The organism is Wenjunlia tyrosinilytica (genome assembly GCF_014646055.1).
Classification (GTDB): domain Bacteria; phylum Actinomycetota; class Actinomycetes; order Streptomycetales; family Streptomycetaceae; genus Wenjunlia; species Wenjunlia tyrosinilytica.
In genome coordinates, this window is sequence record NZ_BMMS01000002.1 from 112,269 (window position 1) to 169,939 (window position 57,671).

41 protein-coding genes (2 of these 41 cut by a window edge) are annotated in these 57,671 nt (G+C 70.6%); 11 read left to right on the plus strand and 30 right to left on the minus strand.

Annotation, left to right across the window (positions count from 1 at the left end; all coding sequences use genetic code 11):
* The 6 genes in view from tkt to pgl are tightly spaced (at most 37 nt apart) and all read left to right on the plus strand, a layout consistent with a single transcriptional unit that may run on beyond the window.
* A protein-coding gene (gene tkt / locus IEY86_RS02785) for a transketolase (protein WP_189129852.1) crosses the window boundary here: on the plus strand, positions 1–1,226 show its 3' portion. 895 nt of this gene lie to the left of the window's left edge; 1,226 of the gene's 2,121 nt are visible here — the last part of the coding sequence; its start codon lies beyond the left edge, outside the window; it ends in the stop codon at positions 1,224–1,226.
* Positions 1,227–1,263: 37 nt separating this feature from the next.
* Positions 1,264–2,406, plus strand: a complete 1,143-nt coding sequence (tal, locus tag IEY86_RS02790) for a transaldolase (protein WP_189129853.1) — start codon at positions 1,264–1,266, stop codon at positions 2,404–2,406.
* A gap of 4 nt (positions 2,407–2,410) precedes the next feature.
* On the plus strand, positions 2,411–4,063 hold the full coding sequence (locus tag IEY86_RS02795) for a phosphoglucose isomerase-related protein (protein WP_189129854.1): 1,653 nt from the start codon (positions 2,411–2,413) through the stop codon (positions 4,061–4,063).
* Positions 4,064–4,067: 4 nt separating this feature from the next.
* Positions 4,068–5,594: a glucose-6-phosphate dehydrogenase gene (gene zwf, locus IEY86_RS02800; protein ID WP_189129855.1), complete on the plus strand. Its 1,527-nt coding sequence runs from the start codon at positions 4,068–4,070 to the stop codon at positions 5,592–5,594.
* The gene (gene opcA, locus IEY86_RS02805; protein WP_189129856.1) at positions 5,591–6,772 is read left to right on the plus strand and encodes a glucose-6-phosphate dehydrogenase assembly protein OpcA; all 1,182 of its coding nucleotides are present in this window, start codon (positions 5,591–5,593) and stop codon (positions 6,770–6,772) included. The genes zwf and opcA overlap by 4 nt, the downstream gene beginning before the upstream one ends.
* The gene (gene pgl / locus IEY86_RS02810; RefSeq protein ID WP_189129857.1) at positions 6,769–7,551 is read left to right on the plus strand and encodes a 6-phosphogluconolactonase; all 783 of its coding nucleotides are present in this window, start codon (positions 6,769–6,771) and stop codon (positions 7,549–7,551) included. The genes opcA and pgl overlap by 4 nt, the downstream gene beginning before the upstream one ends.
* Before the next feature lie 167 nt (positions 7,552–7,718).
* Here the strand turns inward: pgl and IEY86_RS02815 are convergent, their stop codons facing one another.
* The 12 genes from IEY86_RS02815 to uvrA form a co-directional block, all read right to left on the minus strand.
* Entirely contained in the window at positions 7,719–8,054 is a 336-nt protein-coding gene (locus IEY86_RS02815) for an RNA polymerase-binding protein RbpA (protein ID WP_189129858.1), read from the minus strand.
* A gap of 122 nt (positions 8,055–8,176) precedes the next feature.
* Positions 8,177–8,407 carry a preprotein translocase subunit SecG gene (gene secG / locus IEY86_RS02820; RefSeq protein ID WP_229698107.1) on the minus strand — a complete coding sequence of 77 codons (231 nt, stop codon included), beginning with the start codon at positions 8,405–8,407 and terminating at the stop codon, positions 8,177–8,179.
* Between the two features lie 212 nt (positions 8,408–8,619).
* Positions 8,620–9,396 carry a triose-phosphate isomerase gene (gene tpiA, locus IEY86_RS02825; RefSeq protein ID WP_189129860.1) on the minus strand — a complete coding sequence of 259 codons (777 nt, stop codon included), beginning with the start codon at positions 9,394–9,396 and terminating at the stop codon, positions 8,620–8,622.
* 5 nt (positions 9,397–9,401) lie between these two features.
* Positions 9,402–10,637 (minus strand): phosphoglycerate kinase, encoded by a 1,236-nt coding sequence (locus IEY86_RS02830; protein ID WP_189129861.1) that lies wholly within the window; start codon positions 10,635–10,637, stop codon positions 9,402–9,404.
* Between the two features lie 181 nt (positions 10,638–10,818).
* Entirely contained in the window at positions 10,819–11,823 is a 1,005-nt protein-coding gene (gap, locus tag IEY86_RS02835) for a type I glyceraldehyde-3-phosphate dehydrogenase (RefSeq protein WP_189129862.1), read from the minus strand.
* Between the two features lie 190 nt (positions 11,824–12,013).
* Positions 12,014–14,968, minus strand: a complete 2,955-nt coding sequence (locus IEY86_RS02840) for a M14 family metallopeptidase (RefSeq protein WP_189129863.1) — start codon at positions 14,966–14,968, stop codon at positions 12,014–12,016.
* Positions 14,969–15,272: 304 nt separating this feature from the next.
* Positions 15,273–16,250, minus strand: a complete 978-nt coding sequence (whiA, locus tag IEY86_RS02845; RefSeq protein ID WP_189129864.1) for a DNA-binding protein WhiA — start codon at positions 16,248–16,250, stop codon at positions 15,273–15,275.
* On the minus strand, positions 16,241–17,236 hold the full coding sequence (locus IEY86_RS02850) for a gluconeogenesis factor YvcK family protein (protein ID WP_189130049.1): 996 nt from the start codon (positions 17,234–17,236) through the stop codon (positions 16,241–16,243). Before IEY86_RS02850 ends, whiA begins: the two co-directional genes overlap by 10 nt.
* A 98-nt stretch (positions 17,237–17,334) precedes the next feature.
* Positions 17,335–18,243, minus strand: a complete 909-nt coding sequence (gene rapZ, locus IEY86_RS02855; RefSeq protein ID WP_373286944.1) for an RNase adapter RapZ — start codon at positions 18,241–18,243, stop codon at positions 17,335–17,337.
* Positions 18,236–20,578 carry an excinuclease ABC subunit UvrC gene (gene uvrC, locus IEY86_RS02860; RefSeq protein WP_189129865.1) on the minus strand — a complete coding sequence of 781 codons (2,343 nt, stop codon included), beginning with the start codon at positions 20,576–20,578 and terminating at the stop codon, positions 18,236–18,238. The genes rapZ and uvrC overlap by 8 nt, the downstream gene beginning before the upstream one ends.
* Before the next feature lie 120 nt (positions 20,579–20,698).
* A complete protein-coding gene (locus IEY86_RS02865; protein ID WP_229698108.1) occupies positions 20,699–21,136 on the minus strand; it encodes a Rieske (2Fe-2S) protein in 438 nt (145 codons plus the stop codon).
* Between the two features lie 53 nt (positions 21,137–21,189).
* Entirely contained in the window at positions 21,190–24,282 is a 3,093-nt protein-coding gene (uvrA, locus tag IEY86_RS02870) for an excinuclease ABC subunit UvrA (RefSeq protein WP_189129867.1), read from the minus strand.
* 241 nt (positions 24,283–24,523) lie between these two features.
* On the opposite strand from uvrA, the gene IEY86_RS02875 reads away from it, so the two are divergent.
* Positions 24,524–25,255, plus strand: a complete 732-nt coding sequence (locus IEY86_RS02875; protein WP_189129868.1) for a maleylpyruvate isomerase family mycothiol-dependent enzyme — start codon at positions 24,524–24,526, stop codon at positions 25,253–25,255.
* A 94-nt stretch (positions 25,256–25,349) separates the two neighbouring features.
* Entirely contained in the window at positions 25,350–26,006 is a 657-nt protein-coding gene (locus tag IEY86_RS02880) for an MBL fold metallo-hydrolase (protein WP_189129869.1), read from the plus strand.
* 213 nt (positions 26,007–26,219) lie between these two features.
* On the opposite strand, the gene IEY86_RS02885 is transcribed toward IEY86_RS02880, so the two are convergent.
* The 13 genes from IEY86_RS02885 to IEY86_RS02945 form a co-directional block, all read right to left on the minus strand.
* A complete protein-coding gene (locus IEY86_RS02885) occupies positions 26,220–27,206 on the minus strand; it encodes a TerC family protein (protein ID WP_189129870.1) in 987 nt (328 codons plus the stop codon).
* 300 nt (positions 27,207–27,506) lie between these two features.
* Positions 27,507–29,501 carry a TerD family protein gene (locus IEY86_RS02890; protein WP_189129871.1) on the minus strand — a complete coding sequence of 665 codons (1,995 nt, stop codon included), beginning with the start codon at positions 29,499–29,501 and terminating at the stop codon, positions 27,507–27,509.
* Between the two features lie 275 nt (positions 29,502–29,776).
* Positions 29,777–30,358, minus strand: coding sequence for a TerD family protein (locus IEY86_RS02895; RefSeq protein WP_189129872.1), 582 nt, complete (start codon positions 30,356–30,358; stop codon positions 29,777–29,779).
* A 153-nt stretch (positions 30,359–30,511) separates the two neighbouring features.
* On the minus strand, positions 30,512–32,611 hold the full coding sequence (gene uvrB / locus IEY86_RS02900) for an excinuclease ABC subunit UvrB (protein ID WP_308425094.1): 2,100 nt from the start codon (positions 32,609–32,611) through the stop codon (positions 30,512–30,514).
* A 175-nt stretch (positions 32,612–32,786) separates the two neighbouring features.
* Complete coding sequence (locus tag IEY86_RS02905; protein ID WP_189129873.1) at positions 32,787–33,437, minus strand: DUF4360 domain-containing protein; 651 nt, start codon at positions 33,435–33,437, stop codon at positions 32,787–32,789.
* 597 nt (positions 33,438–34,034) lie between these two features.
* A complete protein-coding gene (locus tag IEY86_RS02910) occupies positions 34,035–37,208 on the minus strand; it encodes a DUF4011 domain-containing protein (protein ID WP_189129874.1) in 3,174 nt (1,057 codons plus the stop codon).
* 299 nt (positions 37,209–37,507) lie between these two features.
* A complete protein-coding gene (coaE, locus tag IEY86_RS02915) occupies positions 37,508–38,122 on the minus strand; it encodes a dephospho-CoA kinase (protein WP_189129875.1) in 615 nt (204 codons plus the stop codon).
* 283 nt (positions 38,123–38,405) lie between these two features.
* Entirely contained in the window at positions 38,406–39,338 is a 933-nt protein-coding gene (locus IEY86_RS02920) for a proteasome assembly chaperone family protein (protein ID WP_189130052.1), read from the minus strand.
* Positions 39,339–39,407: 69 nt separating this feature from the next.
* Entirely contained in the window at positions 39,408–40,685 is a 1,278-nt protein-coding gene (locus tag IEY86_RS02925) for a glucarate dehydratase family protein (protein WP_189129876.1), read from the minus strand.
* Positions 40,682–41,644 carry a 5-dehydro-4-deoxyglucarate dehydratase gene (locus IEY86_RS02930; RefSeq protein WP_189129877.1) on the minus strand — a complete coding sequence of 321 codons (963 nt, stop codon included), beginning with the start codon at positions 41,642–41,644 and terminating at the stop codon, positions 40,682–40,684. Before IEY86_RS02930 ends, IEY86_RS02925 begins: the two co-directional genes overlap by 4 nt.
* Positions 41,645–41,733: 89 nt before the next feature.
* The gene (locus tag IEY86_RS02935; RefSeq protein WP_229698109.1) at positions 41,734–42,609 is read right to left on the minus strand and encodes a carbohydrate ABC transporter permease; all 876 of its coding nucleotides are present in this window, start codon (positions 42,607–42,609) and stop codon (positions 41,734–41,736) included.
* Positions 42,606–43,583, minus strand: coding sequence for a carbohydrate ABC transporter permease (locus tag IEY86_RS02940; protein WP_189129878.1), 978 nt, complete (start codon positions 43,581–43,583; stop codon positions 42,606–42,608). The genes IEY86_RS02935 and IEY86_RS02940 overlap by 4 nt, the downstream gene beginning before the upstream one ends.
* Positions 43,584–43,586: 3 nt before the next feature.
* The gene (locus IEY86_RS02945; RefSeq protein WP_189129879.1) at positions 43,587–44,930 is read right to left on the minus strand and encodes an ABC transporter substrate-binding protein; all 1,344 of its coding nucleotides are present in this window, start codon (positions 44,928–44,930) and stop codon (positions 43,587–43,589) included.
* A gap of 235 nt (positions 44,931–45,165) precedes the next feature.
* On the opposite strand from IEY86_RS02945, the gene IEY86_RS02950 reads away from it, so the two are divergent.
* Complete coding sequence (locus IEY86_RS02950) at positions 45,166–46,134, plus strand: right-handed parallel beta-helix repeat-containing protein (RefSeq protein ID WP_189129880.1); 969 nt, start codon at positions 45,166–45,168, stop codon at positions 46,132–46,134.
* Between the two features lie 143 nt (positions 46,135–46,277).
* Here IEY86_RS02950 and rpsA read toward each other — a convergent pair whose 3' ends face one another.
* Complete coding sequence (gene rpsA, locus IEY86_RS02955) at positions 46,278–47,771, minus strand: 30S ribosomal protein S1 (protein ID WP_189129881.1); 1,494 nt, start codon at positions 47,769–47,771, stop codon at positions 46,278–46,280.
* Positions 47,772–48,131: 360 nt separating this feature from the next.
* On the opposite strand from rpsA, the gene IEY86_RS02960 reads away from it, so the two are divergent.
* Together IEY86_RS02960 and IEY86_RS02965 are read left to right on the plus strand one after the other, a co-directional pair.
* A complete protein-coding gene (locus tag IEY86_RS02960) occupies positions 48,132–49,103 on the plus strand; it encodes a class I SAM-dependent methyltransferase (protein WP_189129882.1) in 972 nt (323 codons plus the stop codon).
* Positions 49,104–49,207: 104 nt separating this feature from the next.
* Entirely contained in the window at positions 49,208–52,135 is a 2,928-nt protein-coding gene (locus IEY86_RS02965) for an ATP-dependent helicase C-terminal domain-containing protein (protein ID WP_229698132.1), read from the plus strand.
* Here the strand turns inward: IEY86_RS02965 and pgfA are convergent.
* The 4 genes from pgfA to IEY86_RS02985 form a co-directional block, all read right to left on the minus strand.
* Positions 52,125–53,117: a cell envelope lipid trafficking protein PgfA gene (pgfA, locus tag IEY86_RS02970; RefSeq protein WP_189129883.1), complete on the minus strand. Its 993-nt coding sequence runs from the start codon at positions 53,115–53,117 to the stop codon at positions 52,125–52,127. The genes IEY86_RS02965 and pgfA overlap by 11 nt on opposite strands.
* Before the next feature lie 16 nt (positions 53,118–53,133).
* A complete protein-coding gene (locus tag IEY86_RS02975) occupies positions 53,134–53,268 on the minus strand; it encodes an SPW_0924 family protein (RefSeq protein ID WP_189129884.1) in 135 nt (44 codons plus the stop codon).
* 227 nt (positions 53,269–53,495) lie between these two features.
* Positions 53,496–54,692 (minus strand): lytic transglycosylase domain-containing protein, encoded by a 1,197-nt coding sequence (locus IEY86_RS02980; protein ID WP_229698110.1) that lies wholly within the window; start codon positions 54,690–54,692, stop codon positions 53,496–53,498.
* 269 nt (positions 54,693–54,961) lie between these two features.
* A protein-coding gene (locus IEY86_RS02985; RefSeq protein WP_189129886.1) for a penicillin acylase family protein crosses the window boundary here: on the minus strand, positions 54,962–57,671 show its 3' portion. 80 nt of this gene lie beyond the right edge of the window; 2,710 of the gene's 2,790 nt are visible here — the last part of the coding sequence; its start codon lies beyond the right edge, outside the window — the gene reads right to left on this strand; the stop codon is at positions 54,962–54,964.

The following is a 57,671-nucleotide window of genomic DNA, read 5'->3' on the forward strand; positions in this document are numbered from 1 at the left end:
ACCCGGACCAGCACTTCCAGGTGGAGGAAGAGGTCCTCGCCCACACCCGCGAGGCCCTCGACCGGGGCCGCGCGATGCGCGCCGAGTGGGACAAGGCGTTCCAGACCTGGCGCGCCGCCGACCCCGACCGGGCCGCCGAGTACGACCGCATCGCGGCCGGCAAGCTCCCCGAGGGTTGGGACAAGTCGATCCCGAGCTTCCCGGCGGGCAAGGACGTGGCGACCCGCAAGGCCTCCGGCGAGGTGCTCAAGGCCCTCGGCGCGATCGTCCCCGAGCTGTGGGGCGGCTCCGCGGACCTGGCCGGTTCGAACAACACGACCATCGACTCGAGCTCGTCCTTCCTCCCCCCGGACAACCCGCTGCCCGGCGCGAGCCCGTACGGCCGCACCATCCACTGGGGCATCCGCGAGCACGCCATGGGCTCGACCATGAACGGCATCGCCCTGCACGGGAACACCCGTGTCTACGGCGGCACATTCCTGGTCTTCTCGGACTACATGCGCCCCGCGGTCCGGCTGGCGTCGCTGATGCGGCTGCCCGTCACCTACGTGTGGACGCACGACTCCATCGGCCTCGGCGAGGACGGCCCGACCCACCAGCCGGTCGAGCACCTCGCCGCGCTGCGCGCCATCCCGGGCCTGAACGTCGTCCGTCCCGCCGACGCCAACGAGACCGCGGTCGCCTGGCGCACGATCATGGAGCGCCACTCCGTCCCCGGCACCGGCCCGCACGGCCTCGCCCTGACCCGGCAGAACGTGCCGACGTGGGCGCGGACCGAGGACGGCCCGGCCACCGGCGAGGAGTTCAGCTCCGCCGAGGGCACGGCCAAGGGCGCCTACGTCCTGGCCGACGCCTCCAACGGCGCCCCGGAGGTCATCCTCATCGGCACCGGCTCCGAGGTGCAGATCGCGGTCGCCGCCCGCGAGGTCCTCGAGGCCGACGGCATCCCCACCCGTGTGGTCTCTCTCCCCTGCCTCGAGTGGTTCAAGGAGCAGGACAAGGCCTACCAGGACAGCGTCCTTCTGCCGCGGGTCAAGGCACGTGTCTCGGTCGAGGCGGGCATCGCCCAGGGCTGGCGCGAACTCGTCGGCGACGCCGGCCGCATCGTCGGCCTGGAGCACTTCGGCGCCTCCGCCGACTACCAGGTCCTCTACGAGAAGTTCGGCCTCACGAAGGAGGCCGTCGTCGCGGCGGCACGCGACTCCATCGCTGCCGCATCCGCCTGACGGCGCCCAAGCAACGTATCGAGGAGATGCAATAGACATGGCAGACGCACTCAAGCGCCTCAGCGACGAAGGCGTGGCGATCTGGCTGGACGACCTGAGCCGCAAGCGGATCACGTCCGGCAACCTCGCCGAGCTGATCGACCAGAGCCACGTCGTGGGCGTGACCACGAACCCGTCGATCTTCCAGAAGGCGATCGGCGGCGGCGACGGCTACGACGGTCAGCTGCGTGACCTGGCGGTGCGCGGTCTCACGGTCGAGGAGGCGGTGCGCATGATCACCACCTCCGACGTCCGCGACGCGGCCGACATCCTGCGGCCGGTCTTCGACGCCACCGGGCAACACGACGGCCGGGTCTCCATCGAGGTGGACCCGCGCCTGGCGCACCGCACCGACGCCACCGTGGCCGAGGCCAAGCAGCTGTGGTGGCTGGTCGACCGCCCGAACCTGTTCATCAAGATCCCGGCCACACTGGGCGGCCTGCCCGCGATCACCGAGGTGATCGGCCGGGGCATCAGCGTCAATGTCACGCTGATCTTCTCCCTGGACCGGTACCGCCAGGTCATGGACGCCTACTTGGCGGGCCTGGAGAAGGCCAGGGCCGCCGGCATCGACCTGTCCACGATCGAGTCGGTCGCCTCGTTCTTCGTCTCCCGCGTGGACACCGAGGTCGACAAGCGCCTGGAGAAGATCGACACCCCCGAGGCCAAGGCGCTGCGCGGCAAGGCCGCCGTCGCCAACGCCCGCCTGGCCTACCAGGCGTTCGAGGAGGTGTTCGGCTCGGTGGACGGCTCGACTCCCCCGTCCGAGCGCTGGGCGGCCCTGGAGCGGGCGGGCGCGCACAAGCAGCGTCCGCTGTGGGCCTCGACCGGTGTGAAGGACCCGGCGTACAAGGACACGATGTACGTCGAGGAGCTGGTCGCTGCGGGCACCGTGAACACGATGCCCGAGTCCACGCTCGACGCCGTCGCCGACCACGGCGAGATCCGCGGCGACTCCGTCCGCGCCACCTATGAGCAGGCCAGGGCCGATCTGGACGCGCTCGAGGGGATCGGTGTCTCCTACGACGACGTCGTCGAGGTCCTCGAGGACGAGGGCGTCGAGAAGTTCGAGACGTCGTGGAACGAACTGCTGGAATCGGTGGACAAGGCCCTCAAGGACAACGCCCCGAAGGAGTCCTGACGCGATGGCGGACTTTGCAGGCCTCGAAGCCCGGGACGGCGGCGTATCCGTCTCGGTGCGGAAGTTCGTGGGCACCGCCCTGGTGGAGGTGCTCAAGCAGCTGCAGTCGGACTCCGTCGCCTCCCGGCTGAGCGGATCGGACGCCACCTTGTGGGGCCCGGCCGCCGAGTCCGAGGCTTCCATCCGCCTTGGCTGGGTGGATCTGCCCACCTCCTCCCGTGCCCTTCTCCCGCAGCTCGCCGAGCTGCGGGAGGAGGTGGCCCGGGCGGGTCTCGACCATGTGGTCCTCGCCGGGATGGGCGGCTCCTCCCTCGCCCCCGAGGTCATCACCCGCACCTACGGCGTCCCGCTGACGGTGCTCGACACCACCGACCCGCACCAGATCCGCCGGGCCGTCGCGGACCGGCTGGACCGCACGGTCGTCGTGGTCTCCTCCAAGTCCGGCGGCACCATCGAGACCGACAGCCACCGGCGCGCCTACGAGCAGGCGTTCCGTGACATGGGCCTGTCGGACGAGGAACTCGCCCAGCGGATCGTGGTCGTCACCGACCCGGGCTCCCCGCTGGAGCACACCGCCCGCGAGGCGGGCTACCGCGTGGTGCTGGCCGACCCCAACGTGGGCGGCCGCTACTCGGCGCTGACCGCCTTCGGCCTCGTTCCGAGCGCGCTGGCGGGCGTGGACGTGGCGAAGCTGCTGGACGAGGCCGCGGCCCTGTCCCCCGAGCTCGCCAGGAACGAGGCCACCAACCCGGGCCTCCTGCTGGGCGCGGCGCTCGGCACCGGAGCGGTGACCGGCCGTGACAAGGCCGTCATCGCCACGGCCACGGACGCCGGCGGACACGGCATCGTCGGCTTCGGCGACTGGGCCGAGCAGCTCATCGCCGAGTCCACCGGCAAGGAGGCCAAGGGCATCCTGCCGGTCGTCGTCGAGGGCACCGGCGCTCCCGGCTACGCCGACATCGGCGAGGACGGGCAGCGGGTCGTCCTGGGCTCCGACGAGTCCGCCGACATCGCTGTCGGCGGGCCGCTGGGCGCGCAGCTCCTGCTGTGGGAGTTCGCGACCGCGGTGGCGGGCCGGATCATCGGCATCGACCCGTTCGACCAGCCCAACGTCCAGGAGTCCAAGGACAACACGGCCGCCCTGCTGGAGAAGGCGGGCGACGGCCCCCTCCCCGAGGGCGAGCCGGCCTTCACCGACGGCGCCGTGCAGGTCTTCGGCGACTCGGCGGTGCTGGGCGGGGCGACCACGCTGGCAGGCGCCCTCGACGCGCTGTTCGGCGCGGTTCCCGAGCGCGGCTACCTCGCCGTGATGGCCTACCTGGACCGGGTGGGCGAGGCGTCCGCGGAGAAGCTGCGCCCCGCGGCGGCGGTGAAGGCCGGCAGGCAGGTGACCTTCGGCTGGGCTCCGCGCTTCCTGCACTCCACCGGGCAGTTCCACAAGGGCGGTCCGCCGGTCGGCGCATTCCTCCAGATCACCGGGGCGACGGCGCAGGACCTGGACGTGCCGGGCAGGCCCTACACCTTCGGGCGCCTCCAGCTCGCCCAGGCGCTCGGCGACCTCGGCGCCCTCACCTCGCGGGGCCGTCCGGCGCTGCGCCTGCATCTCACCGACCGTGCGGCAGGGCTGCGGCAGCTGCATTCCGCGCTAGGAGAGTGAAGCGGTGACGACGAACACCAATCCACTGCGGGCACCACAGGACCGGCGGCTCCCACGCATCGCGGGCCCCTCGGGTCTGGTCATCTTCGGCGTCACGGGCGACCTGTCGCGCAAGAAGCTGATGCCGGCCGTCTACGACCTGGCCAACCGCGGCCTGCTGCCGCCGGGCTTCTCGCTCGTCGGCTTCGCCCGCCGCGACTGGGAGAACGAGGACTTCGCCCAGGTCGTCCACGACGCCGTCAAGGAGCACTCGCGGACCCCGTTCCGCGAGGAGGTGTGGGCGCAGCTCGCCGAGGGCTTCCGGTTCGTGCCCGGCGAGTTCAACGACGACGACGCGTTCGAGAAGCTGCGCAGCACCATCGACGAGCTGGACAAGGCACGCGGCACGGGCGGCAACTTCGCCTTCTACCTGTCCGTTCCGCCGAAGTTCTTCCCCAAGGTCGTCGAGCAGCTCAAGAAGCACCACCTGTCCGAGGGGCGCAACGGATCCTGGCGCCGCGCCGTCATCGAGAAGCCGTTCGGCCACGACCTGGCCAGCGCCCAGGAGCTCAACCGGACCGTCCACGAGGTCTTCCCGCCCAACGAGGTCTTCCGGATCGACCACTACCTGGGCAAGGAGACGGTCCAGAACATCCTGGCGCTGCGCTTCGCCAACACGATGTTCGAGCCCCTGTGGAACCGCTCCTACGTCGACCACGTGCAGATCACCATGGCCGAGGACATCGGCATCGGCGGCCGTGCGGGGTACTACGACGGCATCGGCGCCGCCCGTGACGTCATCCAGAACCACCTCCTCCAGCTGCTCGCCCTCACGGCGATGGAGGAGCCGGCCTCGTTCGAGGCCGCCGCCCTGGTCCGGGAGAAGATCAAGGTGCTGGGCGCGGTCAAGCTCCCCGCGGACCTGAGCAAGCACACGGTGCCCGGGCAGTACGTCCGCGGCTGGCAGGGCGGACAGGAGGTGGCCGGGTATCTGGAGGAGGAGGGCATCCCCCCGGACTCGCGCACCGACACCTACGCCGCGATAAAGCTGCAGATCGACAACCGGCGCTGGGCGGGTGTGCCGTTCTACCTGCGCACCGGCAAGCGGCTGGGGCGGCGGGTCACCGAGGTAGCGGTGGTCTTCCAGCGCGCGCCGCACCTGCCGTTCGACAGCACCGCCACCGAGGAGCTGGGGCAGAACGCCCTGGTGATCCGGATCCAGCCGGACGAGGGCATCACCGTCCGCTTCGGTTCGAAGGTGCCGGGCACGGCCATGGAGGTCCGGGACGTGTCGATGGACTTCGCCTACGGCGAGTCCTTCACCGAGTCCAGCCCCGAGGCGTACGAGCGGCTCCTGCTGGACGTGCTGCTCGGCGACGCGAACCTCTTCCCGCGCCACCAGGAGGTCGAGCTGTCCTGGACGATCCTCGACCCGATCGAGGAGCACTGGGCCAAGCACGGCCGGCCCCAGCCCTACACGTCGGGCACCTGGGGTCCGGCCGCGGCCGACGAGATGCTCGCACGAGACGGACGGAGCTGGCGCCGGCCATGAACATCGATCTGACCCACACCACCTCGAGCCAGATCAACAACGCGCTGGTCAAGGCCCGTCGTGCGATCGGCTCCCCGGCCGTCGGCATGGTGCTCACGCTGGTGATCGTGACCGACGAGGGCAACCACTACGACGCCCTGAAGGCGGCCAACGAGGCGTCCAGGGAGCACCCCTCCCGGATACTGGCGGTCATCAAGCGCCATGGACGCTCCCCCAGGGCGCGCGCCGAGGCCCGCCTCGACGCGGAGGTGAGGATCGGCGAGGAGAGCGGGGCCGGTGAGATCGTGCTGCTGCGGCTGCACGGCGAGCTGGCCAACCACGCCGAGTCGGTCGTCCTGCCGCTCCTGCTCCCGGACGCGCCCGTCGTCGTCTGGTGGCCGGAGGACGCTCCCGAGCGTCCCGCCGAGGACCCGCTGGGCGCGCTCGCCCAGCGCCGGGTGACCGACGCCGCGGCCACCGAGAACCCCATGGCGGCACTGATCGGCCGCGGGGAGAGCTACACCCCGGGTGACACCGATCTGGCCTGGACGAGGATCACCCCGTGGCGCAGCATGCTGGCCGCGGCCCTCGACCAGAAGCACTCCAAGGTCACCGGCGCCGTGGTCGAGGGCGAGGCCTACAACCCCAGCTCGGAGCTGCTGGCCCTGTGGCTGGCGGACCGGCTGAAGGTCGAGGTCGAGCTGGTGGTCTCGCAGGGGCCGGGCCTGACCGGTGTGCGGCTGCGCACCGCCGACGGCGACATCTGCCTGGACCGGGCCGACGGCGCGCTGGCCGAGCTGGCCATGCCGGGGCAACCGGACCGGCATGTGGCGCTCAAGCGCCGCGGGACCTCGGAGCTGATCGCCGAGGAGCTGCGGCGGCTGGACCCGGACGAGGTATACGCGTCCACGGTGAGGTACGGGCTGGGCAGGCTGCCGGAGACGAACGGCTCGAGCGGCCATGTGATCCAGCCGCAGCGCACGACGAGGAAGGCCGCCGCGACGCGGTCCTCGGCACCGGCCTCCACAGCACCGGCCTCCACGGCATCGTCCGAGACGGCATCCGAGGCCGCGGAGCCGGCGGACGGCACCGCGGCGGAAAGCGCGGAGCCGACCGCCAAGCCGTCGAGGGCGTCTGACAAGCCGTCGGCCCAGGAGTCCGCCAAGCCGGCCGCTTCCCGCCGCAGGACGACGAAGTGACGGCGCCTCAGGTGGTCGTGCACCGCGACAAGGACCTGATGGCGAAGGCGGCCGCGGCCCGGCTGATCACCAAGGTCGTGGACGCCCAGGCCGCCACCGGTTCGGCTTCGGTGGTGCTCACGGGAGGGCGCAACGGCAACGCACTGCTGGCCGCCATCGCCGAATCGCCCGCCCGGGACGCGATCGACTGGTCGCGCCTTGACCTGTGGTGGGGCGACGAGCGGTTCCTGCCCGAGGGCGACCCCGAGCGGAACCACACCCAGGCCCGTGCGGCGCTTTTGGACTCGGTACCGCTGGACCCGGCGCGGGTGCGTCCCATGCCGGCGTCCGACGGGCCCGAGGGCAACGACCCGGAGGCGGCCGCCGAGGCCTACTCCGAGGAGCTCGCGAAGGCGACGCGCCCCGGCGACCACGGCGGGGTGCCCTCGTTCGACGTCCTCCTCCTCGGCGTCGGCCCGGACACGCATGTGGCCTCGCTCTTCCCCGAGCACCCCGCGGTGCGCGAGGTCGAGCGCACGGTCGTGGCGGTGCGCGGGGCCCCCAAGCCCCCGCCCACCCGTATCTCGCTGACCTTCCCGGCGATCCGGTCGGCGCGCGAGGTGTGGCTGCTGGCCGCGGGCGAGGACAAGGCGGACGCCGTGGCGATCGCCCTGGGCGGCGCCGGGGAGATCCAGGCACCGGCCGCGGGCGCGCGGGGAACCAGTCGCACCCTGTGGCTGCTCGACCGCTCCGCCGCGGCGAACCTTCCGCCGCAGCTGTACCCGCCGGCCTCCGCCTAGCGCCCGGCGCTCAGGCGCTGCCTCCGGCCAGGGCCGGGCAGGACCAGCCGGGAAGAACCGGGAAGAACGAAGAACTGGGAAGAACACGGAACGGGGTCCGGGTGGGCCTTCCTCGCGGAAGGGCCACCCGGACCCCGTTCTCGTGTCGTGCGCGCAGGTGGACCGGCTCAGATCTCACCGCGGAGCTTGGCGAGGGCCTCGGCGAGGATCGCCTCCCCGTCGGCGTCGCTGCGGCGCTCGCGCACATAGGCCAGGTGTGTCTTGTAGGGCTCGGTGCGCGGCGGGTCCGGCGGGCTCTCGCGGTTCTGCCCCGCCGGGAAACCGCACCGGGGGCAGTCCCAGGTGTCCGGGATCTGCGCGTCGCTGGCGAAGCTCGGCTGGGTCTCGTGCCCGTTGGAGCACCAGAATGAGATCCGCAGACGCGGGGCGGACTCGCCGCGCTCTGCTTCTCCCATCGGCCCGGCGCCGACCCGACTGCCACGGATCGCGTTGCCACTTGCCACGGTCGTAACTCCCTGCGTGATGGTGCTGCGCTGCCGCGCCCCCGAGGCCCGGCACCTGCGCGAGGACGTCCAGTGTAAGCCTGTCAGTTTTCCACAGGCGTCCGGAAGTTCTTCAGCTTACGTCAGCTGTTGAACTTGAGCAGCAGCCCGAGGACGACAATCGTGGCGAACCAGGCAAGCCCGACGACCACGGTGATCCGGTCCAGGTTCCGCTCGGCCACCGACGACCCGCCCACGGACGACTGCATTCCGCCACCGAACATGTCGGAAAGGCCGCCGCCCTTGCCCTTGTGCATGAGCACCAGCAGCATCATCAGCAGACTGAAGACGACGAGGGCGATCGAGAACCCCATGATCACGGCTGGACCAACTCTCTGGGTGGTGTGTACGGCGCTTGCGGTCGGGCGGTGCTTCGGCGAAACGGTGCTTCTCGGTAAAACCGGTGGGGGCCGGGCCGCCGCCTCAGCGGCTGCCCCGGCCCCCGCCAGGGTACGACTTGGATCCACTGTACGGCGAGATCGGCCCCGACATGGGCCCTCTCCCCGCCGAAAGGTCCCCGGACCGGCTACTGGTCCCGGAAGCGCACGATCTTGACGAACTCCTCGGCGTCCAGCGATGCGCCTCCGACCAGGGCGCCGTCCACGTCCGGCTGCGCCATGATCGCGGCGACATTGCCCGACTTGACCGAGCCGCCGTACTGGATGCGCACCTTGTCGGCGACCTCCTGGCCGTACACCTCGGCGAGACGGCCGCGGATCGCCCCGCAGACCTCCTGCGCGTCCTCGGGGGTGGCGACCTCACCGGTGCCGATGGCCCACACCGGCTCGTAGGCGATGACGATGGTCTCGACGTGCTCGGCGGGGACGCCGTCGAGACCGCCGTCGAGCTGGGCGAGGGTGTGGGGGACCTGGTTGCCCGCCTTGCGGACGTCCAGGCCCTCGCCGATGCACAGGATCGGCGTCAGGCCGTACCGGTACGCGGCCTTGACCTTGGCGTTGACGATCTCCTCGTTCTCGCCGTGGTACTGCCGGCGCTCGGAGTGCCCGACGACCGTGTAGGCGCAGTTGAGCTTGGCGAGCATCGAGCCGGAGATCTCACCGGTGTAGGCGCCCCCGTCGTGCTGGGAGACGTCCTGGGCTCCGTACTTGATCCTGAGCTTGTCGCCGTCGATCAGGGTCTGCACCGAGCGCAGGTCGGTGTAGGGCGGCAGGACGGCGACCTCGACGGCGTCGAAGTCCTTGTCGGTGAGGGCGAAGGCGAGCTTCTGGACGTGTGCGATGGCCTCGAGGTGGTTGAGGTTGCACTTCCAGTTGCCCGCCATCAGCGGGGTGCGGGTGCTCATGTGGTTCAGTCCTCCAGTGCGGCGAGGCCGGGGAGCGTCTTGCCCTCGAGGTATTCGAGGCTGGCGCCACCACCGGTAGAGATGTGTCCGAACGCGGCCTCGTCGAAGCCGAGGATGCGGACGGCCGCGGCCGAGTCGCCGCCGCCGACCACGGTGAACGCCCCCTTCTCCTTCTGGGAGACCTCCACCAGAGCCTGGGCGACCGCTCGGGTGCCCTCGGCGAAGTCCGGGTGCTCGAAGACGCCCATCGGGCCGTTCCAGAAGACGGTGGCCGTGTCGGAGAGCTTCGAGGCGTACAGCTCGCGGGTGCGCGGGCCGATGTCCAGGCCCATCACGTCGGCCGGGATGGCCTCGGCGGAGACGGTGACGGGGTTGGCCGGGGCCTTGGCCTTCAGGTCGGGGAACTCCGCGGCGGCCAGCACGTCGACCGGCAGCACGAACTCCACGCCCTTGGCCTCGGCCCGCTCGAGGTACTCGCGGACCACGGGGACCTGGTCCTCCTGGAGCAGCGACTCGCCGATCTCGTGGCCGAGTGCCTTGAGGAAGGTGTACGCCATGCCGCCGCCGATCAGGATGCGGTCGGCCTTGTCCAGCAGGTGGTCGATCACCCCGAGTTTGTCGGAGACCTTGGCCCCGCCGAGCACGACCGCGTAGGGGCGCGAGACCTCCTCGGTGAGCTTCTTCAGGACGGTGACCTCGGCGATGATCAGGCCGCCCGCGGCGTGCGGCAGCCGCGCGGGGAGGTCGTAGACGGAGGCGTGCTTGCGGTGCACGGCGCCGAAGCCGTCGCCCACGTAGGCGTCGGCGAGGGTGGCGAGCCGGTCCGCGAAGGCGCCGCGCTCGGCGTCGTCCTTGGCGGTCTCCCCCGGGTTGAAGCGCAGGTTCTCCAGCAGGGCGACATCGCCATCGGACAGGCCCGCCACGGTCTGCTCGGCGCTGTCGCCGACGGTGTCGGTGGCGAAGGCGACGTCCTTGCCGAGGAGTTCGCCGAGGCGCGCGGCGACCGGGGCGAGGGAGAACTGCGGGTCGGGCTCGCCCTTGGGGCGGCCCAGGTGCGAGGCGACGATCACCTTGGCGCCGCGCTCGGCGAGCCTGGTGATGGTCGGCAGGGCGGCGCGGATGCGCCCGTCGTCGGTGATGCTCCGACTTCCGGCTTCCGTGGCGCCCGAGAGCGGGACATTGAGATCGGAGCGGACGAACACCCGCTTGCCGGCGACGTCGAGGTCGTCGATGGTCTTCATGCTGGGTAACCCCTAGGCGGTGAGGCGCGAGCAACTGGTCACGTCGTGGCCGAGGCAGCGTCTTCGGGGCCGAGCCACGTCTTGCGCGAGGACATGTCCTTCTCAAGGAGCAGGGCCCGAAAGGCGCTCCTTCGCGCCCTCCGAGCCCTGCTCCCTCATGTCGCGGTACCTGCGCTCGCGGTCAGAGCTTGCCGCCGATGAAGGTGGTGAGGTCCACCAGACGGTTGGAGTAGCCCCACTCGTTGTCGTACCAGCCGACGACCTTGACCTGGTTGCCCTGGGCCATCGTCAGCGGCGAGTCGAACGTGCAGGACGCCGGCCAGTTGACGATGTCCGAGGAGACGATCGGGTCCTCGCTGTAGGACAGGATGCCCTTGAGCCGGCCCTCGCCAGCCTTCTGGAACGCGGCGTTGATCTCGTCCTTGGTGACGTCGCGGTCCAGGGTGACGACCAGGTCGGTGACCGAGCCGGTGGGCACGGGCACGCGCATCGCGATGCCGTCCAGCTTGCCCTTGAGCTGCGGGAGCACCAGGGCGGTGGCCTTCGCGGCGCCGGTCGAGGTGGGGATGATGTTCTGCGCGGCGGCACGGGCGCGGCGCAGGTCCTTGTGCGGGAAGTCCAGGATGACCTGGTCGTTGGTGTACGCGTGCACCGTCGTCATCAGGCCCTTGACGATGCCGAAGTTCTCGTCCAGCACCTTCGCCATCGGCGCCACGCAGTTGGTGGTGCAGGAGGCGTTGGAGATGATGGTGTGCTTCGCGGAGTCGTACTTGTCCTCGTTGACGCCCATGACGATGGTGATGTCCTCGTCGGAGGCGGGCGCCGAGATGATGACCTTCTTCGCACCGGCGGAGACGTGCTTCTTCGCCGCCTCGGCCTTGGTGAAGATGCCGGTGGACTCGATCACGATGTCCGCGCCGAGCTCGCCCCAGGGCAGGGCGGCCGGGTCGCGCTCGGCGATCGCCTTGAAGGTCTTGCCACCCACGGTGATGGAGTCACCCGAGTGGGTGACGTCCGCGTTGAGGCGGCCCAGGATGGTGTCGTACTTGAGCAGGTGTGCCAGGGTCGCGTTGTCGGTCAGGTCATTGACACCGACGATCTCGATGTCCGCACCCTGCGCCAGGGCGGCGCGGAAGAAGTTGCGGCCAATACGACCAAAGCCGTTGATGCCTACCCGGATCGTCACGAACCGATCTCCTCGCTGATGCGCCGGATCCACGTCCGGCGATTGTGGATGGGATGTCCCCGACCACGTACGACCCTACCGCGCCGGACCTCGAGGGGTGGCATGGGACTCAGTCCTTGGACACGCCGACGAGGCGGCCCCGTCCGGTTCCGGACAGGGCCGCCCCGCGCTACTGGTCAGTCGGGGGTGCTCACCCCTTCTTGGCCAGGTACTTCAGCGCGCCGCCGAGGAGCCGGGCGCGCTCGGTGCGGGTCGAGACATGCTCCAGGCCGAATCCGAACAGGACCGAGTCGCCGGTCGTGACGGCCGCCGAGGAGTGGAAGAGCTCGCGGGAGCGGACCCAGTCCACGGCGTTGGGCTGGCTGCCGTCCGGGGCGCCCGGGACGGTCCAGGGACCCAGGGATGTCTCGAATCCCTCGATGTCCTTGTCCGCGCCGCCGATCACCAGGCGGGTGTTGTCGGCGAACACACCGTGGCCGCCGGTGCCCGGGTCGGTGATGTACGACAGGTCGAGGTCGACCTTCTTGCCCGCGTAGGCGCTCAGGTCGAACGTCACCTCCTGCCAGCCGTCGGACGTGCCGGTGAAGCGGTTCCACTTGCCGGTGGTGCCCTGCGCCTCGCAGCCCGTGCCCGTGAGGGTGAGGTAGTGCTTGAGGAACGGGTGGTCGGCGATGTAGAAGCCGGCGTCGCACTCGGCCGGGACGGCCGTCCCGGTCGCGCCGCCCGCCTCGGGCAGGGTGGTCCAGTCGTCGGCGCCCGGTGTGTGCGCCTCCAGGACCGCGTTGTCGTAGTCCTGTTCGGTGTCGAAGCTGAGCCAGAACCGCAGTTGCGGCTTGTCCTCGGCCTTCACACCGGTCAGGTCCACGGTCCGTGCGAGCCGCATCCAGGAGTCGTCCCGGTGCTCGGCCGCGGCGAACCAGTCGCCCTCGTACGGCTGGAAGGGCGTCCTGGCGCCCGGGTAGTCACCGGCCGCCTTGCTGGCGAACTGCGGGAACTGCGACGGGGGAAGCGAGTCCGAGGTGACGGTGTAGGCACCGGCCGCGTCCAGCGGGTTCCCCACCGCGTCGCCGAGCTTGACGTCCCGGTCCTTGAGCCCGCCCAGACCCTTGAACTCCTTGGCGCCCTTGAGCGAGATCCGGGTGTCGGCGCCGAGGTAGTACTGGCTGAAGTCGTCTGTCAGGGCCGGGCCGACGACGGAGGACCCGCCCGCCTGCTCTCCCGCCTGGACCAGCTTGCCGCCCTCGTTGAGGAAGTCGCGCACGGCCAGCAGCGTCGCCCCGCCGGGACGGGCCGCGCCGTTGTACCAGACCGCGGTCTTGAAGTGGCTCAGGACGCCGAGCGCGCTCGGGGAGCCCTGGGTGGCGACGTCCCACACGGCCGGCTTGCGGCCGTTGTCCCGCAGCGCGCGGACATAGGTGCGGACGTACTTGGCGGCGGCGTCGCCGCCCTCCTCGGCGATGACCAGGGTGTCGGCCTTGGGCGTCGCCTCCACGATGTAGCTGAAGGGCGCGCTCGAGGTCTTCTTCCCCTCGGCGGTCCGGCCGGTGAACCAGACCTTGACCTTGTCGCCGACGCCGGCCTTGCTCACCTTCGCCCGGTACTGGTCGAAGAAGAGGTGGTCGGTGCCGCCGTAGCGCTCACCGCCCTTCCACGCCTTGAGCTTCACGGTGTGCAGCGGGCCGCCGTCGACGCGGTAGTTCAGCCGCTTGTCACGAACGCTCTTGCGGACGGTGACGGCCACCGGCTGGTCGCCCCCGCGGGCGTAGGACGAGGTGAACGCGTCCGGGGTGAAGTCGGGGGCGTCGATGCCGACCGGCGAGGAGGGCCGGTCGGGGTGGGAGGCCGACTTCGCGACGGCGAGCGCGAACGAGATGTTCTTCTCGAACTCCTGCTCGATGAGCTTCTCGCTGTCGGGGAAGTTGAAGCCGCTCTGGCAGTCCTCGGGCTTCCACTCGTCGTTGGGGTCGATCCGCGACACCGTGGTGCAGGTGGACATCTCGGGGGTGAACATCGCCATCCCGTTGACGTTGCCCGCGTGGCCGTCCGCCTCACCGTTGGTGGTGTAGAGCTCGGAGGACAGCTGGGAGTGGTAGCCGGGGATGGCCGGCTTCTCCGGCGTTCCGGCGAGCGACTTGAGCGCCACGTCGTCCGGGGTCGGGGTCTGCACCTGCCACCCGACGCCGTACAGCAGCAGTTCGGCGGCGGAGTGGTAGTTGATGCCGTACTCGAAGCCGATGCGCTTCTCGAAGGCGTCCAGGGCCTTGGTCTCCGGCTCGGAGCCGGCGGACGTGCCGCGGTACGTCTCGTCGGCGGGGTCGGGCGAGGAGCCCTCGTTGTCGTAACCCCACTTGTAGGCGAAGTTGCGGTTGAGGTCGACGCCGTCGCCAGAGGTGATCTTCCCGTCGCCGTTGTTGTCGTGCAGGTTCTTGCGCCACAGGCGGTTGGCGGGCGCCTTGTGGGTGTAGTCGTAGCCGTCGGGGTTGGCCGAGATCACGAACCACAGCTCGGTGGTGTCGAGGATCTTGGTGACCTTGCTGTCCTTGCCGTAGTTGTCGAGGTAGTAGTGCAGGAGCCTGCGGGTCATCTCCGGAGTGATCCACTCACGGGCGTGCTGGTTGGACACGTACAGCACGGCGGGCTTCTTGCCGTCCTTGACCTTCTTGGCGTCCTTGCTGACCTTGATCGCCAGGATGTCCTGCTTGTTGATCGTCCTGCCGATGCTCACGACCTTGGTGAGCCCCGGGTGCGCCTGCCCCGTCGTGACGATCTCCTGCTTGAGGCCGTTCTTGCCGCTGTAGGGGCGGAAGACGCCGTCACCGGCGGCCGCGACCCGCCGGGTGGCGGCCGCGGAGATCTTGCGCTCCTTCAACTCGACGCCCTGGGCGTCCAGCTGGTGCGCCTGGCGCTTGGTCAGGAACAGCTCGACCCTGCTCGAGCCCTTGGCCGGCAGCGAGCCCAGCTCATGCCCGTCGGCGCCCGCCCTCAGCAGCAGGGGCACCTGGTTCTTCGTCACCTGCGCGGTCCAGACCGACAGGCTGTCGCCGTCCGCGGCCGCCCTCGGCTGCGCCTGTGCCGTCTGGACCGCGGCACCCGCGCCCACCACCAGCGTCAAAGCCGCAAGTACCGACGTCGTTCTTCGCCTCATGAGCCCCCCTTGATTCGACAACGGTTCACTCGTGTCACGCAGAAACCACGGCGACAGCCTCGAACCCAGCTCATGGCCATGTCAATGACATTCGTGTGTCATGTTTAAAGATCAGCGGATTGGCTTCGAAAATGTGCTCCGCCAACCGCAAAAAGGCCGCCCCGGCGGCGCGTTGGGCGCGGCCGGGGCGGCGGGAGCGTGCGGGTGCCGGGCGAAAGACCGCCCGGGATGGGGCTGGATGGAACGTCCGGGTGGGAGCGGCTGGCAAACGCCGGGGGCGGGCGGATCGCAGCAGTAAAGGCGGTCAGCCCACCATTTCCTCCGTGAGCGTGGACTCGGTGCCGGGCAGACCCAGCTCGGAGGCGCGCTTGTCGGCCATGGCCAAAAGCCTGCGGATCCGGCCGGCGACCGCGTCCTTGGTCAGCGGCGGGTCGGCCAGCGAGCCCAGCTCCTCCAGCGAGGCCTGCTTGTGCTCCATGCGCAGCCGTCCGGCCGCCGCCAGGTGCTCGGGCACCTCGTCGCCCAGGATCTCCAGCGCACGCTGCACCCGGGCGCCCGCGGCCACCGCGGCGCGGGCGGAACGGCGCAGATTGGCGTCGTCGAAGTTCGCCAGGCGGTTGGCGGTCGCCCGCACCTCGCGGCGCATCCGCCGCTCCTCCCAGGCCAGCACCGACTCGTGGGCGCCCAAGCGGGTCAGGAGCGCGCCGATCGCGTCGCCGTCGCGCACGACCACCCGGTCCACCCCGCGCACCTCGCGGGCCTTGGCCGCGATGCCGAGCCGTCGGGCCGCTCCCACGAGGGCCAAGGCGGCCTCGGGGCCGGGGCAGGTCACCTCCAACGAGGACGAGCGGCCCGGCTCGGTCAGCGAGCCGTGCGCCAGGAAGGCCCCGCGCCAGGCGGCCTCCGCGTCGCAGGTGGCCCCCGAGACCACCTGCGGGGGCAGGCCGCGGATCGGCCGTCCCCGGCCGTCCACCAGGCCTGTCTGCCGGGCGAGCTGGTCGCCCCCGGCCACCACGCGCACCACGTATCTGCTGCCGCGCCGCAGGCCCCCGGGGGCCATCACGACCAGGTCGGAAGCGTGCCCGAAGACCTCGAGGATGTCCTTGCGGAGCCGGCGTGCCGCGATACCGGTGTCCAGCTCCGCCTCGATCACAATGCGCCCGCTCACCAAGTGCAGTCCGCCTGCGAATCGCAGGATCGCCGAGACCTCCGCCTTCCGGCAGCAGGTCCGGGTGACGGGGAGCCGGCTGATTTCGTCCTTCACCGCTGCCGTCATCGCCATGGGCCGATCCTTCCATGCATCCGGAAAATCCGGTCGTACGCGGCGGCCAACAGCTCGGGCTCGTGTCGCGAGCTGACGGCCTCGCCCTCACGGGGGCAGGCGGCGACCGGGGCCAGCTCGACGGTGCCGTTCAGCGCCTCGGCCGCCTTGCGCAGGCTGGCCCGGTCGTGCACGGCTGCCTCGTCGGCCAGCACCACGTCGATGCTGAGTTTAGGGGCGTGACCGGCCAGGACCTCCAGGTGGCGCTGCGGGGAGAAGCCCTCGGTCTCCCCCGGCTGGGGTGCCAGATTCAGCGTCAGGACCTTGCGGGCCTTGGTGCCCATGAGCGCGTCGGCCAGCTCCGGAACCAGCAGATGCGGCATGACGGAGCTGAACCACGACCCCGGGCCGAGCACCACCCAGTCGGCGTCCATCACCGCGGCGACGGCCTCGGGAACGGCCGGCGGGTCGGGCGGGTCGAGCCGTACTTCCTGCACTTCGCCGGGGGTCAGGGCCACGGTGGCCTGCCCGCGGACGGTGTCCACCTCGGTCGGCCGGGCCGGGTCGTGGCCGCGTACGGTCGCCTCCAGCTCCAGCGGCACCGCCGACATCGGCAGCACCCGTCCGTGCGCCCCCAGCAGCCGCCCCACGAGGTCCAGCGCGGCCACATGGTCGTCCAGCTGTTCCCACAGGGCGACGATCAGCAGGTTGCCCACGGCGTGGCCGTGAAGTTCACCCTGGCTGGTGAACCTGTGCTGGATCACCTCGGACCAGGTGCGTCCCCATTCGTCGTCCCCGCACAGCGCGGCCAGCGCCTTGCGCAGGTCTCCGGGCGGCAGCACACCGAGCTCGTCCCGCAGCCGCCCGCTGGAGCCGCCGTCGTCGGCCACGGTGACCACGGCGGTCAGATCGCCGGTGATCCGGCGCAGCGCGGCCAGGGACGCGGACAGGCCCTGCCCTCCTCCGAGGGCCACCACCTTGGGCTGAACACCGGAGCGGCGCCCCATGAGGCTGGGGATGCGGCCGCGTACGGGACGCGAGGCGACCGCTCTCGCCCTGGCCACCTCGCCCCTGCTCTCACGGCTGCCGCGTCGGTTCGCCCGCGTCACTCGCGCCCCATGTCGCGGTGCACGATCACGGTCTCCACACCGTCCGAGACCAGCCGGTGGGCCAGGCGCTCGGACATGGCGACACTGCGGTGCTTGCCGCCCGTACAGCCCACGGCGATGGTCACGTACCGCTTGCCCTCGCGGCGGTAGCCGGTGGCGATGATGCGCAGCAGCTCCGCGTACCGGTCCAGGAACTCCTTGGCGCCAGGCTGGTCGAACACGTACCGGGAGACCTCGTCGTCCAGGCCGGTGTGCGGGCGCAGCTCGGGGACCCAGTGCGGGTTGGGGAGGAAGCGGCAGTCCGCGACGAGGTCGGCGTCGACGGGCAGCCCGTACTTGAAGCCGAACGACATGACGGTGGCCCGCAGCTCCGGCTCCTCGTCGCCCGCGAACTGGGCGTCCATCTTGGCGCGCAGCTCGTGCACATTGAGGCTGGAGGTGTCTATCACCAGGTCGGCCTCGCCGCGCAGCTCGCGCAGCAGGGCCCGCTCCTCGGCGATGCCGTCCACGATCCGTCCGTCGCCCTGGAGGGGGTGCGGCCGGCGGACGCTCTCGAAGCGGCGCACCAGCGCCTCGTCGGACGCCTCCAGGAACAGCACACGCCGCCGCACACCGCCGGTGTCGAGGTCGGCGAGGGACTGGCGCAGATTGTCGAAGAACCGACGGCCGCGCACATCGACGACCACCGCTATCCGGGGCACGGAGCCCTGGGAGCGGGCGCCGAGCTCGACCATGGTGGGGATCAGCGACGGCGGCAGGTTGTCGACCACGAACCAGCCGAGGTCCTCCAGGCACTTGGCCGCGGTGCTGCGCCCCGCCCCCGACATGCCGGAGATGACCACCAGCTCGGGGTTGGCCTCGCTCCCCGCTTCGGCCTTGCTCACGTCGTCCGCCGCTTCATTCACTTCGCTCACTGTTCCTACCCCCGTCGGTTGGGGCCTTCGGTGTCCGGTCGTCCTCTTCAATGATCTCGCCTGTGGCGGTGTTCACCGCCGGGACGGCCTTCGGGCCCTGTGCGAGTGCCACGGCGATCGCCTCCGCCGTGCGGCGGCCGATCCCGGGAACCTCGCAGATCTGCTCGATTGTCGCTGCTCGGAGCCGTTTCAACGAACCGAAATGCTTCAGGAGTGCCTGGCGGCGGGTCTCGCCGAGCCCGGGTACGGAGTCCAGGGCGCCCGCGGTCATCGACCTGGACCGCTTGCTGCGCTGGTAGGAGATGGCGAAGCGGTGGGCCTCGTCACGGACGCGCTGGAGGAGGTAGAGCCCCTCGCTGGTGCGGGGCAGCACCACGGGGTCCTCCTGGCCGGGCAGCCAGACCTCCTCGAGGCGCTTGGCGAGGCCGCACAGGGCGACGTCGTCCATGCCGAGCGCCTCCAGGGCGGCCTTGGCCGCCGCCACCTGGGGGCGGCCGCCGTCGACCACGACGAGCTGGGGCGGGTACGCGAACTTGCGAGGCTTGCCCGTGTCCGGGTCGATGGGCCCGGACGCGGGGGCCGGGCGGCCGTAGCCGTCGGCCTCGACGTCCACGCCGCCGTGGCTGTCGCGGGGGCCGTTGCCGTCCTCCGTGCCGTCGTCCTCCGTGGCATTGACGTCCTTCGTGGCATTGACGTCGTCCGTGCCGTTGACGCTTGCGCCGTTGGCCTCGGTGTTGCCACTCCCGGCGTTGGCCTCGGCGTTCCCGATGGCGTTGCCGTTCCCGCCGTTGCCGTTCTCGCCGTTCCCGTTCTCGCCGTTGCCGCCGTTCCCGTTCCGGCCCTTCCCGTTGGACTCGGCGTTCCCATCTGCCTCGGCGGTTCCGCTGCCGTTGCCCTGGGCGGTCGGGCTCCACAGGTCGGCCTTCTCCTGCTCCTGGAGATAGCGCCGGAACCGCCGGGTGACCACCTCGTGCATCGACCGGACGTCGTCCTGGCCCGCGAAGCCCTTGATCTGGAACCGGCGGTACTCGCTCTTCCTCGCGAGGCCGTCCTCGAAGACGACCATGGAGGCGACCACGTCGTCCCCCTGGAGGTGGGAGATGTCGAAGCACTCGATGCGCAGCGGCGCACTGTCCAGCTCCAGGGCCTCGGCGATCTCCTCCAGCGCACGCGAGCGCGTGGTGAGATCTGACGCGCGCCGGGTCTTGTGCAGAGCGAGCGCCTGCTGGGCGTTGCGCTGCACGGTCGCCATGAGGTCCCTTTTGTCACCGCGCTGCGGGATGCGCAGATCGACCCTGGACCCGCGCCGCCCCGCCAGCCACTCGGCGACGGGCTCCACCGGGGCGGGCAGTGCCGGAACGAGGACCTCGCGCGGCACGGCGTCGCCCTGCTCGTCGCCGTAGAGCTGCTGGAGGGCGTGCTCGACGAGCCCCGCCGTGTCGACGGCCTCCACCTTGTCGGTCACCCAGCCGCGCTGGCCGCGCACCCGGCCGCCGCGCACATGGAAGATCTGGACGGCTGCCTCGAGCTCGTCCTCGGCCACGGCCACCACGTCGGCGTCGGTGGCGTCGGTGAACACCACCGCGTTCTTCTCCATGGCGCGCTTGAGCGCCGTGATGTCGTCGCGCAGGCGGGCGGCCTTCTCGTACTCCATCTCGGAGGCCGCGTCCTTCATCTGCTGCTCCAGGCGGCGCAGATAGGTGCCGGTGCGGCCGGCCATGAAGTCGCAGAACTCGTCGGCGAGCGCCCGGTGGTCCTCGGCCGAGATCCGGCCGACGCAGGGCGCCGAGCACTTGCCGATGTAGCCGAGCAGGCAGGGGCGGCCGATCTGGGCGGAGCGCTTGAAGACGCCGGAGGAGCAGGTGCGCACGGGGAAGACCCTCAGCAGCAGGTCCACGGTCTCGCGGATCGCCCAGGCGTGGGCGTAGGGGCCGAAGTAGCGCACGCCCTTGCGCTTGGGGCCGCGCATGACCTGCACCCGCGGGAACTCCTCGTTGAGCGTCACGGCGAGGGAGGGGTAGCTCTTGTCGTCGCGGTACTTGACGTTGAACCGGGGGTCGAACTCCTTGATCCAGGAGTACTCGAGCTGGAGCGCCTCGACCTCGGTGTCGACGACGGTCCACTCCACGGACGCGGCGGTGGTCACCATCGTGCGGGTGCGCGGATGGAGGAAGGCGATGTCCTGGAAGTAGGAGGAGAGCCTCTGGCGCAGGCTCTTGGCCTTCCCGACATAGACGACCCGCCCGTGGGCGTCACGGAACTTGTACACCCCGGGAGAGTCGGGAATCTGCCCGGGCTTGGGGCGGTAAGTCGACGGGTCGGCCATGGCTCCACCCTACTGATTGGCGGGGACAGTCAGGCTCGCACCGTGGTCCTTGCCATGCCCCCTCCGCCCGGCCGCCGGCGCCTGCGGACCGCGCCCCCACCGCTCCTCGGGCAGGGCGCTTCAATGCGGCGGCGCGGGCCGCCGGGGCCTCCCGGGGGCTCCCCCTCCGGTCGTCCTCCAGTCGTCCTTGGGCTTTCCGCCCACCGTGATCCGGCCGTCCTCGACCCTCACCGGTATCGCCGGGAGGGCCTTGTCCGCCGGGCCCTGGGCCACTGTGCCGTCGGTGATGTGGAAGCGGCTGCCGTGGCAGGGGCAGTTCGCCGTGCCGTCCGCCACGGAGTCCACCACGCACCCGGCGTGCGTGCACACGGCGCTGAACGCCGTGAAGCGGCCCTTCTCCGGCTGTGAGACCAGCAGCTTCCGCTCGCGGAAGAGCTCGGCCCCGCCCACCGGGATCTGCGTCGCCGCCCCGAGGTCCACCGGCTCGGTGGGCACCGCGGGTGCCGCCGCTCCCGTGCCCGGCCCGCACGAGGCCGACGTGAGAGCGGCGGCAGCCACCAGAACACTGCGGCGACAGGGAATCGGCCCCCGGCCGTCGTCGAACCCGTCCACTACTTCTTGGCCGCGGCCTTCTTCGCGGCGGTCTTCGAGGCGGCCGTCTTCGCGGCAGCCGTCTTCTTGGCAGCCGTCTTCGCGGCGGCCGTCTTCTTCACGGCGACCTTCTTCGCGGCCACCTTCTTCGCCGGGACCGTCACCGAGTTGGCCTTGGTGGTCCGGGCGGCCGTGGCCGCCGTGACGGAGCCCGCGGCCCTGTCCGGGTCGGACCCGGCCCTGCGCATCTGCGGCACGGTGGCGTCGCTGACCCGGTCCCCCAGGACGTCACGGAGGAACTTGCCCGTGTGGCTGGCCGGGATCGCGGCCACCTCCTCGGGCGTGCCCTCGGCGACCAGCAGGCCACCACCGCTGCCGCCCTCGGGCCCCATGTCCACGACCCAGTCGGCGGTTTTGATCACATCGAGGTTGTGCTCGATGACGATCACGGTGTTGCCCTTGTCGACCAGTCCGGACAGGACATTGATCAGCTTGCTGATGTCCTCGAAGTGCAGACCCGTCGTCGGCTCGTCCAGGACGTACACCGTCCGGCCGGTCGAGCGCTTCTGGAGCTCCGACGCCAGCTTGACCCGCTGGGCCTCGCCACCCGACAGGGTCGGCGCCGACTGCCCGAGGCGGACGTAGCCGAGACCGACGTCGTTGAGCGTGCGCAGGTGCCTCGAGATCGCCGGGACCGCGTCGAAGAAGTCCATGGCCTCCTCGATGGGCATGTCCAGCACCTCGGCGATGGACTTGCCCTTGAAGTGCACCTCCAGCGTCTCCCGGTTGTACCGGGCGCCGTGGCACACCTCGCACGGGACGTACACGTCCGGCAGGAAGTTCATCTCGATCTTGATGGTGCCGTCACCGGAGCAGTTCTCGCACCGGCCGCCCTTGACGTTGAAGGAGAAACGCCCCGGCAGGTAGCCGCGGACCTTCGCCTCCGTCGTCTCGGCGAACAGCCGCCGGACATGGTCGAAGACACCCGTGTACGTCGCCGGGTTGGACCGCGGGGTGCGGCCGATGGGCGACTGGTCCACATGCACGACCTTGTCGACGAGGTCGTCGCCGTCGACGCGGGTGTGGCGCCCCGGCACGGTGCGGGCGCCGTTCAGCTCACGCGCAAGGTGCGTGTACAGGATGTCGTTGACCAGCGTCGACTTGCCCGAGCCGGACACCCCCGTCACGGCCGTGAAGACACCGAGGGGGAAGGAGACATTGATGTCCTGGAGGTTGTGCTCGCGGGCTCCGCGTACGATCAGCTGCCGCTGCGGATCGCGCGGGCGCCTGATCCGCGGCGTCGGAATGGCCTTGCGCCCCGACAGGTAGGCGCCGGTCATCGACTCCTTGTTCCCCAGCAGCTCCTTCAACGGGCCGCTGTGCACCACCTTGCCGCCGTGCTCGCCCGCACCCGGGCCGATGTCCACCACCCAGTCCGACGTGCGGATGGTGTCCTCGTCGTGCTCGACCACGATCAGCGTGTTGCCCATGTCCCGCAGCCGGACCAGGGTCTCGATCAGCCGGTGGTTGTCCCGCTGGTGCAGGCCGATGGACGGCTCGTCCAGGACGTACAGCACACCGACCAGGCCGGAGCCGATCTGCGTGGCGAGCCGGATGCGCTGCGCCTCGCCACCGGAGAGGGTGCCCGCGGCGCGGTTGAGCGAGAGGTAGTCGAGGCCGACGTCCACGAGGAAGCGCAGCCGCTCGTTGACCTCCTTGAGCACCCGCTCGGCGATGGTCTTCTCGCGGGCGGTGAGCTTCATCCCGCGCAGGAAGTCGGCGCAGTCGCTGATGGACATCGCGGAGATGTCGGCGATGGACTTCCCCTGCACGGTGACCGCGAGGACGATCGGTTTCAGCCGCGTCCCGGAGCACGTCGGGCAGTGGACCTCGCGCATGTAGCCCTCGAAGCGCTCACGGCTGCTGTCGCTCTCCGCCTCGGAGTGCCGACGCTTCACGAACGGGATCGCGCCCTCGAACGAGGTCGTGTAGGACCGCTCGCGCCCGTACCGGTTGCGGTACCTCACCTGGATCTGGGTCCGGTGGCCGTGCAGCAGCGCCTTCTTCGCCCGCGCCGGAAGCCCGGCCCAGGGGATGTCGGTGCGGAAGCCCAACTCGCCGGCGAGCGCGCCGATCAGGCGGTTGAAGTAGTCCTTGGAGTGGCCCATCGACCACGGCCCGATCGCGCCCTCGTCGAGGGTCTTCTCCTCGTCGGTGACGATGAGCTCCGGGTCGACCTCCATCCGGGTGCCGATGCCGGTGCAGTCGGGGCAGGCGCCGAACGGGGAGTTGAACGAGAACGACCTCGGCTCGAGCTCCTCGAACGACAGGTCGTCGTACGGGCAGTACAGGTGCTCGGAGAACATCCGCTCACGCTGCGGGTCGTCCTCGGGCAGGTCGACGAAGTCCAGGATCACCATGCCGCCGGACAGGCCCAGCGCGGTCTCCACCGAGTCGGTGAGGCGGCGCTTGGCCGATTCCTTCACCGTGAGCCGGTCCACCACCACCTCGACGGTGTGCTTCTCCTGCTTCTTCAGCTTCGGCGGGTCGGTGAGCTGGATCGTCTGCCCGTCCACCCTGGCCCGGCTGTACCCCTTGGCCTGGAGCTCGGAGAAGAGGTCGACGAACTCGCCCTTGCGGGAGCGGACCAGAGGGCTGAGGACCTGGAAGCGGCTGCCCTCCTCCAGCTCCAGCACCCGGTCCACGATCGCCTGCGGGCTCTGCCGGGCGATGGGGCGCCCGCACTCGGGACAGTGCGGCTTGCCGATGCGCGCGAAGAGCAGCCGCAGGTAGTCGTAGACCTCGGTGATGGTGCCCACCGTCGACCGCGGGTTGCGGGAGGTGGACTTCTGGTCGATGGAGACCGCGGGCGACAACCCCTCGATGAAGTCGACGTCGGGCTTGTCCATCTGGCCGAGGAACTGCCGCGCGTACGACGACAGCGACTCAACGTAGCGGCGCTGGCCCTCCGCGAAGATCGTGTCGAAGGCCAGGGAGGACTTCCCCGACCCGGACAGGCCCGTGAAGACGATGAGCGAGTCGCGGGGGAGGTCGAGCGAGACGTTCTTCAGGTTGTGCTCGCGAGCGCCACGGACGGTGAGGCGGTCGGCCACGCTGGTGCGCCTTTCTTCCTGAGATGAGGAGAGGGCAGGGCCCCAGCAATGCTAAACGGGGGCGCTCCGGCTTTTCTTCCCGATGGGAAACTGTGCCACCGATGAGCCTATAGCACGTACATTCGAATAGCGAAGCCGCCGGGAGAACTGCCGCCGCGAACGGGGCCGGAGGCCCATCCGTGTGACCGCGGCGCTCGGCGGGGATAGCGTCTGTGATGTTGACCCCGGACAAGGAGGGCACGTGACGACCCGACCGCTCGACCCGGCCGAGGACCTTCTCGCAGTCCGCGACGCGACAAAGCAGCTCCTGGACGCGGTGGCGCAGCTCGACGCCGCCGCGGTCGGCGAGCCCTCACGGCTGCCCGGCTGGACCCGGGGCCATGTCCTCGCGCACATCGCGCGCAACGCCGACTCGTTGGTCAACCTCCTCACCTGGGCCACGACCGGCGAGGAGACCCCGCAGTACGAGAGCGGACAGCGCCGCAACGCCGACATCGAGGCGGGTTCCGGCCGCCCCCTGGAGGAGCAGATCGCCGATCTGCACGCGAGCGCCAACCGCTTCTGGGAGGCCGCGCAAGCCTTCCCGCCCCAGGCCTACGCGGCCCAGGTGGTCATGCGCTCCGGCCAGGTCATCGCCGCGGCCGAGATCCCCTGGCGGCGGCTGATCGAGGTGAACCTCCACCATGTCGACCTCGGCATCGGCTGGACCACCGAGCAACTGCCCGCCGAGTTCGTCGCGCGGGAGCTCGCGTTCGTCATGGACGGCCTGCATGCCCACGACGGCATCGCCACGGTCCGGTTGCAGGACTCCGAGACCGGCGAGACGTGGGACATCGGCGCCGCCGAGAAACCCGAGGCCACCGTGTCGGGCCCCAAGCACGCCCTGCTCGGCTGGGTGACCGGCCGGAGCGCGGGCGAGGGACTCGTCGTCGACCCCGAGGTCCCGCTGCCCACACTCCCACCCCTGGGCTGACAGACTCCTCCCGCACATCCGAGATCCCCGCACCAGAGATCCCCGCACCAGAGATCCCCGCACCAGAGATCCCCGCCACAAGAAAGGGACGGCGATGGCGTACCACGGACAGGTGAAGGTCGGCGGCTCCCCGGACGTCCGCGAGCTCGCCCATGTGATCATCACCAAGGTCGCGGTGGGGCCGATGGACAACAACGCCTATGTGCTGCGTTGCCGTGCCACCGACGAGCAGTTCCTGATCGACGCGGCGAACGACGCCCATACTCTGCGAAGCGTCATCGGTGAGGGAGGACTGGCCTCCGTGCTCACCACCCACCAGCACGGCGACCACTGGCAGGCCCTCGGCGCCGTCGTCGCCGCCACCGGGGCGAGGACGCTGGCCGGCCGCGAGGACGCACCGGGCATCCCCGTTCCCACCGATGTGCTGCTCGACGACGGGGACACCGTGCGGGTCGGCCGGGTGGAGCTCACGGCCCGCCACCTGGTGGGCCACACCCCCGGCTCCATCGCCCTGGTCTACGACGACCCGCAGGGTCACCCGCACGTGTTCACGGGTGACTGCCTCTTCCCGGGGGGCGTGGGCAATACGCACAACGATCCGGAGGCGTTCCGGAGCCTGCTGAGCGACGTGGAGACCAAGATCTTCGATCCGCTGCCGGACGAGACATGGGTCTACCCCGGCCATGGCAATGACACCACCCTCGGTGCGGAGCGCCCGCATCTCGCGCAGTGGCGCGAGCGCGGCTGGTAGGACGGCGGCTGATCGGAGCGCGGGCTCAGCGCCGGACGGCGCGGGAGCAGGTCGTTCACGGCGCTCGGGTGCGGCGCGCTGGTACGGCGTCGGTGTCGGCGCGCCGAAGGCGCCGGAAGGCCCGGACGGGATCCCGGGATCCCGTCCGGGCCTCGGCTTGTCCCGCGACCGCTGCCGCGTGCGCGGTCGTCCCGATCGCCGCCGCCGTCGCGGTCAGCGGGCCGCGTTCTCCCGCTCCTCAGCCTTCTCCTCGACCTCGGCCTGCTTCTTCGACGCCCTCAGGCTGGTCACCGTGGTGACGGCGAGGACCAGGACGATGAAGCCGAGCGAGAAGGGGATGCCGATGTGCGGCACGTGCACACCGGTGCCGTGCAGGGCCTCCAGCACGAGCTTCACACCGATGAAGCCGAGGATGACCGACAGGCCGTAGGAGAGGTGGACCAGCCTCTTCAGCAGCCCGCCGATGAGGAAGTACAGCTGGCGCAGACCCATCAGCGCGAAGGCGTTGGCCGTGAAGACGATGTACGGGTCCTTGGTGAGGCCGAAGATCGCGGGGATCGAGTCCAGCGCGAAGAGCACATCGGTCGTTCCGATCGCCAGCATCACGATCAGCATCGGGGTGATCAGGCGCTTGCCGTGCTCCCGGACGACCAGCTTGGTGCCGTGGTAGCGGTCCGTGGCGGGGACCCGCTTCTCCACGGCCTTGAGCAGGCGGTTCTCCTCGAACTCCTCGTCGCCCTTGTCGGCCCGCGCCTCCTGGACGAGCTTCCAGGCGGTGTAGACGAGGAACGCGCCGAAGATGAAGAACACCCACGAGAACGTCGTCACGATCGCGGCGCCCGCGGCGATGAACACCGCTCGCAGCACCAGCGCGATCAGGACACCGACCAGCAGAACCCTCTGCTGGTAGACCGTGGGCACGGCGAACTTCGCCATGATGAGGACGAAGACGAAGAGGTTGTCCACGCTCAGGGACTTCTCGGTGATGAAGCCCGCGAAGAACTCCCCGCCGGGCCCGCCTCCGGCGAACACCAGGAGCCCGGCGCCGAAGAGGCAGGCGAGGGCGATCCAGACGACCGTCCAGATGCCCGCCTCCTTCATGGAGACGTCGTGCGGCTTGCGGCCGATGACGAAGTCAGCGGCGATGAGGGCCATCAGGCCAAGGATTGTCGCGACCCACAGGGTCAGGGAAACGTCCACCAGTCCTCCGGCAGATGCAGGCGTTTACAACGTCAGCTACGTAGCTGCCGGAGGTCTCTTCCACCCGGTGCTGCATCTGTGGGCCGGTGGCCCGGGCCCAGCGTGATCCAAGGATCCGCCAGGGCCGTGATGACGGGCCCGCCGCTAAAGGAATACTCCCCTCCGCGTAAAGAACAGTACAGGAACACCAAGAGAAGGTAAAGGCGATCGATGTGCTGACGCACCGGCGCCCTGCGGCGCGGTCCTCAAGGAACGGCCGCAGGGCGCTTGACTGCGAGGCGTTGTCCGGCAGGCGGCCGCCTAGCGGTTGAACTGCTCGCGGGCGCTCGCCACCCGCTCCCCCACCTGCTGGAGCACCTGGCTCCCCGTCGGCGGTAGCAGCGGGCAGAACGTCCAGGCGTGCCCGACCCAGGGGTCGGCGAGGTGGTCGTCGGGGGTCGGCGTCAGGCGCAGAAGCGCCCGCCACAGCGGGTCGAGCACCGGGCCGTAGGCACGGGCGTCGTCCCGGTCGGCCACCATCATCAGCTGCACACCCACCGACGGCCCCTCGTCGGCGAGATAGCGCAGCTGGGTGACCGCGCGGTCGTCGAACCCGAAGGGGAAGTCATTGACGATCAGGAGCTGCTCGCTCAGGTCCAGATGCGGCGGCAGTGCGTCCGAGGCCCCGCCGCGCATCGCCATCTGCACCAGATCGACGCGCTGGATGAGCTTGGAGATCATCGCGGAAACTCCCTCCGCACCGGCCGCCGGAGGCTCCTTCAAGGCCCCCGACCGCACGAGCGGCGCCAGTGCGGCCGCCCCCGAACCGGCGGGGTCGATCACATTGACGTTGAACTCCCCGGCCGGGTACGCCGCGAGCATCCGCACGGCGAGGGAGACGGCCGTGTCCATCGCCAGGCGCTTGGCCTGCTCGGAGTCCACGGTCATGGGGGTGTTCGGCGACCGGCCCGCGTCGATCCACAGCCCGCGCTCGAGCGGAAGGCGCACCAGCATCGGGATCCGCAGCTGCGGCTGCTCCGGCAGGTGCAGATCGCCGAGGCGGACCGCCATGGGCGTTTCCATCGAGGGCTTGAACCCGTTCCAGACCGCGCTCTCCCACTGCGCGAACGCGGGCGGCAGCGCGGGCTCGACCACATTGGACTCGGCGGTGAGCTGGGCGATGTCGCGGTCCAGCGCGGCCCGGGCCTGGTCGACGAGCGCGCCGTGCTTGGCGCGGGCGGCGCCGCGTGCGGCGTCGGCGGCCGGGCCGACCCGGGTGGCCGGGTCGGCCAGCACCTTGTCGAGCTCCTGCTCCATGCGCGACTCGGCGAAATCCACCGCGCTGCGGTAGGCGGCCGTGGTGCGGGCCAGGTCCTCGAACATGCCCCAGACCTGGTTGTAGAGCCGCTCCTCCATGGTCCAGCCCGACGCGTTGCCCGCGACCGGCTCCGAACCGTCCTGACCAGCCACCGGCGCAACGGGCGCGGGGGCGCGATTGGGGTGCTGGTAGTTCAACGGCCCCGTACCGCCCGCCGCCGCAGCGGGCGCGGGCGTGGCCGGGCCGGGCTGCGGGGAGGCGGGGGCGGGCGTCGCCGGGGTGGACGTCGCCGGGGCGGGCGTCGCCGGGGTGGAGGCCGGGTCGGGGTGGGGCGCCGCGGAGGACCCGGCGGCATTCCCGCCCACCGTGGCCGCCCTGCGGACCCGTTCGCCTTCCTCGGTGCGCGGGGGAGGCGCGGCGACGGAGCGGGCGAGCCCTCGCGCCACGGCCTCGTTGATCGAGGAGGCCAGCTCCATGGCCTCCGGCAGACCCTGGTCCCTCAGCATGTCGGACAGACCGCCGGCATACCCCTGCCCGACCGCGCGGACCTTCCAGGCGCCCTGGCGGCGGTACAGCTCGACGGCGAGCACCGCGGACTCGGAGTTGAGGTCAGTGATGGTGTAGGTGGCGATCTCGGAGCCGTCGAGGCCGGTGATGGCGACGAAGGGGGAGGCGATGGCGCCGAACCGCGAGGGAGCGCCGTCCACCTGGGGCAGGGCCAGCAGGATATTGACCCAGTGCACATTCTCGGGCATCGCGCCGAGGTCCACCGCGAGGTGGTTCTCGGCCGCGGCCTGGCGGGAGACCTCGAGCCCCGGCAGCTGGGGGGAGCCCGGGTGTGCGACCCACTCGACTCCCCGCACCCTGCCGTGCTCGTCGCCGAGGGTGGCACCGGCGATGACCGGCTTCCCCGTCGACACTCTCACTTCCAGGCGGCCCCCGCCGGAGATGTCCGCCGGGAGGGGGTGGTTCTGTCCCCGGGTCAACTCGGCAGTCATCGCTGCTCCCCCTCTTTGCGCTTGTCCGTTGCGCTTGTCGTCTTGTCGCACTCGTCTTGTGGCACTCGTCGTAGGGCACTCGTCGTGCGGTATGCGGCGTCCGCGACAGCTGTCGGTCGGCCGTGCCCTCCCCGGTGCGCGGGTCCTCACAGCGGGGCGCCGCCGCTTGGGCGGACGGCCCGCGCACCGGGGTCGGTACAGCAGGTGCTACGGGTGCTGCGGGTACTCAGGTGCTAAAGATTGCTACAGGTGCTACAGGCACGGTGCTGCGGGTGCTACAGGTGCGCGGCGATCGCCGGCATGAGGTCCTGGAACGTGCGGCCGCTGGCCGGAGCGCCGATGGCGGACATCTGCCACTGGCCGTTGGCACCGCGAAACACCTTGGCCATGACCTGGGCGGTGTACTGGCCGCCACCGGTGAGGGTGTAGCGGGCCAGCTCCTGGCCGTTGGTCTCGTCGATCAGGCGGCAGAACGCGTCCTGCACCTCCTGGAACGTCTGCCCGGTGAAAGAGTTCACTGTGAAGACGATCTGGTTGATGTGCACGGGCACGCGCTGGAGGTCGACGATGATCGACTCGTCGTCCCCGCCCGCACCGGCGCCACCCACCAGGTTGTCACCGGTGTGGCGCACGGAGCCGTCGTCGCTCACCAGGTGACGGAAGAAGACCACGTCCACCGGCTGGTTGTCCGCGAAGAGCACCGCCGAGGCGTCGAGGTCGATCTCACGGGTCCGGCTGCCGAACAGCCCGCGGCGAGGCGCGGCCTTCCAGCCCAGCCCCATCCGCACCACGCTGAGCGCGCCCCCGTCGGACTTCTGAAGGCTGATCTGCTGGCCCTTGGCCAGGTTCACCGTCACGCGCTGTCCCTCCTCATTGAACTGCCTTTGCCTTGCTGGTCGCACCCTACGCAGTGCCACCGACACCGGGCCCCGCAGGGCTGGCTTTGTGGCGGTGTTGAGACATGAGGGCGGGACCGGACGAGGACAGGCGCGTACCGACCGCCGTTTCGGCTAGGCGATCCCCGCCTCTCGCATCTGCCGCAGCTCCTTCTTCAACTCCCCCACCTCGTCGCGCAGACGGGCGGCGACCTCGAACTGGAGCTCCGAGGCGGCGGTGTGCATCTGGTCCGTCAGGTCCTGGATCAGCTCCGCCAACTCCGCCGCGGGCAGGCTCTTCGCGCCCTTGCGCTTCTCCCCCGCCTTGGCGGACAGCCCCGGCACCGGAGCCTTCCCCCGCGACTGCTGGCGCCCGGACCCGAGCAGTTCGCCCGTGTCCGCGTCCTCGCGGGCGATGGAGTCGAGGATGTCGCCGATCTTCTTGCGCAGCGGCTGCGGATCGATCCCGCGCTCGGTGTTGTACGCGACCTGCTTCTCGCGGCGGCGGTTGGTCTCCTCGATCGCCTTCTCCATCGAGGGGGTGACCCGGTCCGCGTACATGTGGACCTGGCCGGAGACATTTCGCGCCGCGCGTCCGATGGTCTGGATCAGCGAGGTGCCCGACCGCAGGAACCCCTCCTTGTCGGCGTCGAGGATCGACACCAGCGAGACCTCGGGAAGGTCGAGGCCCTCCCTGAGCAGGTTGATGCCGACGAGCACGTCGTACTCACCCGCGCGCAGCTCCCGCAGGAGCTCGACACGGCGCAGCGTGTCGATGTCGCTGTGCAGATACCGGACCCGGACCCCGAGCTCCAGCATGTAGTCGGTCAGGTCCTCGGCCATCTTCTTGGTGAGCGTGGTGACCAGGACCCGCTCGTCCTTCTCGGCCCGCAGCCGCACCTCGTGGACCAGATCGTCGATCTGGCCCTCGGTGGGCTTGACGATGACCTCGGGGTCGATGAGACCGGTGGGACGGATGATCTGCTCGACCACCCCGTCGCCCCGCGAGAGCTCGTACGGGCCCGGCGTCGCGGACAGGTAGACGGTCTGCCCGATCCGCTCCAGGAACTCCTCCCATTTCAGCGGCCGGTTGTCCAGAGCCGAGGGCAGCCGGAAGCCGTGGTCGATCAGGGTCCGCTTCCGCGAGGCGTCCCCCTCGTACATGGCGCCGATCTGCGGGACGGTCACGTGCGACTCGTCGATGACCAGGAGGAAGTCCTCCGGGAAGTAGTCGAGCAGCGTGTTCGGGGCGGAGCCCGCCTCACGGCCGTCGATGTGGCGGGAGTAGTTCTCGATGCCGGAGCAGGAGCCGATCTGCCGCATCATCTCGATGTCGTAGTTGGTCCGCATGCGCAGCCGCTGGGCCTCGAGCAGCTTCCCCTGCTTCTCCATGGTCCCGAGCGACGTCTCGAGCTCGCACTCGATCCCGTTGATCGCGCGCTCCATGCGCTCCGGGCCGGCGACGTAGTGCGTCGCCGGGAACACATAGAGCTCCTCGTCGTCGGTGATGACCTCGCCCGTGAGCGGGTGGAGCGTGGACAGGGCCTCGATCTCGTCGCCGAACATCTCGATCCGGACGGCGAGCTCCTCGTACACCGGGAAGATCTCGACGGTGTCCCCGCGCACCCGGAACGTGCCCCGGGTGAACGCGACGTCGTTGCGCGTGTACTGGATGTCCACGAATCTGCGCAGCAGAGCGTCGCGGTCGATCTCCTGCCCGACCTTGAGCGGCACCATGCGGTCCACGTACTCCTGGGGCGTGCCCAGGCCGTAGATGCAGGACACGGAGGCCACGACGATGACGTCCCGCCGGGTGAGCAGCGAGTTCGTCGTGGAGTGGCGCAGCCGCTCCACCTCCTCGTTGATCGAGGAGTCCTTCTCGATGTAGGTGTCCGTCTGGGGGACGTACGCCTCGGGCTGGTAGTAGTCGTAATACGAGACGAAGTACTCGACGGCGTTGTTGGGCAGGAGCTCGCGGAACTCGTTGGCCAGCTGCGCGGCCAGGGTCTTGTTGGGCGCCATCACCAGCGTGGGCCGCTGGAGCCGCTCCACCATCCACGCGGTGGTCGCGGACTTGCCGGTGCCGGTCGCGCCGAGAAGGACGACGTCCTTCTCACCTGCGTCGATCCGCCGCTCCAGCTCATCGATGGCCTGCGGCTGATCTCCGGAGGGGTCGAAGGGACTGACAACCTCGAAAGGCGCCACCTTGCGCTCGATATCTGTCGTGGGTCGCACGCCTTCAACGGTACGACCCCCCACTGACAACGACCCGAGAAACGCCCCCACCAGCCGCCTGCCCCGAGCAGTCGCATGAAGCGGCCCCTCCCGCACTTCGAGCGGGAGGGGCCGGGGGTGCGTTCGGGCCGCGGGGGTCGGGGGGCGCCGCGGGCGGGGTGGGAAAGGGGCCGGGCTACTTCTTCGCCGGGCACTCCTTCCAGGCCATGTGGTAGATCGTGTTGACGCTGGTGTCGGTGGAGTCCATCGTCATGAAGCTGGTGGTCTTCTGCGGGTCGGACGTTCCCGCGTTCACGCGCAATTCGGTGTTGATGTTGAAGTTGCGCTGCTCACCGCAGGGGGCCCAGACCAGTGCGCCGACCTCGGTGGTGTCGGAGGCCTGCCAGTCGTCGGCGAGTGGGCCCTTGAAGGGGTGGGCCTTTTCGCCGGTCGCCGACGAACCCTGGAAGTAGTAGTTCGCCTTCTGTATTCCGGTCGCGCCCTTTTCCAGGGAGGCGAAGCCGCGGTAGTCGGCCTGGGCTATCGCGTAGGTGAATCCCTGGGGGACGTGCACGATCAGATTGAGCTGGCAGTTCTTGCGGAAGTCCGTCGGCTTGGCGCCCACGCCGACCTGGGCGAGGTAAGCGCTGTACGTCACGGTGAAGGCGGTGTTGTCCGGGGAGACGGCGACGGCGGCGGTGTCCTGCGGACAGCCCGAACCGTTGACGGTGGCGAGTTCGATCACGATCTTGTCGGGTGGCGGATTGGTGATGGGGGACGCCTCGGCCGACATCGGTGACGCCATGAGCGCCGCGACCGCGCCGCCTATGGCCAAAACTCTGTACATACCTTCTCCTCTCACTCGGTGATGCGCTGGCCAGAACGTGAATGCGGTGCCGAAATGCGCGCCTATGCCAACACGGTGCAAGGAGAGTGTGAAGACAACTGGCGGGAATGGTGATTCGCGGCCGCGGCCGCCGAGCGCTTATCGGTCAGCCGCGCAGGAGGCCGGAAAAGGTATTGCTCGGCGCGCTTCGGCGCGCCGGACACCGCGGAATAGGCCGGTATGGCGATGAATTCCCTCCACAAGCGCAGGCTCCGCCACCCGCGTTCCGGCCGACCTGGCGGGAACGGGGCGACCTCGCTGCGAAATTTCGCCCCTGGCGCCGTTGAGGGGCACGGGACCGAAGGCACTCGACCGCGCCTCACGTCGTTGGCGAGGGGGTTTGCGCCGCGGCCGGGGGTGGGGACGGGGGCGTGTGGCGGTGATTCAGGCCGCGCCTCGCGCTCCGTGCGCCCTTGGAGGGCGCCCGCGCGGGGAGGAGTGGCGGGGGCGCGGATGATGGAATGACCAATTCCACTCACTCCCGGAGCACGCCTGGAGACGCCGAAAGACCCCGGCCGCCCGGCTGTGGGCCGGGCGGCCGGGGTCTTGAGAAGGCGGTCAGCCCTTCTGGGTGTGGGCGGCTTCGATCGCGGCCTCCAGGGAGGCGCGGATGCGCGGCCCCATCCGGCTGAAGCCCAGGACCTTCACGGCCTCGCGGGCCAGTTCGTCGTCACTGCGCTCGAGACCGTCGCTCTCGAGCCAGCGGATCACGGAGACGAGCTGGCTTTCGGAGTAGGACGTGATGGGGCTGCCGGGCTTGACCGAGGGCTTGCGCCCCCGGCGCGCGGCCGGGGTGGCGTCAGGCGCATCGTCCCTGCTGGGAGCGGGCGCCGGGATCGCGGCCTCCGACGAGGCCCCCTTCGAAGTGGGCTTCGCCTTCGTCGGCTTCGGCTTGGACTCGGGCTTGGACTCGGGCTTGGTGACGGGTTCCGACTTCGACGCGGGCTCGCCCTGCGCCGCAGGCCGCGGCGTGGACTCGGGCTCCGTGACGGGTTCCGTCTGCGGCCCAGGCTTCGTGACGGAATCCGACTTCGACGCGGGCTCGCCCTGAACGGCGGACTGCGGCTTCGACTCGGGCTCCGTCCTGGCGATGGGCGCAGTTTGAGACTGCGACTTCGACGCGAGCTCGCCCTGAACGGGCGACTTCGGCTTCGACTCGGGCTCCGTCTTCGCGACGGCCCCGGCCTTCGGCGCCGACTTCGCCGCAGGCTCCCCCTTCGCCGCGGGCTCCCCCTTCGTCACGGGGCCCGCCTGGGCTGCGGAGCCCGCCTTCGCCGCGGGCTTGCGCTGCGCCGCGGGCCTGCTCTTCGTCGTGGGGTTGCTCTTCGTCGTGCGCTTGCTCTTCGTCGCGGGCTTCGCTTCGGCCACGGGCTTGGCCTCGGCCACCTGCTCCGTCATCGCGGAGGGGGTCGCGCCCCGCTCCGGGGCCGGGGTGGGGGACGGGATGGTTCCCGTCTCTCCCTCCAGCGGCTCGGGGGCGGTGCGCTGTTCGGGCAGTTCGGGGTCCGCCGGAGGGTGGGGGGCGCGGATGATCAGCGTTCGGGTCGCTCGCGTCAGGGACGTGGCCGCCTCGGTCGGGGAGGTCCGGCCGGACTCGTCCACCACGACGACGTCGAACAGACGCCCCGCCGGAAAGACCTCGCTGACGGACAACGGGCTCATCGTCCAGCACGGCCGCAGCGCCGTCATCAGCTCCGGCGCACGCCGGAACAGCTCCCGCAGCGGCAGTACCCGCCCCTCCTTGGCGGCCTCCGAGCGCAGGAGAGCGGCCTGGTCGGGGTGGTCCTCCACGGCCCGCCGGACGCGCTGCTCGAACGGCGTGGGTTCCCCCGCCGACCCCTCGCCGGGGTCGTGGCCGCCCCGTTCGGTCAGCTCCGCCAGCAGCGATTCCAGCCCCTTGGCCAGGAGGGCCGTGCGCAGGGTGTGCAGCACGGGCAGGCGGTGGAGGGTGACCTCGTCCGCGGCCAGCTCGTCGAGGAAGGCACCCAGTTCGTCGAACGTGAGGGTGTCCATCTCGGCGCCCGGCAGTATCGCGGCGAGCGAGTGGAGACCGGAGTCCAGCCGGTCCAGCGCCTTGGCGGTGCCGTCGAGCACATCGGCGTACGAGGACCGGTCCGGACCGGAGTCGTTCCCGGCCAGCTTGATCCACTCCTCGCGCGCGGCGGCCGCCGCGGCGAGCGCCGTGTGCAGATCGCGGCGGCCCAGCGAGCCATTGACCACGAACGCGCGGGCCTTCTTGCGCAGCTTGCGCCGCTGCCCCCACGACTGGTGGACGCCGTGCTCCTTGCGCCACTTTCCGGGGCCGGTCGCGGCGGTGAGCTCGGTGAGCTCGTCGCCGTGGACGTCCGGGGAGAAGGCGCTCAGCGTCTCCTGGACCCTTCGGACCAGGTCGGCGGTCCCCCGCAGTTCCCCGGCGGTGCGCGGCTCCGGCAGTCCGGTGCCCTCGGCGAGGTCGGCGGCGGCGCGGCGGGTGGCCGCGAGGGTGCTGCCGCGCAGTTCGGCCAGGGCGGTCGAGGCGGTCCTGGCGTGCTCGGCCTGCCTGACGGTGGTGGTGGCCGGGTACCAGGGCGATGTTCCCGGGGCGAGGGTGAACCCGCCGTGGGAGTCGTACTGGGCGAGCTCGTCACGGGTTTCGCTGTCGACCTCGTCCTTCGAGGCGGCGTCCGAGCCCGGTTCGGTGGTCTCCGGCAGGGCGCTGACCAACTCCCGGAGGACACGGCGCGGGTCGTCCGGGCCGTCGTGCAGGTCCATCACCCGGTCGCCGAGACCCAGTTCGCCGAGCCGGTCGAGGACCGCGCTCGTCGCGGCCCGCTCCTGCGCCACCACCAGCGTGCTGCGGCCCTCGCCTGACAGGGCCGCCACAACGTCGGCTGCCACCGTGCTCCTCACGGTGTCGGACGGCGACTCGACGACGAGGTCACGTCCGCCGAGGACCGCGCTGACGGCGTCACCGCTGCCCTGCTCGCTCTCCAGCGCCAGGACTTCACCGGCGGCCCTGACCGTGTCGGCGCCCGCGTCCTGCCCCGCCTCGGCGGCGGCGCGCAGGTCGTCCGTCATGGCGGCTTCGGCGTTGCTGTGGACGCCGACCAGGCGTGCGGAGGGGTTGAGGGTGAGGCCGGCGGCGCCCTTGACCATGGTGGCGAGATGGTCGATCGCCCCGGCGCAGTCGGCGGGCGAGACGGCGAGGCCGGCGAGTTCGTCGGCGTCCGGGTGGATGCCGAAGCGCTGCCCGAGAGTGTGCAGGAGGACGAGCCCGGCCCGCGCGTGGTCGCCGACGGCGAGGCGGAAGTCGTCACCGCCCGCCCGCTCCAGGCGTACCGGCCACAGCAGGACCGGGGCCGCGGGTTCGCCGGACTCCGCGTCGTCCCAGGTGGCCGTTCCCGTGGCGAGGTAGGCGGTGGGGATGCCCCGGTGTTCGAGGATGTCCCGTGCCCTGTCGTGGATGGCGCCGGCGCTCGCCTGGGCGCGGCGCAGGTCGTCCGCGCGGTCCGGACCGGGGAAGAGGTCGGCGATGCGCTGCGGCTTGCCGCCGAGGAGGGCGTCCAGGGCCCGCGTGTCGGCGTCGGCGAGGTCGAGGGTGTCTGTTGCGAGGTGGCGGTGGAACCGCGGCGTGCCGTCCGCGCGGGGATCGACGGGCGCGCTGGTCCACGTCCTGACCGCTTCGAGGACCTGCTCGGAGCGGCGGTCGGCGGAACCGTCCGCTTCCTGGCTCTTGTGGTGCGACAAGGTCATTTGTATGTCCGGTGCGAGGAGTTCAGGGAAGGTGGACAGGGTCCGAGGCTGGGTAAGGGCTCCGGCCCGAAACTGAGGCTGCCGTGATTCGGCGCGGTCAGGATACGAGGGGCGCATGCCCTGTTGTTCCGCAACCCGGCCGTTGAGAGCCGGAACAGGGGCCGGAGGAGGTAACGGTTCCGGCCGGATGCCGCGTAACGGGCCACGGCGGAATGCCGCGCGACCGTCCCGGCCGGGTGCCGCGAGCGATGTGGCCGGATGGGAACGGCTCCGGTCGGACGCCCCGCGACGGGCTCCGCCTACTCGCCGTCGCCCGAGCCCTTCGCACGGGCGCTCAGTTCTTCCCATGCCGCGCGCACCTGGGGTTCGAGGGCCTCCAGCGGGCCGTCGTTGTCGATGACGATGTCGGCCAGCGACAAGCGGTCCTCGCGGGACGCCTGCGCGGCCATCCTCGCGCGGGCGTCGGACTCCTCCATACCGCGCAGGCGGACGAGGCGGTCGAGTTGGGTGGCCGGGGAGGCGTCCACCACGACCACGACGTCGTACAGCCCGGCCAGGCTGTTCTCCGCCAGCAGGGGAACGTCCTGGACGACGACCGCGTCCGTCGGCGCCGCCGCCTCCAAGGCAGCGGAGCGGGCACGGACCAGGGGGTGGACGATCGCGTTGAGGGCCTTGAGCCGGTCGGGGTCGGCGAAGACGATCGAGCCCAACCGGGGCCGGTCCAGGGTGCCGTCCTCGCGCAGCACCTCCTCGCCGAACTCCTCCACGACCGCCGAGAGGCCGTCGGTTCCGGGCTCGACGACCTCTCTCGCGATCTTGTCGGCGTCGATCAGCACCGCCCCGTAGGACGCCAGGAGGCGCGACACCTCGCTCTTGCCCGCGCCGATTCCGCCCGTAAGACCGACTCTCACCATGGTGAAGAGACTAGGGCTTCCCCTCGTCATCGGCGTCTCGAGCCCGGCACAAGCCCGAGCGCCGACTCCGGCACAGGGCTGTGCGCCGACTCCGGCACAAGCCTTGGCGGCGACTCCCGCGCGGGCTGTGAGCCGACTCCGGCACAAGCCTGAGCGGCCACTCCCGCGCGGACCCGTGCGCCCGACTCCCCCGCGCACCCGTGCCCCGACTCCCGCGCGGGCCTGTGCGCCAGCTCCCGCGCGGACCCGTGCGCCGGCTCCGGCGCGGACCTCGGGCCCGCGATCACTCGTCGCTCTCGCGGTCGGCCAGGAACCGCTCGAACTGGGCGGCCAGTTCGTCCGCCGACGGCAGATCCGCGGGTTCCGCGATGAGGTTCTCCCGGTCCTGCGAGGCGGCGATGGCGTCGTACTGGTGCTCAAGGCCCTGGATCTCCGAGGCGAGTTCTCCGCCGCCGTCACCGATCTGGCGGTCGATCTCGGCGGTGACCAGCTGGGTCTGGTCACGCAGGACCGGAGCCGGCAGCACCAGGCCGGTGGCCGCCGTCACCGCGTCCAGGACGGCGAGCGCCGCGGGTGGATAGGGGGAGCCGGCGACGTAGTGCGGGACATGGGCGGCGAATCCCAGCACGTCGTGCCCGGCCTCGCCCAGCCGGAACTCCACCAGGGCCTGGGCACTTCCGGGCACCTGGGCCTCATTGAACAGCGGCGGATGGCCGGTGGTGAGGTCCGGACGGTTGCCGTGGGCGGTCAGGCCCGTGGGGCGTGTGTGGGGCACACCCATGGGGATGCCGTGGAAGTTCACCGCCAGGCGGATGCCGAGGCGTTCGACGAGTCCGCGCACGGCTGCCGCGAAGCGCTCCCACTCCACATCCGGTTCGGGGCCGGACAGCAGCAGGAATGGGGCTCCTGTGCCGTCGCGGGCCAGGAGCAGGTCCAGTTCGGGCGCCTCGTAACTGGCCCAGCGGTCCCGTCTGAAGACCATGGGAGGGCGGCGCGCCCGGTAGTCGACGAGCCGGTCGGCGTCGAAGCGGGCGACCACCTCGTACGCGAACTCGCGCCTGATGTGGTTGACCACCTGCTCACCGGCCGCGCCCGCGTCCATGAAGCCGTCGAAGTGGTACAGCAGCACCAGTCCGTCCGCGTCCTCGGCGTGGGCGGCGTCGGCCGCTTCGAGACCGTCGGCGTCGAAATCGTAGAGACCCTGTGGATCCTGCAACGTAAACATCCTCTCCTCGCATTCGCGCAACGCTTCACGCGGCGCGCTCATTCCGAGAAGGCGCATTGTTCACCAGCGGGGACGCCCTCCTGTCCAGTCCGGGTCGACCACGCGCATCGCGGCGATGTCGTCACGGCGCCTGATTTCGCAGCGCAGGTACTGCTCGTGGAGCCGCCCGAGGGCGTCGCGGTCGATGGAGACACCGAGGCCGGGGCCCCGGGGGACGGTGACGGCTCCCCCGGAGATCTCCAGGACTCCGGGCTCGACGACCTCTTCGCGCTGCCACGGCGAGTGGGTGTCGCAGGCGTAGGTGAGGCCCGGAACGGCCGCGGCGAGATGGGTCATGGCGGCGAGGCTGATGCCCAGATGGGTGTTGGAGTGCATGGACAGACCGAGGCCGAAGGTCCCGCAGACGGCCGCGAGGTGCTGGGTGGCGCGCAGACCGCCCCAGAAGTGATGGTCGGACAGCACGATCTTCACCGCTTGCCGCTCCACTGCCTCAGGGAGCTCTTCCATGCTGGTCACACACATATTGGTGGCCAGTGGGATGTCCGTCGAACGGGCGACCTCGGACATCCCGGCGATTCCACCCACGGGGTCCTCGAGGTATTCGAGCGTTCCGGTCAGGCGCTCGGCGACCTTGAGGGCGGTGGGGACGGTCCAGTTGGCGTTCGGGTCGATGCGCAGGGGGTGGCCCGGGAAGGCGTCGCGCAGCGCGAGGATCGCGTCGGTCTCCTGGTCGGGCGGGAGGACACCGCCCTTGAGCTTGAGGGAGGTGAAGCCGTACCGCGCCACCATGCGGCGGGCCTGCTCGACGATTCCCTCGGGGCCGAGGGCCTCGCCCCAGTCGTCCTCGGGGTAGCCGGGGTCGATCGGGTGCTTCGCCCAGCGGTGGAACAGGTAGGCGGAGTACGGGACCCGGTCCCTGGCCCGCCCGCCGAGCAGGTCGACGACGGGCCGCCCGATCGCCTTGCCCTGCGCGTCCAGGCAGGGCACCTCGAACGCGGCCGCTGTCGCCGCCACGGCCTTGGCGCGGCTGCCCGACCCGATCAGCGGGGTCAGCGCGTCGGGGCGGACGGCGCAGCCGAGGGCCTCGGTGACCCGGCGGTTGAGCTCGTTGAGGTCGAAGACGTCGAGTCCGGTCAGCGCCGGGGCCACCGCGGTCAGGCGCTCCAGCGTGGGGGCGTCGCCGTATGCCTCGCCGATCCCCGTGATACCGGAGTCGGTGTCCACCTCCACGATCGAGCGCAGGGCGAACGGCTCGTGCACTCCGACGGAGTTCAGCAGGGGCGGGTCCTGGACGGCTACGGGGGTGACGCGGATGCCGGTGATCCTCAGGGCGGTCATCGGGCCCCTCCGGTGCGAGCCTCGATGGCGTCGGCGATCGCGTGCCCGCGGTCCACGACCGCGGCGAGCTCCGCCAGGTGGGCCGGGGTGGGTTCGGCGAGCGGAGGGCGCACTTCGCCGACGTCGAGCCCGGCGCGGCGGACCTCGGCCTTGATCAACGAGACCGCGTAGCCCGAACCGCGCGTCCGCAGCTCGACCAGTGGCTGGTAGAAGCCGTCGAGGAGTTCGCGCGCGGTGGCGTCGTCGCCCGAGCGCAGCGCCCGGAAGAACGCCAGCGAGATCCGGGGCGCGAAGCAGAACACCGCCGAGGAGTACGCCTCGACGCCGATGCCCCGGTAGGCGAGTGCGGTCATCTCCGCGGTGGGCAGGCCGTTGATGAACAGCAGCTCATTGCCGTCGGAGCGGATGGCGCCCATGATCCGCTGCATCAGATCGATGTCGCCGACGCCGTCCTTGAGACCCACGATCCTGGGGTGGCGGGCCAGTTCGACGGCGGTGGCGGGTGTGATGACCGCATTGTCACGCAGGTAGATGATCTGGTCGAGATCGGTGGCGTCGGCGAGGGTGAGGTAGTGGCGCAGCAGCCCCGCCTGCCCGGCCTGGACCAGGTACGGAGGGAGGACGAGCAGGCCGTCGGCTCCCGCCTCCTCCGCGGCGCGGACGAACTGGACGGCCAGCGCGGTGCCATGGCCCACCCCGGCGACCACCGGCACCCTGCCCGCGGCCTCCTCCACCGCGGCGGCGACGCAGGAGCGGTACTCGTCGAGGTCGAGGGCCGGGTACTCACCGGTGCCGCAGGCGGCGAAGACGGCTGCGGGTCCGTCGCCGACACGTTGTCGGACATGTTCTCGATAAACGCCCAGGTTCAGCGTGCCCTTGGCGTCGAAGGCCGTCACGGGGAAGAAGAGAATTCCGTCGAGCCGGTCGGCGATTCTCTCGGCGTTCGGTGCGAGAGCCATGGGTCAGATGTCCTGTTCGTGAGAGGAGGTCGGCCCTTGAGTCGGCGGACGGGGCCCTTGAGGCAGCGGCACGGCCCTCGAGGGGCGGGTCAGCCCTTCAGGGAGCCGGTCAGCAGCCCGCGTTCGAAGAGCCGCTGGAGGAGCAGGTAGACGACGACGCTGGGCACCATCAGCATCAGCGAGGCTGCCATGCGCACGCCCACGCCCTGTTCCTGGCTCGCCGACAGGCTGGTGACGACGAGGGTGAGGGTGTGCATGTCCGGGGACTGGGCTACGAGCAGGGGCAGCAGGTACTGGTCCCAGATCATGAGGAAGCCGAAGACGGCCGAGGTGCCGAGCGCGGGGCGGCACAGGGGCAGGATGACACGGAAGAAGATCACGAGGTCCCCCGCTCCGTCGACCCTCGCCGACTCCTCCAGCTCCACCGGGATGGTCTTCATGAAACCGGTCAGGACGTAGATCGGCAGTGCCCAGCCGACGACGGGAAGGATGAGCCCCGAGTAGGAGTTGAGCAGGTCGCCTCCGCCCAGTGGGTCCGGGACCTTGCCCAGCACCAGGTAGAGGGGGATGGCGATGACCTCCTCCGGCATCATCATCGTCGCCAGCACGGCGAGCATCACCAGCGCCCGGCCGCGGAACTTCTTGCGGGCCAGGGCGTAGGCGGCGAACGCGCTGACGGTGACCTGGAGGAACAGCCCGACCCCGGTCACGATCGCCGAGTTCGCCAGGCCGCGCCCGACACCGAAGTGGAAGGCGGTCCGCAGGTTGCCGAACGTGAAGTGGCGCGGGAGCAGGGCCACCTGGCCGAGCTTGAGGGGGACACCGCTGAAGACGGTGGCCACCATCGTCCACAGGGGCACGACGAACACGAGGACCACCAGGGCGTACAGCAGCACGCGCACGCCGCCGCGAAGCCACCGGCGGTTCGGCATCCGAAGCCCCAGGGCCGTGGTCGGAACGCTCACGCGGCCTCCTTCCGGTTGCGCCACCACAGGGTCAGGCAGGTGAGCAGGACGGTGACGAGGAAGAGCACGGTGGAGACCGCCGACGCCGTCCCCAGGTCGTTGTTCTGGATGCCCTCCTTGTAGACGTAGGTCACGATGGACTCGGTCGAGCCCGCGGGACCGCCGCCGGTCAGGACGTAGATCTCGGTGAAGACGCGCAGGCCGCGGATGAGGCCGAGGGTCAGCACGATGGTGGTCACGGGGCTGAGGGCGGGGATGGTGACATGCCGCAGCCTCTGCCAGGCTCCTGCCCCGTCCAGGGCCGCCGCCTCGTACAGCTGTCGGTCGATCCCGGCCAGGCCCGCCACGAAGATCACCATGTCGTACGGGGCGCTCTTCCACACCTGGACGAGCATCACCGAGGCGAGCGAGGAGTCCGGGTCGGACAGGAACGGCATGGGACCGAGGCCGAGGTGGCCCAGCAGGGAGTTCAGCGAGCCGTACTCTCCGGGGAAGAGCAGGGTGCTCCACAGCTCCGCGACGGCGACCATGGCGGTGACGACGGGCAGGAACGCCGCCGTCCGCAGCAGGCGCACATGCCGGGCTGGGCCCTCGAGGAGGAGGGCGAGGCCGAAGCCGAGCAGGGCCGAGGCGACGACGGTCGCACCCGCGTCGATCACGGTGTGCCAGAGGGCCGAGCGCAGCAGGTCGTCGTGGAAGGCGGCGGTGAAGTTGTCCCAGCCGGTCCAGCGGTTGCCCAGGTAGGGGCGGACCTCGAAGAAGCTGAGGTACATGCCCCAGATGGTGGGCCAGAACTTGAAGACGCCGAACAGGGCCAGGACGGGGGCGAGGAACAGCCAGGGGACGGCGATCCGGCGCAGTGGGGGGCGCGGGCGGGTGCGGGCGGGTGGGCGGTGGCCCGGGCCTCCCGCAGGACCGGCGTTCGCGCGGGCGGTGCCGGAGGAGCCCTTGGGCGCCTTGGTGATCGATGCCATCCGCTAACCGGCTATGCCCTGCTTGCCGAGCAGTTCACGGAACCGGCCGTCGAGGGCGGACAGCGCCTTCTTGGAGTCGCCGCAGCCGGAGACGAGCTTGTTCAGGGCCTCGGCGGCGGCGGTGCGGTAGGCCTGCCAGTCCGGGACGTTGACCGGCTCGTAGTGGGCGTTGTCGTCGTAGACCTGCTGGGCGACCTTCCAGCGGGGGTCACCCGCCCTGGTGCTCGCGGTGTCCACGTCCTGGTTGACCGGCAGGCGCACGATCGTGGCGGCCTTGACCCCGGTCATACCGGTCGTCTGGGCCTTGGCCGAGATCATGTACTCGGCGAACTTCTTGAAGTCGGCGGCCCGCTTGGAGCCGGCCATGGAGTAGATGGAGGTGCCCTCGGCGAGGGCGGCGCCGCCCTGGGGGCCGGCGGGCGGGGCGACGGCGGTGTACTTGCCCTTGACCTCGGTGGCGTCGGAGACGGCGTAGGCGTAGGGGCCGGTGAGGTACATCCCGGCGACACCGGTCTGGAACGCCTTGTTGGAGTCGTTGGTGACGTGGTTGAGGGCGCCGGGCTGGACGGCCTTGTCCTCGCAGAACAGCCCCTTGTAGAAGTCGGCCGCCTCGACCGCCTCGGGTGAGGCGACGGCGGAGGTGTACGCGCCGCTGCCCGTGGGCTTGAGGAAGTCGCCGCCCGCCTCGAACAGGAAGCTCGACCAGTTCCAGGCGATGTAGCCGCGCTGGGTGGAGCCGGGCACGGCGAGGCCGTAGGTGTCGTTCTTGCCGTTGCCGTCGGGGTCGCGGGTGGTGAACGCCCTGGCCACGTTCTCCAGGTCGTCCCAGGTCTTCGGCGCCGGCATCCCGACCTTCTTGAGCCAGTCGGTGCGCACCAGGAGGACATTGGCCTGGGCGGAGAACGGCACACCGTAGGTCCTGCCCTCGATGTCCTGGACGGACTTCCAGGCGACGGCGCCGACCTTGTCCCGCCCGGTGATCGACGACTTGTCGACCTCGGTGATGATGCCCTGCTTCTTCATCGCCCCGAGCTGGGCGGCGTCGTTGATCACGACGTCGGGCAGGTCATGGGCGGCGGCCGCGGCGTTGAGCTTGGTCTCGAAGTCGGTGAGGGTCATGAACAGGTCGACCTTGACGCCGGTCCTGGCGGTGAAGCCCGCGAAGACCTTCCGGTAGGCGGTGGCCGAGTCGTCGGCGCCGCGCACCCAGACCTTCAGCGGGCCCGAGGCCCTGCCACCGCCGCCGGAGTCGTCACCGCAGGCGGCCGACCCGAGCAAGGCGGTCGCCAGTGCCGCGGCCACGGCCGCCGTCCGCTGTGCGCGCCCAAGGCGTCCGTGATCCCCCATCGGCCTCTCCGTCCCTCAAAGTTCGTTCATGGTTAGGAACATCGTCCACGTTCGGGAACAGCCGTGACCCTAGGGGCCACCTGCGGTCAGGTCAAGGGGATGGACAGAGTTCAAGCAGCCCCCCTTGACGGCCCATCAGGGGCGGCCGTAGCTTCACTGCCCGCCAGCTTCGTTCAGGATGTTGGCCTGTGTTCATGTAGCGGAACACCGCTCAACGGCGAAAGGTCACCCGCCCATGCGGAAAACAACACCGCTCCTCACATCCGTAGCCACGGCAGCCGCGGCGCTGATCACGGTAGGGCTCCTCGCACCCCAGGCAAGCGCGGCCACGACGATCGATGTGAGCACCGCGGCGCAGCTCAAGAGCGCGCTCACCAACGCCAACCCCGGCGACACCATCCGGCTCGCCGACGGCACCTACAGCGGCAACTTCAAGACCACCAGGGCCGGCACCTCCGGCTCACCGATCACCCTCACCGGCTCGGCGAAGGCCGTGCTCACGGCGGGCGGCGGCTACGGGCTCCACCTCAACGGGGCGAGCTACTGGCGCGTCAAGGGCATCACGGTGACCGGCGGTCAGAAGGGCATCATGCTCGACTCCGCCGTCGGCGTCGTCATCGACGGTGTCACCGTCCACGGCCTCGACATGGAGGGCGTCCACTTCCGCAAGAGCAGCCGCGACGGTGTCATCAAGAACTCGAGGATCTACGACACCGGCAGGGACGACAGCGGCATGGGCGAGGGCGTGTACGTCGGCAGCGCCGGGGGCCTGTCCGACAAGAGCGACCGGGTGCAGATCCTCGACAACGTCATCGGGCCGAACGTCGGCGGAGAGGCCGTCGACCTCAAGGAGGGCACCCGCGGCGGCCGCGTCGCCGGGAACTCCTTCGACGGCAAGGGCCTGACCGGCAACAACTACGACGACAGCTGGGTCGACGTCAAGGGCAACGACTACGTCATCGAGAACAACACCGGCAAGAACACGACGAACAACGGGTACGAGACCCACACCCAGCAGTCCGGCTGGGGCTGCGGCACCGTCTTCCGCGGCAACAAGTCGGACCTGAACGGCGCCACCGGTCAGGGCCGCTACGCGTTCAACATCACCAACTACAACGCCTCGTCGTGCAAGGTCAGCATCGACCGGAGCAACACCGTCACCGGAGGCCGCGCACTGGCCAACCCGGGCATCCCGATCGGGTAGCACTCCCCTGCGGCCATGCGGTCGGACACCGCGGAAACACTCCGGCAGACGCGCTCGCGGAACGCCGCAGGGCCCGCTCCCTCTCGGGTGCGGGCCCTGCGGTTCAGCTACTCAGCCGGCCGCCGAAGCGGTCCGCCGGGGGTTCAGCTCTGGCCACCGGCCAGCTTCTCACGGAGCGCGGCGAGCGCCTCGTCCGAAGCCAGGGCGCCGGAGGTGTCCTCCGAGGCCGAGGAGTACGAACCGCCGCCACCGGCACCGGCCGGAGCCGGGGCGCCGGCCTCGGCCGCGGCCTCGGCATCGGCCTCGCGGGCCTTGGTGACCTGCGCCTGGTGCTGCTCGAAGCGCTGCTGCGCCTCGGCGTACTGGCGCTCCCACTCCTCGCGCTGCTTTTCGTAACCGGGCAGCCAGTCGTTGGCCTCCGGGTCGAAGCCCTCGGGGTAGATGTAATTGCCCTGGTCGTCGTAGGACGCGGCCATGCCGTACAGGGTCGGGTCGAACTCGACCGCCGACGGGTCGGCACCGAAGGCCTCGTTGGCCTGCTTCAGCGAGAGGCTGATGCGGCGGCGCTCGAGGTCGATGTCGATGACCTTGACGAAGATCTCGTCGTTGACCTGGACGACCTGCTCCGGGATCTCCACGTGGCGCTCGGCCAGCTCGGAGATGTGGACCAGGCCCTCGATGCCCTCGTCGACGCGGACGAACGCACCGAACGGAACGAGCTTGGTGACCTTACCCGGGACGACCTGGCCGATCTGGTGGGTCCGGGCGAACTGCTGCCACGGGTCCTCCTGGGTCGCCTTCAGCGACAGGGAGACGCGCTCGCGGTCCATGTCGACGTCCAGGACCTCGACCGTGACCTCCTGGCCGACCTCGACAACCTCGGACGGGTGGTCGATGTGCTTCCAGGACAGCTCGGAGACGTGCACCAGACCGTCGACGCCGCCGAGGTCGACGAACGCACCGAAGTTGACGATCGAGGAGACGACGCCGGAGCGCACCTGCCCCTTCTGGAGGGTGGTGAGGAAGGTCTGGCGGACCTCGCTCTGGGTCTGCTCCAGCCACGCACGGCGGGACAGGACCACGTTGTTGCGGTTCTTGTCCAGCTCGATGATCTTGGCCTCGAGCTCCTTGCCCACATAGGGCTGGAGGTCACGCACACGGCGCATCTCGACCAGCGAGGCCGGGAGGAAGCCGCGGAGGCCGATGTCGAGGATGAGACCACCCTTGACGACCTCGATGACGGTACCGGTGACGATCCCGTCCTCTTCCTTGATCTTCTCGATCGTGCCCCAGGCACGCTCGTACTGAGCGCGCTTCTTGGACAGGATCAGACGGCCTTCCTTGTCCTCCTTCTGGAGAACGAGGGCCTCGATCTCATCACCGACGGCGACGACCTCGTTGGGGTCGACGTCGTGCTTGATGGAGAGCTCGCGGGAAGGGATGACGCCTTCGGTCTTGTAACCGATGTCGAGCAGGACCTCGTCCCGGTCGACCTTCACGATGACGCCGTCGACGATGTCGCCGTCGTTGAAGTACTTGATCGTCTCGTCGATCGCGGCGAGGAAGGCTTCCTCGGAACCGATGTCGTTGACCGCCACCTGCGGGGTGGTTCGGGTTGCCTCGGTGCTGCTCGTCATGTGGGAAAGGGCTCCGGTACGGACAGAAAGTCGTAGGTACTGCTACGCCGAAAGCCGGTGTCGCACTGCCGAAGCCGGACAGCTTTGGGGACGAACGATCCGGAAAATCCGAAAATCGTGGAAATCCGAAAATCGCCCCGACAAACCGAGAGGTCTACAACAGATGCGAGCGCAGCCTGCTCCGTCTGAGGTGCGCAGGCTCGCAGCGCAACTTGTAGCATACGGGGGCAGCCGGGCAGGGTCAATGCGCGAAGGGCGCGCTAAGGGCAGACCGCCCCAAACCAGGTCCGTACAGGCGCGCATGACGCACACACGACTCAGAACCACTGGTCGATTCCACAGAGTACGACGACGGGCGCGATGAACCAAGGACCTGAGCCGGAGGCGACCCGGCGCGACGCGGGGGCCACGGAGAGCAGCCGGGCAAGCCGGGGCTGGTGGGACCGCAACGCCGACGAGTACCAGAGCGAGCACGGCTCGTTCCTCGGGGACGACCGCTTCGTCTGGGGGCCGGAGGGGCTCGACGAGGCGGAGGCCGGCCTGCTGGGGCCGGCGCAGGAGCTCAAGGGCAGGGCGGTGCTGGAGATCGGCGCGGGCGCGGCGCAGTGTTCGCGCTGGCTGGCGGCTCAGGGGGCGCACCCGGTGGCCCTGGACATCTCGCACCGGCAGCTCCAGCACGCCAGGCGGATCGACGCGGCGGCCAGGCGGGACGCGGGGACCGCGAGGACCGCGAGGACCGCGAGGACCAACGCGGCTGCTTCGGGGGCCTCGTGGATCTCGGGGATCTCGGGAGCCTTGGGGGCTTCGGAGATCTCGCGGGCTTCGGGGATCTCGGGGGCTTCGGGGATCTCGCAGGCTTCGCTGCCGTTCCCTCTGGTGCAGGCGGACGCCGAGGCGCTGCCGTTCGGCCCGGCGTCGTTCGACCTGGTGTGCTCGGCCTACGGGGCGATCCCCTTCGTCGCGGACAGCGGGCAGGTCATGCGGGAGGCACACCGGGTGCTGCGGCCGGGCGGCCGCTGGGTGTTCTCGGTGACGCACCCCATCCGGTGGGCCTTCCCCGACGAGCCGGGGCCAGAGGGACTGACCGCGCTCACCTCCTATTTCGACCGCCGTCCCTACGTCGAGCAGGACGGGCGCGGCCACGCCGAGTACGTGGAGCACCACCGCACGGTGGGCGACCGGGTCCGGGAGATCGCCGCGGCCGGATTCCGGCTCGTGGACCTCGTGGAGCCCGAGTGGCCGGACTGGCTCGAACAGGAGTGGGGCGGGTGGAGCCCCCTGCGCGGGCGGCTGCTGCCCGGGACGGCGATCTTCGTCTGCGTCGCCGACTGACGGACTGACGGGAGGACGTGATGACGAGGACGTGATGACGAGGACGTGGTGACGAGTTCGTGGTGATGAGGACGTGGTGACGAGTTCGTGGTGATGAGGACGTGGTGATACTGCGGGACGCCTGGCGTGAGCTGCCGGTGCGCGAGGTCGTACCGGAGCTGCAGAAGGCCCTGGCCGGGCAGGGAACGGCGGTGCTGGCCGCCCCGCCTGGCACCGGCAAGACGACCCTCGTTCCGCTGGCGCTGGCCGGGCTGGTCCCGGAGCTGCCCGGAGCCGCCCGCAGGGTGCTCGTGGCCGAGCCCCGCAGGATGGCGGTCCGGGCGGCGGCGCGGCGCATGGCGTGGTTGCTCGGCGAGCAGGTCGGCGGCCGGGTGGGCTTCACTGTGCGCGGTGAGCGCCGGGCGGGGCCGCGAACGGTGGTCGAGGTCGTCACCACCGGTGTGCTCCTCCAGCGTCTCCAGCGCGATCCCGAGCTCGCGGGGGTGGACGCCGTCCTGCTCGACGAGTGCCACGAGCGGCATCTCGACGCCGACACGGCGCTGGCCTTCCTTCTCGATGTGCGTGAGGCGCTGCGGCCCGAGCTCCAGGTGGTGGCGGCATCGGCGACGGCGGAGACCGGGCCGTGGGCACGCCTTCTCGGGCGGGCGCCGGTGGTCGAGGCGCAGGGGGTCCCGCACCCGGTGGAGACGGTGTGGGCGCCGCCTCCCGGCTCGGTGCGGCCGTCGCACGGGACCTGGGTGGACCCCGAGCTGCTGCGGCACATCGCGGCGGTGGTGCGGCGGGCACTCGGTGATCGCGACGGGGATGTGCTGTGCTTCCTTCCCGGTGCCGGAGAGATCGCCCGGGTGGCGGGGCTGCTGGAAGGCGGGCTGGACGCCGAGGTGCTTCAGGTGCACGGCCGGGCGCCCGCTGCCGTGCAGGACGCGGTGCTGGGCGAGGGCGGTGGGCGCCGGGTGGTGCTGGCGACGTCGGTGGCGGAGTCCAGCCTGACGGTGCCGGGGGTGCGCACGGTGGTGGACTGCGGGCTCGCGCGGGAGCCGCGGACCGACCACGCCCGAGGGCTCGGCTCGCTCACGACGGTGCGGGTGTCACGCGCGTCGGCGGACCAGCGGGCGGGGCGGGCCGGGCGCCTGGGCCCCGGGACGGTCTACCGGTGCTGGTCCCAGGGAGAGCACGACCGGCTGCCGCCGAGGCCGAGTCCGCAGATCGCGGTGGCGGACCTGGCGGAGTTCGCGCTGCAGACGGCGTGCTGGGGCGATCCGGACGCCTCGGGGCTGGCCCTGCTCGACGCCCCGCCGCTCGGAGCGATGCGCGCGGCCCAGGAGGTGCTGCGCGGTGTCGGGGCGGTGGACGAGGACGGGCGGGTGACCGAGCGCGGCCGACGGCTGGCCCGGGTGGGAGTGCACCCCCGGCTGGCGCGGGCCCTGGTGGACGGGGCAGAGGCGGTCGGGGCCCGGCGGGCGGCCGAGGTGGTGGCACTGCTGTCGGAGCAGGCGCCGCCGGGATCCGGCGACGACCTGACGGCGCTCTGGCGCGCCCAGCGCAACTCGGAGCGCTGGAAGGAAGAAGTACGACGCCTGCGGCGGTCGGTGGAGCACGTGCCCGCAGAGGGGTCGAGCCGGAGCGCGACCGGTGATGACGAGCAGCGCAGGCAAGACACAGCCAAGGGTGGGGATCCCTCGCGAGGAACGAGTGAGGGGTACCCGCCCACGGCGGGGTCGAGCCGGAGCGCGACCGGTGATGACGAGCGGCGCAGGCAAGACACAGCCAAGGGTGGGGATCCCTCGCGAGGAACGAGTGAGGGGTACCCGCCCACGGCGGGGTCGAGCCGGAGCGCGACCGGTGATGACGAGCGGCGCAGGCAAGACACAGCCAAGGGTGGGGATCCCTCGCGAGGAACGAGTGAGGGGTACCCGCCCACGGCGGGGTCGAGCCGGAGCGCGACCGGTGATGACGAGCGGCGCAGGCAAGACACAGCCAAGGGTGGGGATCCCTCGCGAGGAACGAGTGAGGGGTACCCGCCCACGGCGGGGTCGAGCCGGAGCGCGACCGGTGATGAGGAGGCCGCTGGGCTGGTCGTCGCCATGGCTTTTCCCGAGCGGGTGGCTCGGGCGCGCCGCTCGGGTGGGCATCTGATGGTGTCGGGGACGGCGGCGGCGCTGTCCGAGGGCTCCCGGCTGGCCGGCTCGCCCTGGCTGGCGGTGGCCGTCGCCGACCGCCCGCCGAACGCCCCTTCGGCGCGGGTGCGGCTCGCCGTACCCGTCTCGGAGGAGGTGGCCCGCAGGGCGGCGGCGCCCTTCCGCTCCGAGGGAGAAGAGGTCGCCTGGTCCCGCGGTGACGTCGTGGCCCGTCGGGTGGAGCGCCTCGGAGCGGTGGAGCTGGCCTCGCGCCCGTTGGTCTCCCCCGATCCGGCGCTGGTGCGCCGGGCCCTGCTGGACGGGCTGCGGGCCGAGGGCGTCGAGCTGCTGGGGTGGAGCCGCGAGGCGGTTGAACTGCGGCAGCGCATCGCGTTCTGCCATCGGACCCTGGGCGAGCCCTGGCCCGACGTGAGCGACGAGGCGCTGCTGGAGCGGGCCGAGGCATGGCTGGGGCCGGAGCTGGACCGGGCCCGGCGGCGCGCGGATCTGGCACGGGTGAGTGTCCGGGAGGCGCTGTCGCGGCTGCTGCCGTGGGCGGACGGGACGGCGCGCCGTTTCGAGGAGTACGCCCCTGAGCGCGTCACCGTACCGAGCGGGTCGAGGATCCGGGTGGACTACTCGGCTGACCAGCCGGTGCTGGCGGTCAAGCTCCAGGAGCTGTTCGGCTGGCACAAGGCCCCCGCGCTGGCGGGCGGACGAGTGCCGCTGGTGGTCCATCTCCTCTCCCCCGCCGGCCGTCCGGCGGCGGTGACGGCGGACTTGGCCTCGTTCTGGCGGGAGGGCTACCGCGCGGTGCGTGCGGAGCTGCGCGGCCGGTATCCCAAGCACCCCTGGCCCGAGGACCCCGCGACAGCGGAGCCGACCCGGCACACCAACACCCGGCTCAGGCGGTAGCCGGTTCGGGCGCTCCGGTGGGCCGGTCGGCCGGGCCCGGGTCCTCGGCGCGGCGGGCACGGGCCTCCAGGACGAGGGAGAGGGCGAGCAGGGCGGCGCCCAGGCCCGCACAGGTCCAGGGCAGGTAGGAGATGAGAATCAGGACCAGGATGCGGTTGGACTTCACCAGCGCCATGGTGTGGTCGATGGAGTCCTCGCGCATCCTCACATGGCCGTCGAAGGCCACGAGCGGCTTCTTTCCGGGCTCTTCGACCCAGCGCATCTCCTCCTTGTGCTTCTCCTCGCCATTGACGGGGGCGCCGGTCACCGGGTCGACCCAGAACATGCGCACGGTGCTGTACCAGCGTTCGAGCCCGACTTGGCGGACGGTCTCGGGGGTGGCGCCCAGCGGCATCTTCTTGGGCAGCGCGACCTTGGTCCAGGGGATGGTCTGCTCGAAGTAGTAGACGTCGAGGCCGCGGAACCTCACGGTGCCCCGGTAGTGGATGGGCGCCGAGGTACGGGTCTGCGCGTCGAAGTAGTAGTAGTCGCGCTTCTCGGTCAGGAACGGGAACTTGAACTCCACGCCCCGGCGCCGCACCGGATCCCCGTCCACATGCTCGCCGTCGGCGTGCACCGGTTCCTGGGTGTGGGCGTCGAAGATGTAGCGCTCGGGGATCTGCGAGACCATCCCGCCCTCGGGGCCGGCGACATACGACAGGCAGTCCCACACGACGACGTCCCGCCCGGTCTCCTTCCCGACCTTCCTGGCCTCCTCCACATTGCCCTTGAGGGTCTGCACGATGCTGACCTTCACATGCCTGCGCGGCTTGAGGGTGGTGTAGTCGAGCAGGGTCGCGTCGTCGGCCTCGAGGACAGCGGTCTGGTATTCGTCCTGGGGGATCCTCGCCAGTCGGGGGAAGGCGTACCAGCGCAGCAGCGGGGCGAGCGCGGTGAGGAACACGGCCAGGGCCAGGAGCACGAGGCTGGACTTGCGGCGCATCGTCGTGCCCTCCGCTTCACGGGTGTGCGGGAACGGTGGTGACCAGCGGCTCGGGCGAGGTGGTGCCTCCCGACGGGGCCAGCAGCACCATGAGCCAGGCCAGCGCGAAGGCGGCGGCGAGTCCTATCGCGGCGGCGATGAGTGCGCGCACAGGGGCCCTCCGATCGCGTCGCGGGCAACCATGGGCGGCTCGGGGCCCGGGCACCGTAGCAAGCGGCGCATGGGATGAGAACACGTTTCACAGCGCGGAAAGGGCAGTCGGAGACGGAGACGGCGAAGGCCGCCCGCGCGGTGTGCGCGCGGACGGCCTCGCGGCTCGACGGCCCACTACTGCGTCAGCAGGCGCCTGGGGCCATGGCTGAGGGCTATGGCTTGGGGCTATGGCTTGGGGGCCGGGGTGACGCCGGGAGTCGCCTGGGGCGAGGGGGACTTCGAACCCGACGGCGACGGGGTGGGCGTGGGCGTCGCGCACGGGTCGTCGCTGTCGGACGGGGACGGAGTCGGCTTCGGCGAGCCGGACGTGCTCGAGCTCGGCTTGGGCTTAGGAGTCGTCGGGGTCGGCAGCGGCGTCCTGGTCGGCTTGCCGCTCTCGCTGTCGGACGGCGAGGGCGACGGGTCCGCTGGACAGGCGTCGGAGGGCTTCGGCGACGGCGAGGAGCTGGTCGAACTGCTCGGCGACGGCTTGGGTTTGACGGTCGCGCTGGCGGACACCGTCGGCGTCGGCTTGGGCTTCGGCCCGCCGGTGTGGCTCGGGGCGGGTGAGCTCGGAGTCGCCGACGGGCTCGGGGTGGAGGAGTAACTGGGCTCCGGGCTGGGGTGACCGGGGTTGTCGGGCACCGTGTGGTGGCCGGTCCTGAAGTACTCGTACCAGGTCCTGACGGTGTGCAGGTAGTCGTACGAGTGGTTGTAGCCGAGGATGGCGCCGGCCATGTGGTCCGGGTTGGACAGGTCACGGCCGCCCGCGCACAGGTAGTGCCCGGCGGCGAGCGCGGCGTCGAAGACGTTGTTCGGGTCGGACTTGCCGTCGCCGTTGCCGTCCGTGCCCCAGGTGGCCCAGGTGGACGGGATGAACTGCATGGGGCCCACCGCGCGGTCGTGCAGGGCGTCGCCGTCGTACGCGCCGCCGTCGGTGTCGCTGATGTTGGCGAAACCCACGCCGTTGAGCTGGGGGCCGCGGATCGGGCTGATCGTGGTGCCGTCGGCGTCCACATTGCCGCCCCGAGCCTGGTTGGACTCCACCTGGCCGATGGCGGCGAGCAGTTCCCACGGGAGGTTGCACTCGGGGTTGGTGCGCGCCAGGGACGCCTGGGCCTTCTTGTAGGCGGCTAGAACGGTGGCGGGGATCCCGGCGCCGCCGGGGATCGCGGTGTCCGTGCCCGCCGAGGGCAGGGGTATGGAGGTGCCCGGCTTGTCCGGAGTGACCAGCGGCGGAAGTCCCGTGTAATAGGGGGAGTCACCGGATATCGGGGGTCCGGGTGGCGCCGTGGGGCCGGGGTGGCTGGACGCGGACGCGAGCCCTGGGGCCTGCGAGGCGGTCAGCGCCGCCATCGTCACCGCGGCGACCGCGGTACCCATCACGCTCCTGTGCACGCGTCGGCCGAACCGTTCCGCCATGTGCCGGACCCCTCCCCGGAAAGCTGGTCTTGCGCGCCTTGTGGGCGTGTCCCACAGGACAACAGCGCTCGTGACATTACGACAAGTCGCGGACATCATCCACAGCGCCACCCGTACCCCCGGTGAGGAACCGGTGAAGGACAGGGATCCTTTGGCGGAAGGGCCGGGGGGCGGCCGGTCGGCCACCGGTGGCTTCGAGCCATCGGTGGCCTTGTCCGGCGACGGCTGGGCTAGCGGTGGCTGGGGAACTGGACGACCTGCTGGTACGTCGGCCGGTTCTGCCAGTGGGACTTGGGATCGGTGACGCCGCCGAGGGGGCGCTGGATGATGGAGTCGGCGCACCACTGGTCCCCGGCGGCGCAGTCGGCGTCCTTCGGGTAGGTGTCGGCCGCGGGCTGGTCGGCCGCCTGCTTGAGCGTGGTCAGCAGCGCCTGGCGGCACTGGCCGAGGTCGCCTCCTCCGCAGAACGTCCGGGCGAGGCCGCCGCGCACCGGCTCACCGAGCACCGCCCGAAGGTCCTTGTCGGCGTAGGACCACCAGCCGTACTGGAACGACGAACCCTTGTGCGGAATCGACTCGTTGGCGCTGACGGGGCCGTTGACGGGACCGGTCTGGCCGCCGGAGGGAGACTCGTTGATCTGGAGCGCTCCGGTCAGCGCCTGGTACAGATCGGTGCCGAGGTCCGGTTCGAAAGCGGCCTTGACGAGCAGGGGCCACCAGGCGTCGAAGGCGCGGATGGCGGCCGCGTCGGTGTAGGTGTGGCTGCCGGGCGAGGTCTCCCTGCGCTCGGCGCCGTGGCCCTTCCACGCTTCGAGGCCCTTGACGATCTGGTCGAGCCCGGCGTCGGTGACGGGCGAGCTGCGGATCACCTTCAGCAGTTCGGGCAGCACGTCCTCGCCGCGCAGGTCGGTGACGGCCGCGTCCTCCATGGCCTGGGCGAGGTTGACCCGGCTGACCTTGCGGCCGCCGCTGATCAGGGACTTCACCCGGGTGTCGAGAAGGTTGGCGCGGTGCACCGAGCCATTGCCGAATCCCGCGGAGCTGAAGTCGTCGGCCTGCTTGTTGTTCCAGGAGATGTAGTAGTCCTGGTTGACCGACTGCGGGTGCTGGGAGGAGGGGGTCAGGCCCTGCCACTCGTAGGCCGGGTCGGCCCTGAGCGGAAGGCCGGGGTCGACGGTGGTGGGGCGCAGCGGGTTGGAGCCGGAGTTGTAGTAGGCGGTGTCCTTGTCGTCGGCGTAGAACCAGTTGAAGGCGTAGTTGATGTTCTCCGCGGCCTGCTCGAACGACGCCGCCGAGTGGGTGGCGCCGGGGTCGTTGAGCATCTGGAAGCCGATGATCGCGTCGGGTTCGTGCATATAGGTGGACCGCTTGGCGGTGTATGCCACGGGTTTGCCGCCGATGGTGCCCCGGTGGGTGACCAGGCCGTACTTGGTGCGGTGCATGACCAGCCGGTAGGAGCCCGCGGGCGTGGAGTCCGCGGTGGTGGGCTTCCAGGCGTTCCTGCGTTCGAGGGTGTCCATGGGCAGGCAGTCGCCGTGGTAGCGGTAGGCGTTGCTGTCCTTGGTCACCGGGGAGCCGTCGGTGGTGCACAGCTCGACGGCGTAGGAGTCGGTGATGTCCTGCCCGGCGGAAGTGGCGCTCCAGGCGTAGTCGGCGCCGCGGCCGAGCTGGACGTAGAAGCTGACTCCGGCGAACGAGGCGCCGCGGGCGCTGATGCCGGGGCCCTGGAGCTCCTGGAGCATGAGCAACTGCGGGGCGAAGTAGCCGGCCTGGGGGCCGAAGACCGCGACGGGGTGGCCGTCGTCGGTGTGCGCGCCGGAGACGACGAGCGCGTTGGACATCCCGTGCCTGGCGGAGAGCAGATTGCCGGGCAGAAGCCCCTTGGCCTTCGTCGTCCTGCTGTTGGCCGAGCCGGTGGGATCGTGGATGAGCTGTTCGGCGGTGACCGAGCCCGGGTCGGGCATGGCCACGCCCTGCGGGTCGGCGGGTGGTCCGGCGTAGGGGAAGCTCTGGCCGTCGTGGAGGGTCTGCACCGCCTCGGGGTCATTGGCCTCGCGGAATGACTGCCAGACCTTCTCGCCCTCGGTCTTCCCGAACTTCTTCTCGGCCGCCTGCTTCACCAGCGCCGACTGCACCTCGCCGCCGCCACCGCCGCCGAACAGGCCCCCGACGACCGAGGCGAGGGCGACGAGGTCGGTGAGCTTGAACGGCTCGATCTTCCCCGCGTTGGTGATGGCGTCGACCTTGCCGGTCAGGACGTACTCACCGGGGAAGTAGCGGCCGTTGTAGGCCTTGTCGATGTAGGCGTTGACGCCCTGGAGGTAGTCGTTGGCGTCGGCGAGGGCCTGGCGCCCGCGGTCGCCGCCCTGATCGGCGACGGCGTCGATCTGCTGCTGGAGTTCGGCCTCGGTGTAGGGGACGGCCTGCCAGAAGGTCTGTTCCAGCTCACGGTTGGACCGCGCTCCCCCGGCGAAGCTGCTCAGTTCACCGCGGCCGACGTGGCGGAAGAGGTCCATGACCCACAGCCGGTCCTGGGCCGCGGCGTAGCCGGCGCCGAACTCGGTGCCGGAGCGGGTGGTGCCGTGGACATGGGGTATCCCGGCCTTCTTGTCGCGGACGATCGTGACGTCGGCTCGGGGTTTGGTGGAGCTTGCCACCTGGTCGGCGGGGACGCCGAAGGAGGCGTCGTTGAAGAACTTGCCGAGGTCGGCCTGGGTGAGGGTGGGATAGGCGTTGACCAGGTCGGTGTAGGGGCCGAGCTGGTCGTCGGTGTGGACGGGGCGGGTGCCGAACGCGCGGTTGGCCAGGATGTCGGCGAGGGTGGCATTGCCGTTCTCGCCGGGCGGCAGGATGTCGTTGCAGCGGCCCTGGCAGTAGTCCTGGACCTGTGCCCGGGTCTGCGCCGGGGCTCGGTCCGGGGGTCCGGCGCTCGCCTGCTGG

Coding starts and splice junctions, on each gene's coding strand:
- tal (WP_189129853.1), top strand. CDS start 1,264: ATGGCAGACGCACTCAAGCGCCTCAGCGACGAAGGCGTGGCGATCTGG.
- IEY86_RS02795 (WP_189129854.1), top strand. CDS start 2,411: ATGGCGGACTTTGCAGGCCTCGAAGCCCGGGACGGCGGCGTATCCGTC.
- opcA (WP_189129856.1), top strand. CDS start 5,591: ATGAACATCGATCTGACCCACACCACCTCGAGCCAGATCAACAACGCG.
- secG (WP_229698107.1), bottom strand. CDS start 8,407: ATGGGGTTCTCGATCGCCCTCGTCGTCTTCAGTCTGCTGATGATGCTG.
- tpiA (WP_189129860.1), bottom strand. CDS start 9,396: ATGAGCACCCGCACCCCGCTGATGGCGGGCAACTGGAAGTGCAACCTC.
- IEY86_RS02830 (WP_189129861.1), bottom strand. CDS start 10,637: ATGAAGACCATCGACGACCTCGACGTCGCCGGCAAGCGGGTGTTCGTC.
- IEY86_RS02840 (WP_189129863.1), bottom strand. CDS start 14,968: ATGAGGCGAAGAACGACGTCGGTACTTGCGGCTTTGACGCTGGTGGTG.
- whiA (WP_189129864.1), bottom strand. CDS start 16,250: ATGGCGATGACGGCAGCGGTGAAGGACGAAATCAGCCGGCTCCCCGTC.
- IEY86_RS02850 (WP_189130049.1), bottom strand. CDS start 17,236: ATGGGGCGCCGCTCCGGTGTTCAGCCCAAGGTGGTGGCCCTCGGAGGA.
- uvrC (WP_189129865.1), bottom strand. CDS start 20,578: ATGGCCGACCCGTCGACTTACCGCCCCAAGCCCGGGCAGATTCCCGAC.
- IEY86_RS02880 (WP_189129869.1), top strand. CDS start 25,350: ATGGCGTACCACGGACAGGTGAAGGTCGGCGGCTCCCCGGACGTCCGC.
- IEY86_RS02890 (WP_189129871.1), bottom strand. CDS start 29,501: ATGACTGCCGAGTTGACCCGGGGACAGAACCACCCCCTCCCGGCGGAC.
- IEY86_RS02905 (WP_189129873.1), bottom strand. CDS start 33,437: ATGTACAGAGTTTTGGCCATAGGCGGCGCGGTCGCGGCGCTCATGGCG.
- IEY86_RS02910 (WP_189129874.1), bottom strand. CDS start 37,208: ATGACCTTGTCGCACCACAAGAGCCAGGAAGCGGACGGTTCCGCCGAC.
- coaE (WP_189129875.1), bottom strand. CDS start 38,122: ATGGTGAGAGTCGGTCTTACGGGCGGAATCGGCGCGGGCAAGAGCGAG.
- IEY86_RS02925 (WP_189129876.1), bottom strand. CDS start 40,685: ATGACCGCCCTGAGGATCACCGGCATCCGCGTCACCCCCGTAGCCGTC.
- IEY86_RS02930 (WP_189129877.1), bottom strand. CDS start 41,644: ATGGCTCTCGCACCGAACGCCGAGAGAATCGCCGACCGGCTCGACGGA.
- IEY86_RS02940 (WP_189129878.1), bottom strand. CDS start 43,583: ATGGCATCGATCACCAAGGCGCCCAAGGGCTCCTCCGGCACCGCCCGC.
- IEY86_RS02945 (WP_189129879.1), bottom strand. CDS start 44,930: ATGGGGGATCACGGACGCCTTGGGCGCGCACAGCGGACGGCGGCCGTG.
- IEY86_RS02950 (WP_189129880.1), top strand. CDS start 45,166: ATGCGGAAAACAACACCGCTCCTCACATCCGTAGCCACGGCAGCCGCG.
- rpsA (WP_189129881.1), bottom strand. CDS start 47,771: ATGACGAGCAGCACCGAGGCAACCCGAACCACCCCGCAGGTGGCGGTC.
- IEY86_RS02960 (WP_189129882.1), top strand. CDS start 48,132: ATGAACCAAGGACCTGAGCCGGAGGCGACCCGGCGCGACGCGGGGGCC.
- pgfA (WP_189129883.1), bottom strand. CDS start 53,117: ATGCGCCGCAAGTCCAGCCTCGTGCTCCTGGCCCTGGCCGTGTTCCTC.
- IEY86_RS02980 (WP_229698110.1), bottom strand. CDS start 54,692: ATGGGTACCGCGGTCGCCGCGGTGACGATGGCGGCGCTGACCGCCTCG.